The organism is Dokdonella sp., assembly GCF_035511235.1.
Classification (GTDB): domain Bacteria; phylum Pseudomonadota; class Gammaproteobacteria; order Xanthomonadales; family Rhodanobacteraceae; genus Dokdonella.
The window spans coordinates 57,672-112,871 of the sequence record NZ_DATKFQ010000013.1 but is presented as its reverse complement, the minus strand read 5'-3'; the positions used below and the strand labels follow the sequence as shown (position 1 = coordinate 112,871).

Annotated in this window: 50 protein-coding genes (1 of these 50 cut by a window edge); 22 read left to right on the top strand and 28 right to left on the bottom strand. The window is 71.0% G+C overall.

Going from position 1 to position 55,200, the window contains the following annotated elements:
* Positions 1-721 carry the 5' portion of a DNA replication/repair protein RecF gene (gene recF, locus VMR06_RS07840; protein ID WP_325374897.1) on the bottom strand. 293 nt of this gene lie to the left of the window's left edge, so the window shows 721 of its 1,014 coding nt (coding positions 1-721); the start codon lies at positions 719-721; the stop codon falls past the left edge of the window.
* Here recF and VMR06_RS07835 point away from each other — a divergent pair.
* Positions 638-835 (top strand): hypothetical protein, encoded by a 198-nt coding sequence (locus VMR06_RS07835; protein WP_325374901.1) that lies wholly within the window; start codon positions 638-640, stop codon positions 833-835. The two genes, recF and VMR06_RS07835, sit on opposite strands and share 84 nt — an antisense overlap.
* A gap of 38 nt (positions 836-873) precedes the next feature.
* Here the strand turns inward: VMR06_RS07835 and dnaN are convergent, their stop codons facing one another.
* Together dnaN and dnaA are read right to left on the bottom strand one after the other, a co-directional pair.
* Positions 874-1,974, bottom strand: coding sequence for a DNA polymerase III subunit beta (gene dnaN / locus VMR06_RS07830; RefSeq protein ID WP_325374864.1), 1,101 nt, complete (start codon positions 1,972-1,974; stop codon positions 874-876).
* 206 nt (positions 1,975-2,180) lie between these two features.
* Positions 2,181-3,509 carry a chromosomal replication initiator protein DnaA gene (gene dnaA, locus VMR06_RS07825; RefSeq protein ID WP_325374862.1) on the bottom strand — a complete coding sequence of 443 codons (1,329 nt, stop codon included), beginning with the start codon at positions 3,507-3,509 and terminating at the stop codon, positions 2,181-2,183.
* A gap of 263 nt (positions 3,510-3,772) precedes the next feature.
* Between dnaA and rpmH the strand changes: the two genes are divergently transcribed.
* The 4 genes from rpmH (at position 3,773) to mnmE (ending at position 7,565) form a co-directional block, all read left to right on the top strand.
* Complete coding sequence (rpmH, locus tag VMR06_RS07820) at positions 3,773-3,913, top strand: 50S ribosomal protein L34 (protein WP_325374859.1); 141 nt, start codon at positions 3,773-3,775, stop codon at positions 3,911-3,913.
* A 15-nt stretch (positions 3,914-3,928) separates the two neighbouring features.
* Positions 3,929-4,387, top strand: coding sequence for a ribonuclease P protein component (gene rnpA / locus VMR06_RS07815; protein WP_325374857.1), 459 nt, complete (start codon positions 3,929-3,931; stop codon positions 4,385-4,387).
* Positions 4,388-4,450: 63 nt separating this feature from the next.
* On the top strand, positions 4,451-6,157 hold the full coding sequence (gene yidC, locus VMR06_RS07810) for a membrane protein insertase YidC (protein WP_325374853.1): 1,707 nt from the start codon (positions 4,451-4,453) through the stop codon (positions 6,155-6,157).
* Positions 6,158-6,221: 64 nt separating this feature from the next.
* Positions 6,222-7,565 carry a tRNA uridine-5-carboxymethylaminomethyl(34) synthesis GTPase MnmE gene (gene mnmE, locus VMR06_RS07805; RefSeq protein ID WP_325374851.1) on the top strand — a complete coding sequence of 448 codons (1,344 nt, stop codon included), beginning with the start codon at positions 6,222-6,224 and terminating at the stop codon, positions 7,563-7,565.
* A gap of 177 nt (positions 7,566-7,742) precedes the next feature.
* Here mnmE and VMR06_RS07800 read toward each other — a convergent pair whose 3' ends face one another.
* Positions 7,743-8,075 carry a YegP family protein gene (locus VMR06_RS07800; protein ID WP_325374848.1) on the bottom strand — a complete coding sequence of 111 codons (333 nt, stop codon included), beginning with the start codon at positions 8,073-8,075 and terminating at the stop codon, positions 7,743-7,745.
* 103 nt (positions 8,076-8,178) lie between these two features.
* Positions 8,179-9,492: a GntP family permease gene (locus tag VMR06_RS07795; RefSeq protein WP_325374846.1), complete on the bottom strand. Its 1,314-nt coding sequence runs from the start codon at positions 9,490-9,492 to the stop codon at positions 8,179-8,181.
* Between the two features lie 197 nt (positions 9,493-9,689).
* Here VMR06_RS07795 and VMR06_RS07790 point away from each other — a divergent pair, with 197 nt between their 5' ends.
* The 3 genes from VMR06_RS07790 to VMR06_RS07780 are packed head-to-tail and all read left to right on the top strand — an operon-like array spanning position 9,690 to position 16,354.
* Positions 9,690-11,930, top strand: a complete 2,241-nt coding sequence (locus tag VMR06_RS07790; RefSeq protein WP_325374842.1) for a TonB-dependent receptor — start codon at positions 9,690-9,692, stop codon at positions 11,928-11,930.
* A 55-nt stretch (positions 11,931-11,985) separates the two neighbouring features.
* Positions 11,986-13,017 (top strand): PHB depolymerase family esterase, encoded by a 1,032-nt coding sequence (locus tag VMR06_RS07785; RefSeq protein WP_325374840.1) that lies wholly within the window; start codon positions 11,986-11,988, stop codon positions 13,015-13,017.
* A gap of 43 nt (positions 13,018-13,060) precedes the next feature.
* The gene (locus VMR06_RS07780) at positions 13,061-16,354 is read left to right on the top strand and encodes a hybrid sensor histidine kinase/response regulator (protein ID WP_325374838.1); all 3,294 of its coding nucleotides are present in this window, start codon (positions 13,061-13,063) and stop codon (positions 16,352-16,354) included.
* A 62-nt stretch (positions 16,355-16,416) separates the two neighbouring features.
* Here the strand turns inward: VMR06_RS07780 and VMR06_RS07775 are convergent, their stop codons facing one another.
* Positions 16,417-17,112 carry a response regulator transcription factor gene (locus VMR06_RS07775; protein ID WP_325374836.1) on the bottom strand — a complete coding sequence of 232 codons (696 nt, stop codon included), beginning with the start codon at positions 17,110-17,112 and terminating at the stop codon, positions 16,417-16,419.
* A gap of 190 nt (positions 17,113-17,302) precedes the next feature.
* Here VMR06_RS07775 and VMR06_RS07770 point away from each other — a divergent pair, with 190 nt between their 5' ends.
* Both VMR06_RS07770 and VMR06_RS07765 read left to right on the top strand, forming a co-directional pair.
* The gene (locus tag VMR06_RS07770; RefSeq protein ID WP_325374833.1) at positions 17,303-19,021 is read left to right on the top strand and encodes a 3-hydroxybutyrate oligomer hydrolase family protein; all 1,719 of its coding nucleotides are present in this window, start codon (positions 17,303-17,305) and stop codon (positions 19,019-19,021) included.
* Between the two features lie 77 nt (positions 19,022-19,098).
* The gene (locus VMR06_RS07765) at positions 19,099-19,794 is read left to right on the top strand and encodes a glutathione binding-like protein (protein ID WP_325374831.1); all 696 of its coding nucleotides are present in this window, start codon (positions 19,099-19,101) and stop codon (positions 19,792-19,794) included.
* A 124-nt stretch (positions 19,795-19,918) separates the two neighbouring features.
* On the opposite strand, the gene VMR06_RS07760 is transcribed toward VMR06_RS07765, so the two are convergent.
* Positions 19,919-20,659 (bottom strand): ABC transporter ATP-binding protein, encoded by a 741-nt coding sequence (locus VMR06_RS07760; protein ID WP_325374828.1) that lies wholly within the window; start codon positions 20,657-20,659, stop codon positions 19,919-19,921.
* Entirely contained in the window at positions 20,656-21,639 is a 984-nt protein-coding gene (locus VMR06_RS07755; RefSeq protein ID WP_325374826.1) for a hypothetical protein, read from the bottom strand. Before VMR06_RS07755 ends, VMR06_RS07760 begins: the two co-directional genes overlap by 4 nt.
* Before the next feature lie 130 nt (positions 21,640-21,769).
* Here VMR06_RS07755 and VMR06_RS07750 point away from each other — a divergent pair, with 130 nt between their 5' ends.
* On the top strand, positions 21,770-24,004 hold the full coding sequence (locus VMR06_RS07750) for a S9 family peptidase (protein ID WP_325374824.1): 2,235 nt from the start codon (positions 21,770-21,772) through the stop codon (positions 24,002-24,004).
* Between the two features lie 79 nt (positions 24,005-24,083).
* Here the strand turns inward: VMR06_RS07750 and VMR06_RS07745 are convergent, their stop codons facing one another.
* From VMR06_RS07745 to xth, 3 genes are all read right to left on the bottom strand, one after another.
* The gene (locus VMR06_RS07745) at positions 24,084-24,950 is read right to left on the bottom strand and encodes a pirin family protein (protein ID WP_325374822.1); all 867 of its coding nucleotides are present in this window, start codon (positions 24,948-24,950) and stop codon (positions 24,084-24,086) included.
* Positions 24,951-25,069: 119 nt separating this feature from the next.
* Positions 25,070-25,738: a YecA family protein gene (locus VMR06_RS07740; protein ID WP_325374820.1), complete on the bottom strand. Its 669-nt coding sequence runs from the start codon at positions 25,736-25,738 to the stop codon at positions 25,070-25,072.
* Positions 25,731-26,501: an exodeoxyribonuclease III gene (gene xth / locus VMR06_RS07735; RefSeq protein WP_325374818.1), complete on the bottom strand. Its 771-nt coding sequence runs from the start codon at positions 26,499-26,501 to the stop codon at positions 25,731-25,733. The genes VMR06_RS07740 and xth overlap by 8 nt, the downstream gene beginning before the upstream one ends.
* A 344-nt stretch (positions 26,502-26,845) precedes the next feature.
* Between xth and VMR06_RS07730 the strand changes: the two genes are divergently transcribed.
* Both VMR06_RS07730 and ltaE read left to right on the top strand, forming a co-directional pair.
* On the top strand, positions 26,846-27,979 hold the full coding sequence (locus VMR06_RS07730) for a hypothetical protein (protein ID WP_325374816.1): 1,134 nt from the start codon (positions 26,846-26,848) through the stop codon (positions 27,977-27,979).
* A gap of 188 nt (positions 27,980-28,167) precedes the next feature.
* Entirely contained in the window at positions 28,168-29,181 is a 1,014-nt protein-coding gene (gene ltaE, locus VMR06_RS07725; protein ID WP_325374814.1) for a low-specificity L-threonine aldolase, read from the top strand.
* Here ltaE and VMR06_RS07720 read toward each other — a convergent pair.
* The 4 genes from VMR06_RS07720 to VMR06_RS07705 form a co-directional block, all read right to left on the bottom strand.
* Positions 29,163-31,205 (bottom strand): M3 family metallopeptidase, encoded by a 2,043-nt coding sequence (locus VMR06_RS07720; RefSeq protein WP_325374813.1) that lies wholly within the window; start codon positions 31,203-31,205, stop codon positions 29,163-29,165. The two genes, ltaE and VMR06_RS07720, sit on opposite strands and share 19 nt — an antisense overlap.
* Positions 31,206-31,262: 57 nt before the next feature.
* Positions 31,263-31,931, bottom strand: coding sequence for an SPOR domain-containing protein (locus VMR06_RS07715; RefSeq protein ID WP_325374811.1), 669 nt, complete (start codon positions 31,929-31,931; stop codon positions 31,263-31,265).
* Positions 31,932-32,019: 88 nt separating this feature from the next.
* Positions 32,020-32,754: a type III pantothenate kinase gene (locus VMR06_RS07710; protein ID WP_325374809.1), complete on the bottom strand. Its 735-nt coding sequence runs from the start codon at positions 32,752-32,754 to the stop codon at positions 32,020-32,022.
* Positions 32,751-33,731 carry a biotin--[acetyl-CoA-carboxylase] ligase gene (locus VMR06_RS07705; protein WP_325374807.1) on the bottom strand — a complete coding sequence of 327 codons (981 nt, stop codon included), beginning with the start codon at positions 33,729-33,731 and terminating at the stop codon, positions 32,751-32,753. Before VMR06_RS07705 ends, VMR06_RS07710 begins: the two co-directional genes overlap by 4 nt.
* A 301-nt stretch (positions 33,732-34,032) precedes the next feature.
* On the opposite strand from VMR06_RS07705, the gene VMR06_RS07700 reads away from it, so the two are divergent.
* Together VMR06_RS07700 and VMR06_RS07695 are read left to right on the top strand one after the other, a co-directional pair.
* Positions 34,033-34,455: a hypothetical protein gene (locus VMR06_RS07700; RefSeq protein WP_325374805.1), complete on the top strand. Its 423-nt coding sequence runs from the start codon at positions 34,033-34,035 to the stop codon at positions 34,453-34,455.
* Positions 34,456-34,501: 46 nt separating this feature from the next.
* The gene (locus tag VMR06_RS07695) at positions 34,502-35,251 is read left to right on the top strand and encodes a M90 family metallopeptidase (protein ID WP_325374803.1); all 750 of its coding nucleotides are present in this window, start codon (positions 34,502-34,504) and stop codon (positions 35,249-35,251) included.
* On the opposite strand, the gene VMR06_RS07690 is transcribed toward VMR06_RS07695, so the two are convergent.
* The 3 genes from VMR06_RS07690 to VMR06_RS07680 all read right to left on the bottom strand — a co-directional run bounded on the left by VMR06_RS07690 (position 35,242) and on the right by VMR06_RS07680 (position 36,598).
* A complete protein-coding gene (locus VMR06_RS07690; protein ID WP_325374801.1) occupies positions 35,242-35,883 on the bottom strand; it encodes a thymidine kinase in 642 nt (213 codons plus the stop codon). The two genes, VMR06_RS07695 and VMR06_RS07690, sit on opposite strands and share 10 nt — an antisense overlap.
* Before the next feature lie 113 nt (positions 35,884-35,996).
* Complete coding sequence (locus tag VMR06_RS07685; protein ID WP_325374799.1) at positions 35,997-36,194, bottom strand: CsbD family protein; 198 nt, start codon at positions 36,192-36,194, stop codon at positions 35,997-35,999.
* 56 nt (positions 36,195-36,250) lie between these two features.
* Positions 36,251-36,598 carry a BON domain-containing protein gene (locus tag VMR06_RS07680; protein ID WP_325374797.1) on the bottom strand — a complete coding sequence of 116 codons (348 nt, stop codon included), beginning with the start codon at positions 36,596-36,598 and terminating at the stop codon, positions 36,251-36,253.
* Positions 36,599-36,835: 237 nt separating this feature from the next.
* Here VMR06_RS07680 and VMR06_RS07675 point away from each other — a divergent pair, with 237 nt between their 5' ends.
* A complete protein-coding gene (locus tag VMR06_RS07675) occupies positions 36,836-38,815 on the top strand; it encodes a UvrD-helicase domain-containing protein (RefSeq protein WP_325374796.1) in 1,980 nt (659 codons plus the stop codon).
* Between the two features lie 217 nt (positions 38,816-39,032).
* Here VMR06_RS07675 and VMR06_RS07670 read toward each other — a convergent pair whose 3' ends face one another.
* From VMR06_RS07670 to VMR06_RS07655, 4 genes are read right to left on the bottom strand one after another with little or no spacing between them, the layout of a single operon-like run.
* A complete protein-coding gene (locus VMR06_RS07670) occupies positions 39,033-40,046 on the bottom strand; it encodes a YheT family hydrolase (protein ID WP_325374794.1) in 1,014 nt (337 codons plus the stop codon).
* A 4-nt stretch (positions 40,047-40,050) separates the two neighbouring features.
* Positions 40,051-40,851, bottom strand: coding sequence for a lysophospholipid acyltransferase family protein (locus tag VMR06_RS07665; RefSeq protein ID WP_325374792.1), 801 nt, complete (start codon positions 40,849-40,851; stop codon positions 40,051-40,053).
* Between the two features lie 49 nt (positions 40,852-40,900).
* Positions 40,901-41,863 carry a serine/threonine protein kinase gene (locus VMR06_RS07660; RefSeq protein WP_325374790.1) on the bottom strand — a complete coding sequence of 321 codons (963 nt, stop codon included), beginning with the start codon at positions 41,861-41,863 and terminating at the stop codon, positions 40,901-40,903.
* Positions 41,860-42,291, bottom strand: coding sequence for a hotdog fold thioesterase (locus VMR06_RS07655; RefSeq protein WP_325374788.1), 432 nt, complete (start codon positions 42,289-42,291; stop codon positions 41,860-41,862). Before VMR06_RS07655 ends, VMR06_RS07660 begins: the two co-directional genes overlap by 4 nt.
* Before the next feature lie 92 nt (positions 42,292-42,383).
* Between VMR06_RS07655 and VMR06_RS07650 the strand changes: the two genes are divergently transcribed.
* Positions 42,384-43,004, top strand: coding sequence for a DUF2845 domain-containing protein (locus VMR06_RS07650; RefSeq protein ID WP_325374786.1), 621 nt, complete (start codon positions 42,384-42,386; stop codon positions 43,002-43,004).
* A 24-nt stretch (positions 43,005-43,028) separates the two neighbouring features.
* Here VMR06_RS07650 and VMR06_RS07645 read toward each other — a convergent pair whose 3' ends face one another.
* The 3 genes from VMR06_RS07645 to VMR06_RS07635 form a co-directional block, all read right to left on the bottom strand.
* Positions 43,029-44,294 carry a heme biosynthesis HemY N-terminal domain-containing protein gene (locus tag VMR06_RS07645; protein ID WP_325374784.1) on the bottom strand — a complete coding sequence of 422 codons (1,266 nt, stop codon included), beginning with the start codon at positions 44,292-44,294 and terminating at the stop codon, positions 43,029-43,031.
* Positions 44,291-45,403, bottom strand: a complete 1,113-nt coding sequence (locus VMR06_RS07640; RefSeq protein ID WP_325374782.1) for a uroporphyrinogen-III C-methyltransferase — start codon at positions 45,401-45,403, stop codon at positions 44,291-44,293. Before VMR06_RS07640 ends, VMR06_RS07645 begins: the two co-directional genes overlap by 4 nt.
* Before the next feature lie 84 nt (positions 45,404-45,487).
* Entirely contained in the window at positions 45,488-46,255 is a 768-nt protein-coding gene (locus tag VMR06_RS07635; RefSeq protein WP_325374780.1) for a uroporphyrinogen-III synthase, read from the bottom strand.
* A gap of 155 nt (positions 46,256-46,410) precedes the next feature.
* On the opposite strand from VMR06_RS07635, the gene VMR06_RS07630 reads away from it, so the two are divergent.
* Positions 46,411-46,902 carry a YiiD C-terminal domain-containing protein gene (locus VMR06_RS07630; protein WP_325374778.1) on the top strand — a complete coding sequence of 164 codons (492 nt, stop codon included), beginning with the start codon at positions 46,411-46,413 and terminating at the stop codon, positions 46,900-46,902.
* A gap of 101 nt (positions 46,903-47,003) precedes the next feature.
* A complete protein-coding gene (locus tag VMR06_RS07625) occupies positions 47,004-47,429 on the top strand; it encodes a hypothetical protein (RefSeq protein ID WP_325374775.1) in 426 nt (141 codons plus the stop codon).
* Between the two features lie 51 nt (positions 47,430-47,480).
* Here VMR06_RS07625 and VMR06_RS07620 read toward each other — a convergent pair whose 3' ends face one another.
* Positions 47,481-47,672, bottom strand: coding sequence for a hypothetical protein (locus tag VMR06_RS07620; protein WP_325374773.1), 192 nt, complete (start codon positions 47,670-47,672; stop codon positions 47,481-47,483).
* A gap of 541 nt (positions 47,673-48,213) precedes the next feature.
* Between VMR06_RS07620 and mnmG the strand changes: the two genes are divergently transcribed.
* From mnmG to VMR06_RS07605, 3 genes are all read left to right on the top strand, one after another.
* Positions 48,214-50,094, top strand: coding sequence for a tRNA uridine-5-carboxymethylaminomethyl(34) synthesis enzyme MnmG (mnmG, locus tag VMR06_RS07615; protein ID WP_325374771.1), 1,881 nt, complete (start codon positions 48,214-48,216; stop codon positions 50,092-50,094).
* Between the two features lie 202 nt (positions 50,095-50,296).
* Complete coding sequence (locus VMR06_RS07610) at positions 50,297-52,663, top strand: Tex family protein (protein ID WP_325374769.1); 2,367 nt, start codon at positions 50,297-50,299, stop codon at positions 52,661-52,663.
* A 63-nt stretch (positions 52,664-52,726) separates the two neighbouring features.
* Positions 52,727-53,242, top strand: coding sequence for a GNAT family N-acetyltransferase (locus tag VMR06_RS07605; RefSeq protein WP_325374767.1), 516 nt, complete (start codon positions 52,727-52,729; stop codon positions 53,240-53,242).
* 28 nt (positions 53,243-53,270) lie between these two features.
* On the opposite strand, the gene VMR06_RS07600 is transcribed toward VMR06_RS07605, so the two are convergent.
* Both VMR06_RS07600 and VMR06_RS07595 read right to left on the bottom strand, forming a co-directional pair.
* On the bottom strand, positions 53,271-54,068 hold the full coding sequence (locus VMR06_RS07600) for a rhomboid family intramembrane serine protease (protein ID WP_325374765.1): 798 nt from the start codon (positions 54,066-54,068) through the stop codon (positions 53,271-53,273).
* A gap of 58 nt (positions 54,069-54,126) precedes the next feature.
* Positions 54,127-55,086: a TerC family protein gene (locus VMR06_RS07595; protein WP_325374763.1), complete on the bottom strand. Its 960-nt coding sequence runs from the start codon at positions 55,084-55,086 to the stop codon at positions 54,127-54,129.
* Positions 55,087-55,200: the final 114 nt, after the last annotated feature.

Here is a 55,200-nt window from a genome sequence, read left to right as displayed (position 1 = left end):
CGAAGCCGAAACCGAGATCGGCCCGATGCGGACCCGCTCGCGTATGGCCGCGGTCGCGGTCGCGGTCGCGCCCCTCGGCCAGTACGTCGGCCAGCGCCTGCCCGGCCGGCCAGCCCGCGTGGAAATCGACCCTGAACTCGCCGAGCTCACCGAGAAACGCGTCCGCCATCGCGACCAGCGCCGGCCGCAGGCGCTCCAGGTAGGTGCGGCGTAAGCGCGTCATCGCTTCGCCCGACGTCGCAAGCTCGAGCTCCCAGACCGCGAGCTCCGCATCCGGCGCGCCGGCGCGCAGCGAAGCGTTACGCTGACGCAGCGCCCGTTGATAACGCCGCCACAAGCCGAGGAAATCCTGTTCCACGTGGAACACACCCCAGTCGAGGTAGGCTCGCCGATGCTCGGCGCCGCCGGCGATCAGCGCATGTGAACCCGGCTCGAAACAGACGATCGCCGAGCGGCCGACCAGCTCGCCGAGCGTCGCCATGCTGCCGTCGACACGTGCTTCGAGCCGCCCGGCGGCCCGAGCCAGCCCCAGGCGTACCGGACGACCCTCGATACCCTCGAGCAGACCGAATACCGAGAAGCCCGACGCGCCGACGCGGACCAGGCCGTCACGCCCGCCGCTGCGGAACGTCCGGCCGTGCGACAGCAGATACGCCGCCTCGAGCACGGTGGTCTTGCCGGCACCATTGCCGCCGACGAACTGATTCCAGCCGGCGCCCAGCGAGACCTCCAGCGCCTCGAACCGGCGCAGATCGATCAGTCTCAATTCGTCCAGACGCATCGGCATGTGCGGATCGCTGCCTACCCAGCTTCAATGAAAAAGGCCCGCATCTGACGCCTGCGGGCCCTCCTCCGGTGTAACGCCGAACGCGGTCAGAGCCGCAGCGGCATGATCACGTGCCGCGTGTCCTCGGTGTCGGGCTTGCGCAGCAGGCAGCTCGACTGGGCGTCGCGCAGGCACAGCAGCACCTCGTCGCTGTCGAGGGCCCCGAGGGCATCCTGCAGATAATTGACGTTGAACCCGACCGACAGCTCCGACACGCCGGTACGCGCCTCGAGCTCCTCGACCGCCTCTTCCTGCTCGGGATTGTGCGCGACGATGCGCAGCCGGTTCGGACCGACCTCGAGCTTCACGCCGCGATACTTCTCGTTCGACAGGATCGCCGCACGCTGCAGGGCCGCGCGCAGTTCCTCGCGATTGACGTGCACTTCCTTGTCGACGCCGATCGGCACGACGGCCTCGTAATCGGGGAAACGCCCGTCGATCAGCTTGGAGGTGAACACCACGCCGCCACGGCGGACACGCAGATGATTGCGGCCGAACTCCAGATCGACCGTGCCCTCGCCGGTTTCGAACAGGCCCTGCAGCTCGAGCACGCCCTTGCGCGGGATGATGATCTGACGGCGTGAACTGATCGTCGCGTCGAGCTTGGTCTCGGCCAGTGCCAGCCGATGGCCGTCGGTCGCGACACAGCGCAACGCATGCTCGCGCAGGTCCAGCAGCATGCCGTTGAGGTAGTAGCGCACATCCTGATGCGCCATCGCGAAAGCGGTGCGATCCATCAGTGCCTTCAGCGCGGCTTCCGGCAGCGTGACGCGTTCGACCAGATCGATCGAATCGATGACCGGGAACTCGGTCGCCGGCAGCGTTGCCAGCGTGAAGCGGCTGCGCCCGGCACTGACCGTCACGCGATCACCGTTCTGTTCCACCTTGATCTTGCTGCCGTCCGGCAATGCGCGGCTGATGTCGAACAGCTTGCGAGCGGGGATCGTCACCTCGCCAGGATCCAAGGATTCGGCATCGGCGCGGGCGATCATCTCGACTTCGAGATCGGTGCCCGTGAACGAAACACCGTCGGTGCCGACCTGCACCAGCAGGTTTGCCAGCACCGGCAGGGTCTGACGGCGCTCCACCACGCCGGTCACCTGCTGCAGCGGTTTCAAGAGAGCTTCGCGTTGAATGCTGAATCGCATGGGCCTCGTCCGTTTCGTTCTGTTATTGGTTTTTGGGGATAGTACGTGGTTGTAGGGCCTGGGGACAACCGAAAAAAGACCAAAATATCCTTTTAAATCATCGTCTTATTTCGTCATCTGACGGTGGGTTTCGCGCCGGTTTCGGTGTGCATCGATTGTGGATAACCCGCGGCGGCCGAAAAGTCCACCTATTATCCACAGCCTGTTCACCCCGTCAGCGCGCGCACGAGTTTTTCCCAGTCCTGACGCAGCCGTCCATCGGTTTCGCGCAGATCGGCGATCGTCCGACAGGCGTGCAGCACGGTCGTATGGTCGCGGCCGCCGAACGCATCGCCGATCTCCGGCAGGCTGTGCTCGGTCAGTTCCTTGGCCAGCGCCATCGCCATCTGCCGCGGCCGCGCGATCGAGCGGCTGCGGTTCTTGGAGAGGAAGTCGGACAGACGCAGCTGGTAGTAGTCCGACACCGTGCGCTGGATGTTCTGGATCGTGATCGCCTGCGCGTGCACGGTCAGCAGATCGCGCAGCGTTTCCTGCGCGAATTCCGCCGTGATCACGTGCCCCTCGAAGTTCGAGCGCGCGACCAGCGTATTGAGCGCACCTTCCAGGTCGCGCACGTTCGAGCGCATGCGCTTGGCGATCAGCACCGCGACCTCTTCGGGCAGCTCCACGCCCTTGCTCTGCGCCTTAGACAGCAGGATCGCCGCACGCGTCTCGAAGTCGGGCGGCTCGACGATCACCGACAGGCCCCAGCCCAGGCGCGACTTCAGCCGCGGCTCGAGGTTCTCGACCTCCTTCGGATAGCGGTCGCAGGTCAGGATGATCTGCTGCTTGCCCTCGAACAGCGCATTGAAGGTGTGGAAGAACTCCTCCTGCGTCGTGTTCTTGCCGGCGAAGAACTGGATGTCGTCGATCAGCAGCGCGTCGACCGAGCGAAACCGGCGCTTGAAGTCGTCCATGTTCTTCTGTGCCAGCGCCTTGACCATGCCGCTGACGAACTGCTCCGAGCGCAGATACAACAGCTTGACGTCCGGGTTGTTGCGCCGCATGAGATTGCCGGCCGCATGCATCAGATGCGTCTTGCCGAGGCCGGTGCCGCCGTAGAGCAGCAGCGGGTTGTAGGCGCGGCCCGGATTCATCGCGACCTGCAGCGCGGCGGCCTTGCCGAGCTGGTTGGACTTGCCCTCGACGAAGGTCTCGAACGTGTAATGCGGATCGAGGTTGGAGTCCTCGCGCTGCTCGCGGCGAGCGACGGTCCGCGCGCCGGTCGCGCCGGCCGGCTCGCGGCCGCGCGCGGCGCTCAGCGAGCCGACGTCGACGCGCACGTTGACCGGATAGCCGGCCAGATGCTCCAGTACCGTCGCGATGCGCGGCAGGAACCGCTCGCGGATCGCCTCCATCGTATAGGCATTGGGCGCAAACAGGCGCAGTCCGGCATCGCTCTCGCTGGCCTGTAGCGGGGCCAGGTAGGTGTGCACATCCTCAGCGGCGGATTCGGATTCAAGCCGCGCCAGGCAGCGCTGCCACAATTCACTCACGGGTCGGGACCTTTGCAGCGGAAGCTTCGTAAAGCCGAGGCGGATGCGGGCCGGTACGGCCGCATCCGCAGTCAGGGGAATGGCGCGGTCGGCGCAGCCGACGGACCAACCGATGAGTCTACCCCAAGCGTCCGGTGCGGACCGGCGCTACGGCGCCTCGCGAACGGTGCCGTCGCTGCGGCCAAGCGCCGGATTTTCCTTGACACAGGCGCGGCGCCGACCTACCATCCGCGGCCTTTTTCCGTTCACGATTCGTCACCGCCATGGCCACGAAACGCACCTATCAGCCCAGCAATCTCAAGCGCGCCCGTGACCATGGGTTCCGCGCCCGCATGAAGACCCGCGGCGGCCGCAAGGTCCTCAACGCGCGTCGTGCGCGCGGTCGCAAGCGCCTCTGCGTTTGACGTTCCGGCGGCGCCATGGGTAGCGCAAGCTTCCCGCGCGCCGCTCGACTGTTGCGGCCCGGCGACTTCGCCGCGCTGCGACGGGCCAGCCGGCGCGTCGGCGCCGATCATTTCCATGCCGAAGCTGCACCGCGAACCAGCGGTCCGCGGCTCGGCATGGCCGTTTCGAAACGCGTCTCCAAGCGCGCCGTCGAACGCAACCGCATCAAGCGGCAGATTCGCGAAAGCTACCGGCATGTCCGCCCGCAACTGCCCGCACTCGACATCCTCGTCGTCGCCCGCACCAGCGCCGCCACTCACGACAACGCGACCCTGCGCGCCGATCTGATCCGGCTCTGGGACAAGCTGCGGCGCCTGGCCGCCGCGGCGCCCGACGGCGTTCGCGTTGAAGCGCCCCCGCGCGAACGGCACAATGGCCAGGTCCCAGCCGCTTCCGGGCGGACCACGACGCCGCCCTCTCCATCGAGCGATTGACCGCGCGCCGGCGCAGCCCGCGCCGGTTCGCCGTGCAGCGCACGAACCACACCGACCTCCACGATGACCAGTCCCCGCCCCTTTCTTCTGCTCGCCCTCCTGCTGCTCGGCTATCTGCTGTGGGAGCAGTGGCGCACCGACTACGGCCAGCCGGCGACGCCGCCGACCGCCGCTGCGACCGCGCCGGCCGCCGATACGGCGCCCGCGGCGATCCCGCTCGACGACGTGCCGTCCGCGTCGGCGGCCCCGGGTGAGGTGCCGGCGACGCCGCGCGCGGAAACTGCCGCGCCGGCCGGCCAGCGCATCGTCGTCGCCACCGACGTGCTGCGTGTGGAGATCGACACGCGCGGCGGCAACGTCGTCGTCGCCGACCTGCTGGCCTACCCGCAGCAGCCCAAGCAACCGCAGCCGGTCCGCCTGCTCGACGACGGCGCCGATGGCTACTTCGTCGCCAACAGCGGCCTGGTCAGCGCGCAGGGCGCGCCGGCCGCGCCCGATCACAACGCGCCGTTCACCGCGTCCGCCACCGAGTACGCGCTGGCGGCCGGCCAGGATCGCGTCGAGGTGCCGCTGACCTGGCAGTCCGACGCCGGACTGACCGTGCGCAAGATCTACACCTTCGAGCGCGGCAGCTACGTGATCGGCCAGCGCCAGGAGATCGTCAACCAGGGCGCCGCGCCGTGGACCGGCAATGCCTATCGCGAACTGCGCCGCGTGCCGCTGGTCGTCGACAAGCGCGGCCTCAAGGGCTACACGAATCCGGAGCAGTACAGCTTCGTCGGCGCGGCCTGGTACAGCCCCGAGCACAAGTTCCAGAAGCTCGCGTTCGACAAGTTCGCCAAGGATCCGTTGAACCTGTCGACGACCGGCGGCTGGGTCGCGATGATCCAGCACTACTTCTTCGCGGCCTGGATTCCGCCGGCCGACCAGGCCGAGCAGTACACGACCGCGAGCCTGCCGGCCAACGGCCAGACGCGCTATCTGATCCGCGCGGTCGCGCCGGCGACGACCGTGGCGCCCGGCGAGACGCGCGCGCTCGAATCGCGCCTCTACGTCGGGCCGAAGATCCAGAGCACGCTCGACGACGTCGCACCGGGCCTGTCGCTGACCGCCAACTACGGCATCTTCACGTTCATCTCGGCGCCGCTGCACTGGGTGCTCGACAAGCTGCACGCGCTGACCGGCAACTGGGGCTTCGCGATCATCCTGCTGGTGTTGCTGATCAAGGCGGTGTTCTACAAGCTCAGCGAAGCGCAGTACCGCTCGATGGCGCGCATGCGCAAGGTCGCGCCGCGCATGCAGGCGCTCAAGGAGCGCTACGGCGACGACCGCCAGAAGCTCAACCAGGCGATGCTGGAGCTCTACCAAAAGGAGAAGATCAATCCGCTCGGCGGCTGCCTGCCGATGCTGATCCAGATCCCGGTGTTCTTCGCGCTGTACTGGGTGCTGATCGAGAGCGTCGAGCTGCGCCAGGCGCCGTTCATCGGCTGGATCCAGAACCTGTCCGCGCCCGATCCGTACTTCGTGCTGCCGATCCTCAATGCCGCGGCGATGCTGCTGACCCAGCATCTGACGCCGATGACCGGCATGGACCCGACGCAGGCCAAGATCATGAAGTTCATGCCGGTCGCGTTCTCGGTGCTGTTCGCGTTCTTCCCGGCCGGCCTGGTGCTGTACTGGGCGACCAACGCGATCCTGTCGCTGATCCAGCAGTACATCATCACCAAGCGCGTCGAGGCCGGCGAACAGACCAAGCCGGCCAAGGCCTGACGACCGGCGCGGCGGCCGATGCGGCAGCCGCGTCGGCCCGAACGCGCAGCGACGAGCCTTCCGCATGTCGAGCGCCGACACCATCGCCGCGATCGCGACACCGCCCGGCAGCGGCAGCGTCGGCATCGTGCGGCTGTCCGGTCCGGCCGCGCCGGCGATCGCCAATGCCCTGCTCGGCCGGCCGCCGCGGCCGCGCCATGCGCACTTCTGCCGCTTCCTCGACGCCGGCGGCCAGGCGATCGACCACGGCCTGCTGATCCACTTCCCGGCGCCGCAGTCGTTCACCGGCGAGCATGTCGTCGAGCTGCAGGCGCACGGCAGCCCGGTCGCGCTGCGCCGGCTGCTCGCGCGCACGGTCGAACTCGGCGCGCGTCAGGCGCGGCCCGGCGAGTTCTCCGAACGCGCCTTCCTCAACGGACGCCTCGATCTGGCCCAGGCCGAGGCGATCGCCGATCTGATCGCGGCCGGCTCCGAAGCCGCCGCGCGATCGGCGATGCGCAGCCTCGACGGCGCGTTCTCGCGCGAGGTGCACGCCGTCACCGAGGCGACGATCCGCCTGCGCGTCTGGATCGAGGCTGCGATCGACTTTCCCGAGGAGGAGATCGATTTTCTCGCCGCGCCCGAACTCGCCCGGGGACTGGCCGATCTGCGCGCGCAACTCGCCGACGTGCTCGCCGGCGCACGCCGCGGCGCGCGTCTCGCCGACGGTCTGCACGTCGTGATCGTCGGCCGCCCGAACACCGGCAAGTCGAGCCTGCTCAATGCGCTCGCCGCCGCCGAGCGCGCGATCGTCACCGACATCCCCGGCACCACGCGCGATGTGCTGCGCGAGTCGATCGACCTCGACGGCGTCGCGCTGACGCTGGTCGACACCGCCGGTCTGCGCGACGCCGACGATCGCGTCGAGCAGGAAGGCATCCGCCGCGCGCGCGCGGAACTCGCGCGTGCCGACGTCGCGATCCTGGTCACCGACGATGCGCAGGCCGAGACCGATCGCGCCCTGCTTCAAGACCTGCCGGCGGCCGCGACGCGGCTGATCGTCCACAACAAGATCGATCTCGACGGCCTCGCGCCGCAGAGCCGGATGCACGAGGGCGTGCTGCATCTGTGGCTGTCCGCGCAAACCGGCGCCGGCCTGCCGCTGCTGACCGCGGAACTGGAGCGCCTCGCCGGCCGCGACGACGCTGGCGAAGGCAGCTACAGCGCTCGAGCGCGCCACGTCGCCGCGCTCGAGCGCGCATCGACATCGCTGCAGGCCGCCGAAGCGGCCTTGACTGAGGCGCGCGCCGGAGAGCTCGCGGCCGAGGAGTTGCGCCAGGTCCAGCACGCGCTCGGCGAGATCACCGGCGAGTTCAGCGACGAGGATCTGCTCGGGCGGATCTTCGCGGATTTCTGTATCGGGAAATAACCGTTCTCGCCGGACGCGAGCATGTCCGTGCGGAACGAACGTGCGCGACCATTCGCGGGCGTTCGATAACGCGAAAGCCCGTGCTTCCCCTCTCGGGCGGGGTGCGGATGCACGCCGCGCGCGATGGCACCACTACCGTCGCAGGCGATTACCGACCGACCGCGCGGCGTGCGGGGGTCAGGTCAGATCCTTGACCGTCTGCGTACCGCCGTTGGCCTTGACGCTGGCGATGCCGGCGTCGCGCGCCGCCTCGCTGCCATACATCTGGCTGGTGCCGATGGTCTGGTGGTTGGCGGCCTTCAGATTGAAGAAGGTCTTGGCGCTGACCGAGGTCTTCTTCTCGTAGCGCGCGTCGTGCGGGCTGTTGGTGCGCACCGAGGCGATACCGTTCTCGGCCGATGCGCGGGTCTGGTACAGCTCGCTGGTCAGGATCGTTTCGGCATTGCCGGCCTTGAGGACGAAACGGAACTGCCCGTCGCTGCTCTTGCTCAACTCGAACCAACCGGCCATGAGTACGCTCCCGTGCTGAGGAATGGACGACGGCGCGGTTCTACGCCAAGTCCGCGTCGCCTGCTGTGTCGTTTTGTGTCGTTGAGCCGCCCGGTACGAAACCTCAGAAGCCCAGCGCGAACATCGTGAAGGCGACCGCCAGGCCGATCAGCGGCACGACGACGGTCATCGCCGCCATCGGGAAATACGCGGCCTTGTGCGTCTCGCCGCAGACCGCGCGGATCGTCGTGACGATGTAGCCGTTGTGCGGCATCGCATCGAGCGTGCCGGACGCCAGCGCGACCGAGCGGTGCAGCTGCGACGGATCGACACCCTGCGCCAGGTACAGCGGCGCGAGGATCGGCAGCGCGATCGCCTGGCCGCCGGAGGCGCTGCCGGTCATCGCGGCGATGACCGCGACCGCGAACGCGGCGTTGACGACGCCGTGGCCGGGCAGGTGGGTGATCCAGTCGACCGCGAGCGCGAAGCCCGGCACGGCCTTGGCGACCGCGCCGAAGCCGACCACGGCGGCGGTATTGCCGATCGCGATCAGCGCGTCGGCGCTGCCGGCGCCGAGCGCGGCGCCGGGCGCCTGCAGATGGCGCCAGCCGACCGCGGCGGTCAGCACGCAGCCGGCCAGCAGCGCGACGATCAGCGCCGCGGTGTGCAGGCGCTCGTGCAGCAGGAAGCTCAGCACCAGCACGGCCAGCAGCGGCACCAGCGACAGCAGTGGCGAGGGCAGCACCTGGCGGCTGTCGACCGGATCGCCCTCGCGCGGCTCGAAGCGCTCGCCGCGCGCCTTGGCGCGGCCGATCATCCAGTTGAGCCAGGCCTGGCCGATGATCGCCATCACGATCGCGGCGGCCAGGCTGGCCTGCCAGGCGGCCCAGGGCGAGGTGCCGAGGTACTTGATCGGGATCCAGTTCTGGATCTCCGGCGAGCCGGCCGCGGTCATCGTGATCGAGATCGAGCCGAAGCCGAGCGCGGCCGGAATGAAGCGGCGCGGCAGATCGGCCGCGCGAAACAGGCTGAGCGCGGTCGGATAGACCGAGAACGCGACGACGAACAGGCTGACGCCGCCGTAGGTCAGCACGATGCAGGCGATCACGATCGCCAGCGCCGCGTGGCGCGGACCGATCGTGCGCAGCACCCAGCGCGCGACGCTGTCGGCGGCGCCGCTGTCCTGCATCAGCTTGCCGAAGATGCAGCCGAACAGGAACATGAAAAACCAGCTGGCGATGAAGCCGCTGAAGCCCTGCATATAGCTGCCGAGCGCGTCGGTGACGGCGGGCTCGCCGTCGGGCGGCAGCAGCGGCAGGCCGCTCGAAAGCGCGACGACCGCCGCGCAGACCGGCGTGGCGATGAACAGGCTCACGCCGCGCATCGCCATGACGATGAGCAGCGCGAGGCCGGCCAGAAGGCCGAGCAGACTCAGCATGGGAATTCCCCGGACTTGCGATCGCGGCCAGTATCCGGAGCGCCACCGGGCCCCGGCATTGTACGAAGGTACAACTGCCTCGAACGGCAGCCCGCCCGCAGACTGCGCGCCGATCGGGCCATGTCCCGCGCTCGGCCGAGCGCGCGCGTCGCCCCGGCCCGCCACGAATAACAACGCCACGCAGCGAGGGGGATCTCATGAAGCGCAATCATCTCAGTATGACCATCGGTCTGGTGCTCGGACTCCTCGCCGCACCGTGGGCCGGCGCCCAGGACGCGCCGGCCGCCGCACCGGCGAGCGACGGCGAGATCGAGCGCCTGGACGGCATCACGGTCACCGCGCGCCGCCGCGAGGAGAGCATCCAGGACGTGCCAGTGTCGGTGTCGGCGTTCGGCGAGCAGGACCTGCAGCAGATCCAGGCGCAGAACATCGACAGCCTGCAGGGCTCGGTGCCGAACATGAACATCGTGCAGGGCCGCGGCTCGTCGGGTGCGGTCAACGTCTTCATCCGCGGCATCGGCCAGCCCGACGCGTTGCAGACCTTTGATCCGGGCGTGGGCATGTACGTCGACGACGTCTACTACTCACGCATCCAGGGCGCGCTGTTCGGCCTCTACGACGTCGACCACATCGAGGTGCTGCGCGGCCCGCAGGGCACGCTGTACGGCAAGAACTCGACCGGCGGCGCGATCAAGATCGTCACGCGCGAGCCCGGCGACACGACCGAAGGCAACGTCGAGATCACGGCCGGCCGCTACGGCCTGTTCGAGACCAAGGCCTATGCCGCGATGCCGCTCAACGAGCACTGGGGCCTCAGCGCCGCGCTGATGAGCACCGGCAACGACGGCTACGTGAAGGATCCGGATACCGGCAAGCGCTACAACCAGAACGACACCGAGGCGATGCGCGTGAAGCTGGTCGGCCGGCCGACCGACACCTTCAAGGCGGTGTTCTCGCTCGACTACACGCACCAGGACAACCCGCTGACACTCGGCAATCCCGAGGCGCCGCTGATCCAGACCAATCTGCCGACCGGAACCAACGTGCTGCTCGAGCCGCGCGGCGGCGAGTACGACTTCCGCACACGTACCTCGTTCGGTCCCGACGACGGTCAGAAGCTGATCCACAAGGGCGCCGCGGCCAATCTGACCTGGAACGTCTCGGACGCCTGGTCGATCAAGAGCATCACCGCGTACCGGCAGCTGGTGTCCAAGTCCTACATCGACATCGACGCCTCGCAGTTCTCGCTCGGTGACGTCTACGTCGGCATCGACCAGAACCAGTTCAGCCAGGAGCTGCAGGCGCAGTTCGACAACGGCGGTCCGCTGCAGGCGACCTACGGCGTGTACTTCCTGCGCGAGCACGTGCCGTCCGAGCAGTACGCCTGGGCCGACGACCTCTACACGGTCGCGACGCTGCCGGTCACGTTCCTGCGCACGATCGGCGACGATCTCAACACGCGCAGCTACGCGGCCTACGGCCAGGTCAACTGGGAGTTCGCGCCGTCCTGGACGCTCGGCGCGGGCCTGCGCTACACGCGCGAGCGCAAGGAGTACGACCGCACCACGTCCACGTTCTGGGGGCCGCTGCTGGCCGCGCTCGATGGCACGGTCGCGTTCGACGCGAGCAAGAGCTGGGACGCCTGGACGCCGTCGCTGAGCCTGACCAAGGCATTCTCCGATCGCGTGATGGGCTACGTCTCGGCCAACCGCGGCTTCAAGTCCGGCGGCTTCAACGGCCGCGCCAATGCGGCCGCCGAGGCGGCACGGCCGGAGTTCGATCCGGAGTTCGTGTGGACATACGAGGCCGGCCTCAAGACCGCCTCGGCCGACGGCCGCCTGATCGGCAACCTCAGCGTGTTCCACAGCGAGTACAAGAACTTCCAGGCGCGCGTCAGCGGCGAGGAGGTCGGCAGCTTCCCGGTGCTCAACGCAGCCAAGCTGAAGATGGACGGTGTCGAGTTCGAGGGCGTCGCGCTGGTCGGCGAGGGCACGCGCCTGTCGGCGCAGATCGGCTGGATGGACGCGCGCTACGCCTCGTTCGACGACCCGCGCGTGGCCGCCAATCCGATCTACGCGAACCTGCACGACCACGTCCCGTTCTCGCCGGAGTGGACCGCGCGCATCGCGGCCAGCCACAGCTTCATGCTCGGCGACGCCGGCAGCCTGACCGTCGGCGGCGACTATTCGTACCGGTCCGAGGCCTGGCTCAGCGTCGACAACCGCGACGTGCTGCGGCAGAGCGGATTCGGCCTGGCCGGCCTGTTCGGGATCTGGGATTCGCCGAGCCTCAAGTGGCAGCTGCGCGGCGGCGTGCGCAACCTGACCGACAAGGTCTACAAGACCGACGCGCAGGAGTTCTCGAGCGTCGGCAACATCCAGACCGCGTACTACGGCATGCCGCGCAACTACTATGTGACCGCGCGCTACAGCTTCTGAGCGATCCCCGCGCGGCCTGACCCGCCGCGCTTCGTTTCATCCGGAGGAAGAGCCGATGTCCCTGCCCTCGCCGCACCGCCGTGCCGGTCTTCTGGCCGCCGTGCTGACCAGCCTCGCGCTCGGCGCCTGCGCGAAGGAACCCGGCGCGGCGCTGCCGCGCATCGCGCTGGCCGGCGATCGCGTCATGGTCGCCGGCCTGTCGTCGGGCGCCTACATGGCCACGCAGGCGCACCTGGCGCTGTCGGACCGCATCCACGGCGCGGCCCTGGTCGCCGGCGGTCCGTACGGCTGCGCCGGCGGCAAGCTCGAAACCGCGCTCGGCACCTGCATGAAGGGCGAGCCCGCGCCCGACGTCGCGGCCCTGGTCCGGCAGGCGGCCGCGCGCGCCGACCAAGGCGCGATCGCGAAGCTGGCGCATCTGGCCGGCGATCGCGTCTTCGTGCTGCACGGACGCCGCGACGCCACGGTCGCCGAGCCGGTCGCGCGCGCGGCCGCGGCGTTCTACGAGGGTCTGCGCGCCGAGGTCCCGGCGCTGTCCTCGCTGACGGTCACCTGGGACGGCGATCGCGACTTTCCGCATCTGCTGCCGACGGCCGACGGCGCCGCGCCGTGCGAATCGGCCGCGCCGTACCTCGGCAACTGCGGCTACGACGCGGCCGGCGCGATCTTCGCGGCGCTGTACGGTGCGCCGCCGCGGCCGGCGGCGAGCGCCGAAGGCACGCTGATCGCGTTCGACCAGCGGCCGTTCGCGCCGGCCGGCAAGGCGACCGAGCTGGCCGAGGAAGGCCGCCTGTACCTGCCCAAGGCCTGCGCCGAGGGTGCGAGCTGCGGCGTGCTGATCGCGCTGCACGGCTGCCAGCAGAACGTCGAGACGGTCGGCGAGGCCTTCGTGCGCGATGCCGGTTTCAACCGCTGGGCCGACGTCTACGGCGTCGCCGTGCTGTACCCTCAGACGCACGCCAGCCTGGCGCCGCTGAATCCGAAAGCATGCTGGGACTGGTGGGGGTACACGGGCGCCGACTACGACACGCGCGGCGGCGCGCAGATCGCCTGGCTCGCCAACGTGCTCGACGCGCTGAAGCGCTGATCGCGCCGGCGCCGGTCCTTGCCGGCGAGCGCGGAGCGGCGCGATGCTGAGCCTGCTGGTCGTCGCCGCCAGCCTGGTCTGGCTCGGCCTGCTGTTCGCCGCGGCGGTCTGGGGCGAGCGCCATCCGGACGGCTTGGCGCGGCGCTGGTCGTACGTCTACGCGCTGTCGCTGGCGGCCTACTGCACCTCGTGGACGTTCTACGGCACGGTCACCCAGGCCGCGCGCTCGGGCTGGTGGCTGCCGCCGACCTTCGTCGGCACGATCCTGCTCTACGTGTTCGGCTTCGGCCTGCTGCAGCGGCTGGTGCGCCTGGTCCAGGACACGCACAGCACCTCGATCGCCGATCTGGTCGCCGCGCGGCTCGGCAAGGATTCGCGGCTGGCGGCCGCGATCACGCTGGTCGCGATCCTCGGCATCGTTCCGTACATCGCGCTGCAGCTCAAGGCGGTCGCGATGAGCTTCAACCTGCTCACGCGCGCCGCCGCGCTGGAGGCGCCGCCGTGGCACGACAGCGCGCTCTACGTCGCGCTGGTGCTGGCGCTGTTCGCGATGCTGTTCGGCACGCGCAGCGTCAGCACGGCCGAGCACAACCGCGGCCTGGTGCTGGCGATCGCGCTGGAATCGCTGCTCAAGCTCGGCGCGATGCTCGCGATCGGCGCCTGGGTGCTGCTCGACTACGGCTGGCCGGACGCGCCGCCCGATGCACCGACCAGCGCGAGCGGCTTTCCGGGCCTCATCGTGCTCGGCGTGCTGGCGCTGTTCACGCTGCCGCATCTCTATCACGTCGGCGTCGCCGAATGTCGCGACGTGCGCCATCTGCGCACCGCGCGCTGGCTGTTTCCGCTGTACATGGGCCTGATTGCGCTGCCGCTGCTGCCGCTGGCGCGTGCCGGCGACCTGCGCCTGGGCGCGCTGGACGTGCCGTCGGATCTGTACGTGCTGGCGCTGCCGCTGGCCGACGGCAACGGCGTGCTCGCGCTGCTGGCGTTCCTCGGTGGCCTCAGCGCCGCGACCGGCATGGTCGTGGTCGCCACGCTCGCGCTGAGCCTGATGATCGGCAATCACTGGCTGACGCCGCTGCTGGTGCGCGGCGCGTGGCGGCAGAACGTCGGCGACCTGCGCGGCAGCGTGCTGCGCCAGCGCCGCGTGGCGATCCTGATCGTGGTCCTGCTGGCCTGGGTCTACAGCCGAGCGACCAGCGGCAGCGAAGCGCTGGCCGACATCGGCGCGCTGTCGTTCTCGGGCCTCGGCACGCTGGCGCCGGCGGTGCTGTTCGCAATGCTGCGGCCGCAGACGCCGCCGCGTGCGGTCCTGTTCGGCCTGGCCGCCGGCGTCGCGGTCTGGACCTGGTGCCTGCTGGTGCCGACGCTGGCCACGCCGGCCTGGCTCGATTCGGGTCCGTTCGGGCTGGCCTGGCTCGCCCCCGATCACCTGCTCGGGCTCTCGGGCTGGAGCCGCCTCAGCCGTGCGGTCGTGCTGAGCCTGCTGGTCGAGACCGCGGTGACGCTGCTGCTGGCGGCGCGTGCGACGCGACCGCAGCCGGTCGAGACCGCCGAGCTCGACGTCGCGACGCTGCGCGATCTGGGCTGGCGCTTCCTGCCGTCCGAGCGCGTCGATCATCTGATCGGCGAGCCGCGACAGGGTATCGCCGACCACGGCCAGATCGAGCGCGTCGAGCGCGAGCTGGCGACCGTGTTCGGTGCGGCCTCGGCGCGGCTGCTGCTCGATGCGGCGCGGCGCGAGCACGGCCGCGATCTGGACACCGTCGCGACGATCGTCGGCGAAGCCTCGCAGGCGCTGCGCTTCAATCAGCGCCTGCTCGAGGCGGCGCTCGAGAACATGACGCAGGGCATCAGCGTGGTCGATCGCGATCTCCACCTGGTCGCCTGGAACGCGCGCTACGCGCAGCTGTTCGGGTTCCCGGCGGCCTTGCTGCAGGTCGGCCGGCCGATCGCCGACCTGGCCGCACATGCGCTGCGCTCGGAAGGTCGCGACGAGGCCGAGGTCGCGCGCATGGTCGCGCGCCGCCTGCGGCACATGCGCGCCGGTACGCCGCTGCTGTCCGAGCGCCGCTTCCCGGACGGCAGCCTGATCGAGATCCGCGGCAATCCGATGCCCGGCGGCGGCTTCGTCGCGACGTTCACCGACGTCACCGCGTTCCGCCAGGCCGAGGCCGGACTCAAGCAGGTCGCCGAGCACCTCGAGCTGCGCGTGGCCGAACGCACCGCGGCGCTGGCACGCGCCAGTGCCGCCGCCGAGCAGGCCAACCAGGCCAAGACGCGTCTGCTCGCGGCGGTCAGCCACGATCTGGCCCAGCCGCTCAACGCGGCGCATCTGTTCGTGCACGCGCTCGCGCAGCGGCCGATGCACGCGGAATACCGCGAGTCGCTCGCGCACATCGACGGCGCGCTCGGCTCGGCCGAGGAACTGCTGGCCGGCCTGCTCGACGTCTCGCGTCTGGACGCCGGCGGCCTGGTGCCGGTGCGGCAGTCGTTCCGCGCCGACGCGCTGCTGCGCGGGCTGGCCGCCGAGTTCGGCGTACTCGCGCAGCAGAAGGGCCTCGCGCTGCGCTACGCCGCCTCGTCGGTCTGGCTCGACAGCGATCCGCAGCTGCTGCGGCGCGTGCTGCAGAATTTCCTCGCCAATGCGGTGCGCTACACGCAGCGCGGTCGCATCGTGATCGGCGTGCGCCGCGCCGGCGCCACGGCGCGGATCGAGGTCTGGGACAGCGGCCCCGGCATCGCGACGGCCGATCGCGCGCTGATCTTCGAGGAGTTCCGCCGGCTCGGCCACGACGGCCAGGGCCTGGGCCTCGGCCTGTCGATCGCCGATCGCATCACGCGCCTGCTCGGTCATGCCTTGAGCCTGCGCTCGTGGCCGGGCCGCGGCAGCGTATTCGCGGTCGAGGTGCCGCTCGGACGGCCGCTCGCGCAGGTACCCGCGCAGGCACCTGCTGCGCGCGTCGAGGCGCCGGCCGCTCGCGTGCTGGTCGTCGACAACGACGCGGCGGTGCGCCGTGCGATGGCCGGCCTGCTCGATGGCTGGGGCTGCCAGGTGCGCATCGCCGCCGATGCGGTGCAGGCGCGCGCGGCCTCGGCCGACGGCTGGCCGGATCTGCTGATCGTCGATTTCCATCTCGACGGCGGCGCGACCGGCCTCGAGCTGCGCGAGGGCCTGGCCGCGGCCGCGCGCATGCGGCCGTGCATCGTCGTCACCGCCGATCACGGCGAGGCCGTGCGCGCCGCTGTCGCGGCGGCCGGCTGCCATCTGCTCTACAAGCCGCTCAAGCCGCTGGCGCTGAAGTCGCTGATGGCGCGCCTGCTGCCGAGCGCCTGACGCGGTGTGCCGGTTCGGTGGCCGGCATCGGCATCGATGCGCTCGCTGCTGTCGTCACGCCGTCAGTGCGGGAGTCGGCCCTCGCCGGCCGCTGCGGCATCGGGCGGGGCCTCGCCGGCGGCGATCCGCAGCGTGCTCAGCAGCACGCCGGCCTGAGTCCGGTTGCGCACGCCGAGCTTCTCGAAGATCGCGGTGACATGCGCCTTGACGGTGCGTTCCTGGATCGACAGCGCGTCGGCGATCTGCTTGTTGAGCCGGCCTTCGGCGACCAGGGTCAGCACGCGGAACTGCTGCGGGCTCAGGCTGTTGAGCCGTGCCGCCAGCGTGCCGTCGTCGGCCGCGACCTCGCCGGCCGCGACCGCGGCGCGATGCTCGGGCGGGATCCAGGTGCGGCAGTCGAGGATCGCGCGCAATGCGGTCTGCAGGTCTTCCAGCGCGGCACGCTTGGCGATGAAGCCGGCCGCGCCGTAGGCGAGTGCGCGCCGGATCGTGTCCGGATCGTCGTGCGCCGACACCATCGCGACCGCGATGCTCGGATACTCGGCGCGCAGCGCGGCCAGTCCCATCAGGCCCTGGCTGCCGGGCATGTGCAGGTCGAGCAGGACCAGGTCGGTATCGGGTTGCTCGAGCAGGTGCGCACGCGCCGCGTCGAGGTCGGCAGCCTCGGCGATCCGCGCCGACGCGTCGAGCCCCGCGACCGCCTGGCGCAGTGCCAGCCGGAACAGCGGATGGTCGTCGGCGATCAGCACCTTGAGCATCGGTCACGCGGCGGCGGGGAACGATCCGCGAGCATACCGCGCCGGCCTGCGACTTTCGTACGATGGCCGCATCCGCGCCGGCGCGTATTGTGGGCCGATGTCCCGACTCCGCATCGCCGTTCCCGTACTCGCGCTCGTGCTGGCCGCCTGCGCGCCGACCGCCGCCGTTCGTCAACGATCGCCCGTCACGATGACCGATTTCCTCGTCAGCCCCGTCCGCGAAACCCGCCACGCCGGCGGCGACGATCTGCTGACCGCCGGACTCGGACCGGCCGGCCTGCGCGGCGCAGCGGCGCCGTTCGCCGATCCGGACCGCCCGAGCGCAGCGGAGCTGCGCCGCCGCGCGATCCAGGCCAGCTGGAAAGGCATCGCCGATCTCGGTCCGCTCGGCGGCTACGGCACGCTCTACGGCAGCACCGATCCGGTGCCGGGCCGCGAGTATTCGGCGTTCGCGCGGCTGCCCGGCGCACAGCAGCCGCATCGCGTGCTGGTGCAGGTGCCCGATGATTTCGATGCGCGTACGCGCTGTCTGGTCGTGACCGCCTCGTCGGGATCGCGCGGCATCTACGGCGCGATCGCGCTGGCCGGCGCGGCCGGTCTGCCGCGCGGCTGCGCAGTCGCCTACACCGACAAGGGCACCGGCTCGGGCTATTTCGATATCGACTCGCGCAGCGGCGTGCAGCTCGACGGCACACGCGCGGTCGCCGGCCAGGCGATGCTCGAGTTCGAGCCGGCTGCTGCGGCCGGCGGCGGCGTTGCGGTCAAGCATGCGCATTCGGGCGATCAGCCGGAGGCCGACTGGGGCCGCCACGTGCTGCAGGCGGCACGTTTCGGCCTGGCGATGCTCGATCGCGCGCGGCCGGACCTGGCGCCGTTCACGCCGGCCAATACGCGCGTGATCGCAATCGGCCTCTCCAACGGCGGCGGTGCGGTGCTGCAGGCGGCCGGCCTCGACGAGGACCTGCTCGACGCGGTCGTTGCGCTCGCGCCGAACGTCGCCGTGCCCGGCCAAGGCCGGCCGCTCTACGACTACGTGACCGAAGCGGCACTGGCGCTGCCGTGCGCGCTGCTCGACCGGCGCTTCGACGCGGTGCCGTTCGCGCGCGAGGCCGACGGCAGCGCGCCGCTCGCCTGGCAGGCGCGCTGCGCTTCGCTGCAGGCGCGCGGCCTGGGTTCTCCCGCTGACGCCCTGGCCGCGTTGCAGGCATCGGGCTGGACCGCCGCCGCGCTGGCGACCGCTGCCAGCAGCACGCGCCTGGATCTGTGGCGCGCGGTCGCGGCGACCTATGCCTCGGCCTATCTGCGCGCGGCGCCGGATGCGATGCCGTGCGGCTACCGGTTTGCCGCGCATGACGCGGCCGGCCAGCCGGTCGCCGCGTCCGCGGCGGTCCGCGCGGCCTGGTGGGCCGACGCCAGCGGCATTCCGCCCGGCGCCGGCATCGCGCTGCTCGAAGACGCTGCAGCGGGCGCGGATCCGGCCTGGCCCGGACTCGACTGCCTGCGCGCGCTGTGGACCGGCGACGGCGCCGATGCCGCGCGCCTGCGTGCCGCGGTCGCGGCGACCGAGGTGCGGCTGCCGCGGCGCGAGCTGCCGCTGGTCGTGATCCACGGCGAGGCCGACGGACTGATCCCGATCGCATTCAGCGGGCTGCCGTACGTCCAGTGGCTGCGCGATCACGGCCGCGCGCCGGTCTGGTGGCCGATCGCCGACGGCCAGCACTTCGACGCCTTCCTCGCGATGCCCGGCTTCGGCGACCGCTACGTGCCGCTGCTGCCGTACGGCGATGCCGCGTTCGAGCGCGTGCTCGATGCGCTGCGCGAGGGACGGGCGGTCGAGCTTGGTCCAGCGCCGGCGACCCGGCCACGCGGCGCCCGCGCGCTGGACGCCGCCGGTCTCGGCCTGCGCTGAGACGGGCCGCGCGCCGTCGGGTTGAGAACGCCGCCCGCGGCCCCACGCTGCTGGGCTGACGCCCGCGGAGACCACCGATGATCGACCTGCACTACTGGCCCACGCCGAACGGCCACAAGATCACGCTGTTCCTCGAGGAAAGCGGTCTGGACTATCGCGTCCGTCCGGTCGACATCACCAACGGCGAGCAATTCCGGCCGGCCTTCCTCGCGATCTCGCCGAACAACCGCATGCCGGCGATCGTCGACCACGCCCCGGCCGACGGCGGCGCGCCGCTCAGCGTATTCGAGTCGGGTGCGATCCTGAGCTATCTGGCCGACAAGACCGGCCGCTTCGTGCCGGCGGCGCCGCGCGAGCGCGTCGTCGTCAACGAATGGCTGTTCTGGCAGGTCGGCGGTCTCGGTCCGATGGCCGGGCAGAATCATCATTTCAGCCGCTACGCACCGGTGAAAATTCCGTACGCGATCGAGCGCTACGTCAAGGAGACCGCGCGCCTCTACGGCGTGCTCGACCGGCGCCTGGCCGATCGAGCGTTCATCGCCGGCGACGACTACACGATCGCCGACATGGCCTGCTATCCGTGGATCGAGCAGCACGCGATGCAGCAGCAGACCATCGGGGACTTCCCGAACCTCGAGCGCTGGCTCGCGGCGATCGCCGCGCGGCCGGCGACGCGGCGCGCGTATGCGATCGGCGAAGCGGTCAGCCACCCCGAGCGGCCGATCGACGATCCGGCCGTGCGCCGCGTGCTGGCGCCGGCCGATCCGCGTTAACCGCGTCGCGGCCGGGCCGCGCGCCGTGCCGCCGCCGCGCAACACCTCGCCGACCGGACATCCACGCGCGCGCACGCGCGAGCGGCCTCCACGCCGCGTGCGGGTTCGCGGCGAGGGTCGCTTCTCAGCCGGTGCGGTCGCCGATCGCCTCGGCCATCGCGACCTCGAGGCCGACGCCGTCGCGCAGCGCATCGAGCGCGGCGCGATCCCATTCGCCGACGAAGCGACCCGCGTGCAGCACGATCGCGCGGTCGACCCAGCGCTCGACGATGTCGAGCGCATGTGTGGCCAGTACCACCGCGCAGCGGCCGGCGTCGGCGCGGGCGCGCAGATGGCGCTTGAGCACGAGGCTCGAAGCCGGGTCGAGGCCGTTGAACGACTCGTCGAGCACGATCAGGGCCGGCTCGCCGATCAGCGCGAGCAGCACGCCGAGCTTCTGGCGCATGCCGTAGGAGTAGGTCGCGACCGGATCGTCCAGGCGCGCCGCCAGGCGCAGCGGCCCGGCGAGTTCGAGCACCTGGGCATCGGCGGCGGCCAAACCGTGCGCGGCGGCGTGTACGGCCAGGCAATCGCGGCCGCTCAGGACCGCCGGCAGTGATTCGGGCGCGACCGCGTAGCCGAGCCGTGCGCGGGCGCGCAGCGGCTCGTCGGCCAGCGACACGCCGTCGATCAGGATCGTGCCCTCGGCGGCGTGCCGGCCGGCCAGGCAGTCCAGCAGCGTGCTCTTGCCGCTGCCGTTCGGGCCGAGCACGCCGAGCCATTCGCCGCGCGGCACGCGCAGATCGAGCGCATGCAGCACGCGCAGCGGCCTTGGGCCCGCATAGCCGGCGCTGAGCATGCGCAGTTGCAGGGCCGGCGGATTCATCGGACCGGCCGTGTCGGATCGTGCAGGCGCCAGGCGGCGAGCGCGGTGCCGCCGGCGACCAGGCAACCGCCGAGCGCGACCGCGATCGCCGCCCCCGGCGCGACGGTGGCGCCGAGCAGGCCGCCGGTCGCCGCGGCGATGCCGGCGACGGCGGCCAGCGCCGGCGCGAGCAGCGTGACCGCCAGACGCCGCGGCGCCAACGCCGCGCTGCGCAGCCAGCCGGCACCGCCCAGCACCGCGAGCAGGCCGCGCAGGCACTCGCTCGCGGCCAGCGTGCCGGCGAGGCCGAGCAGCAGGCCGATCACGTCGGCGATCGCGCTGCCGATCGGCAGCGCCAGCAGCAAGGCGCCGAACAGGCGTGCGTGCAGGCCCGGATCGGCTTGCGCGCGCGCCTGCCGCAGCGGCCACGCCGCGAGCACGCGCCAGCCCGATCGCGGGCGGCGCGACGGCGCGGCGGCGCGCAATGCACGCGACGCGCGCGATGCGGCCGGTCGCCGTCCGAGCAGCGCGCCGGCGACGCTGCCGGCGAGCATGCCGGCGCCGATCAGTGCGGCCAGCGTCGCCGATCCGCGCGCGGTGCCGCCGGCGACGCTGGTGACCGCGAGGGCGGCCAGCGCGGCGGCCAGCGCCGGCAGCTGCGCACCGGCCAGGCGCCAGGCGTCCGCTTGCGCCGCCTGCGCCGGCGCGATCGGCAGCCCGCCGAGCCAGCTGCGCGGCCGTTCGGCGAGCCAGAGCCGGCGCAGTCGCAGCGCGCGCAGGCCGGCCAGCAGCGCGACGAGGCCGAGGCTGCGCTCCGGATGGGCCAGTGCCGCGTCGAGCAGGCCGCGGGCGCCGGCGAGCGGCGCGAGCAGGGCCGCCGCCACGAGCATCGGCGCCAGCATGGCGGCCGAGGCGATGGCGAACGGCCGCCGCCAGGCGTCGCGCCGGCGGCGGCGATCCTCGAGTCGGCGGGCCAGCAAGGCGGCGTTGGCGGTCGGCATGGTCGACTGTGGACAGCGGATCGGAGCGGGGATTCCCGGGGCAGGATCGCCTCGTGCCCGGCGGCGAATACAGCCGTGCACGCCGGGCCGCGCGAACGCGGCGATAATGCCGCTTCCACGGGAGAAAGCGATGCGAGCGTTGTTGTTGGCCGCGACGATGGCGGCCGGAGTGCCGGCGATGGCCGGGAAGCTCGAGCTGTCGAGCATCTACGAGGGCGGCGGCCTCAACGGGCCGGTCCCGCGCAGCCTGAAGATCTCGCCGGACGGTCAGCGCGTGACCTTCCTGCGCCCCAAGGCGAGCGACCAGAACCGGCTCGATCTGTGGGAATACCACGTCAAGGAGCAGCGCACGCGGCTGCTGGTCGACGCCGACAGCCTCGCCGAAGCCGAACAGGAACTCGGCGAGGCCGAGCGCGCGCGCCGCGAACGTGCGCGCATGGCCAGCCTGAGCGGCATCGTCGATTACCAATGGTCGCCGGACGGCACGCGGCTGCTGTTTCCGATCGGCGGCGCGCTGTATCTGTACGACCTGGGCGCGACCGACCAGCCGCTGCGCAAGCTCGACACCGGCGGCGATTTCATCGCGCCGCAGATCTCGCCGGCCGGCGGCTACGTCTCGTTCGTGCGCGAGCAGGACCTGTGGGTGATCGATCTCGCGTCCGGTACGCGCCGGCGGCTGACCCGCGACGGCGGCGGCACGGTCCACAACGGCGAGGCCGAGTTCGTCGCGCAGGAGGAGATGCATCGCGACGAGGGCTACTGGTGGGCGCCGGACGATTCGGCGATCGCGTTCCAGCGCTACGACGAGGCCGCGGTGCCGGTGGTGCGGCGCATGGAAATCTATGCCGAGCGCGCCGATCTGATCGAGCAGCGCTATCCGGCGGCCGGACAGCCCAACGTCGAGACCCGACTCGGCCTGGTCACGCCCGACGGTGGCGACGTGCGCTGGATCGACCTCGGCGAGGATCGCGACATCTACCTGGCACGCGTCAAGTGGCTGCCCGATGCGCGGCGCCTGTCGTATCAGATCCAGTCGCGCGACCAGAAGCGCCTGGATCTCAAGCTGGTCGACGTCGCCACGCTCGAACAGCGCACCGTGCTCAGCGAGCGCAGCCAGACCTGGGTCGAGCTCAACGACGATCTGCATTTCCTCGCCAAGCGCGATGCCTTCGTCTGGGGCAGCGAGCGCACCGGCTTCCATCATCTGTACCTCTACGACCTCGACGGTACGCTCAAGCACGCGATCAGCCGCGGCGACTGGAACCTCGACGGCGTGGCCGCCGTCGACGAGAAGGACGGCCTGGTCTACGTGACGTCCAATCGCGATTTCGTGCCGGATACGCAGATCTACGCGCTCAAGCTCGATGGCTCGAGCGCCGATCGTCCGCAGCGGATCAGCCGCGAGGACGGCACGCACGCGGCCACGTTCGCGAAGAACGGCGCGTTCTACGTCGACACCTTCAGCGACCCGCACACGCCGCCGCAGGTCAGCGTGCGCAAGCCCGACGGCAGCCGCCTGGCATGGATCGAAGAAAACCCGCTCGACGCGCGGCATCCTTACGCGCGCTTCCGTGGCGCGTTCGTCGAGCCCGAGTTCGGCACGCTCAAGGCCGACGACGGACAGACCCTCTACTACCGCCTGTACCGCCCCGCCGACGCGCCCGGCGAGGAAGCCAAACGCCGGCCGGTCCTGGTCTTCTACTACGGCGGGCCCGGCGTGCAGACCGTCACGCGCAGCTGGGGCGATCACTTCAACCAGTACCTGGCGCAGCGCGGCTACGTCGTCTTCACGCTCGACAACCGCGGCATGGCGCGGCGCGGCCGCCAGTTCTCCGATGCGATCCACCGCCAGCTCGGCGCGGCCGAGGTGGCCGACCAGCTCGCCGGCATCCGCTGGCTCAAGGAGCAGGACTATGTCGACCCCGCGCGCATCGGCGTGTTCGGCTGGAGTTACGGCGGCTACCTGACCACGATGATGCTGAGCAAGGCCTCCGACGAGATCGCGGCCGGCGTCGCGGTCGCGCCGGTCACCGACTGGTCGCTGTACGACACGCACTACACTGAGCGCTATCTGTCCACGCCGGCCGACAATCCGGCCGGCTACATCCGCAGCACGCCGTTCGCATGGCTGGACGGCCTCAACGCGCCGCTGCTGCTCGTGCACGGCATGGCCGACGACAACGTGCTGTTCACGAACTCGACGCGGCTGATGGCGGCGCTGCAGGACAAGGGCACGCAGTTCGAGCTGATGACCTATCCGGGCGGCAAGCACGGCCTGTCGACGCCGGCGATGCGCATGCACGTCTACACGCTGATCACCGGCTTTCTCGACCGCAAGCTGATGCGGCCCGGTCCGAAGCCCTGATCCGGCGCACGCGGCGCGGCGCGCTCGAGCCAGCCGCGTCGCGACACGGTCCGCGGCATCGCCGCGGACCGTCCGGCGTTCAGAAGCGGCCGGCCTGGAAATCGCGGATCGCCGCGACGATCTCGTCCTGCGTGTTCATCACGAACGGACCGTACTTGGCGACCGGCTCGCCGAGCGGCCTGCCGGCGACCAGGATCAGGCGTGCCGCCTGTGCGCCGGCAGTCACCGTGATATCGCCGCCGCGGCCGAGCACGGCGAGCTCGCCGCGCGCCACGGGTTGCGCGGCACCCTCGGGCCCGACCGCGACCTCGCCCTCGAACACATAGACGAACGCATTGTGGCCGGCCGGAATCGGCAGGCTCTGCCGGCAGCCGGCCGGCAGCGCGACATCGAGGTACACCGGCGCCGTCGCCGCCGCGTCGACCGGACCCTGCGCGTCCTCGAAGCGGCCGGCGATCACGCGGACCTGCGCGCCCGAGGCGGTGGTGCGCTCGGGAATCCGTTCCGGCGCGATGTCCTGGTAGCGCGGCGCGGTCATCTTGTCGGCGGCCGGCAGGTTGACCCAGAGCTGGAAGCCCCACATCAGGCCGTCTTCCTGCTCGGGCATCTCCGAATGCACGATGCCGCGGCCGGCCGTCATCCACTGCACGCTGCCCGGCGTCAGCAGGCCCGAATTGCCCTGATTGTCGCCGTGGCGCATGCGCCCGGCCAGCATGTAGGTGACGGTCTCGAAGCCGCGGTGCGGATGGTTCGGGAAGCCGGCCAGATAGTCGCCGGCCTGGTCGGAGCGGAACTCGTCGAGCATCAGGAACGGATCGAGCATCTCCAGCGCGCGCTGACCGATGACGCGGGTCAGCTTGACGCCGGCACCGTCGGACGTCGGCTGGCCGCGTACGAGCTGCAGCACGCGGCGATCGGACGGCGGAGAGCTGGGGACTGCGGACATGGCGACACTCCGAAACGAGGAAGCCGCCAAGATGTCGGCGCGGAGCCCCGCGCTCAAGCGCCCGGGCGTGGACGCGCTGGCGCGCCGGCGTGAACAATCGCCGCGCGGCGCGCGGCGTCTCAGTGCAGCGTGCGGCCGCCGCGCCGGCGCTGCATGCCGGGGCGCCGGCTCGCCGCGGCATCGCGTGCGGCGCGCTGCTCCTCGGCGCTCGGCGGATGGTTGCGCCAGTACTCGGCGACCGCGGCGACGACGCCCGGGATGTGCGCCAGGCACTCGTCGTACTCCTCGTCGCTGAGCTCGGCGAACTCGGCATCGGCCTCGAACACGCCGTCGTCGATCGCCAGCGCGATGATCGGGCCGAGCAGCTCCATCAGCTGCGTATCGCTGCCCAGGCGCGATTCCCAGGCCGACGCGCGCAGGTCGATGCCGCGGCTGAAGCCTTCGCACCAGCCGCGCGCGGTGTAGACCGTCGTGCCGTCATCGTCGTCGATCTCGCCGAGGATCGGCTCGTAGGCGCCGGTCTCGAGCTCGGGCGCGATCGAGTCGTTCAGATGCGCCAGCAGATGCAGCACGCGCTGGCCCTGATCGGGGTCGATGAACGGCTCGTGCAGCACGTCGGGCAGCCATTCCTCCGGCTTGGCCGGGACCGGACCGATCGCCAGCGCGGTCAGCAGGCCGTGGACGCCGTCGAGCAGCAGGTCTTCCTCGCCGCCGTGCGCGCGCAGGAACTGGTCCAGTTCTTCCAGCTCGTTGTCACTCGGAGAAGAGGGCCAGTCGTGTTCAGTCATCGGCAAGTTCCAGCAGGGCGGGCGCGTGGTCCGAAGGACGGTCCCAGGCGCGGGGCGTGCGGTCGATAGTGGCGGCACGCGCGCGTGCCTTCAAGCGTTCGCTGGCCAGGATCAGGTCGATCCGCAGACCGAGATCGCGGCGGAAGCCGGCCTGGCGGTAATCCCACCAGCTGTAGCGGCCCGGTTCGGCGTCGAGCAGACGGAAGCTGTCGAGCAGACCCAGATCGAGCATGCGCCGCAGTGCGTCGCGCTCGGGCGTCGAGCACAGAATCCGTTCATGCCAGGCGACCGGATCGTGCACGTCGCGATCGTCCGGTGCGATGTTGAAGTCGCCGAGCACGACCAGGCGCGGATCGTTGCGCAGCTCGCCCTCGAGAAAGCGCGTGACCTTGGCCAGCCAGTCGAGCTTGTAGGCGTACTTCTCGCTGCCGACCGCCTGGCCGTTGACGACGTAGAGATTGGCGATGCGCAGATCGCCGACGGTCGCGACCAGGATCCGCCGCTGCGGATCCTCGAGCCCCGGCAGGTCGGTCACGACATCGTGGATCGGCTCGCGCGCGAGCAGCGCGACGCCGTTGTAGGTCTTCTGCCCCGAGTACGCGACCTGATAGCCGAGCGTCTCGACCGCCTCGCGCGGGAACTTGCCGTCCTCGAGCTTGGTTTCCTGCAGCGCCAGGACGTCCGGCGCGGCCGCCGCGGCCCACTGCTGCAGATGCGGCAGGCGCACGTTCAACGAATTGACGTTCCAGGTGGCGATTTTCATGGGTATGGATGGGGTCTCGGGCCCTGCTCGGCGGCGGTCCTGAACGCAGGCCGCACCGCGATCGAATCGCCGATTGTAGGCCAGCGCCGTGAAGCGGTGGCGGCGCACCGTCGCCCTGGCCGGTTCCGCTTCGCGCCGTGAGCCGTTTTCGCCGCAGCCTACGCATAACCGATCGGACGGACGTGCGGCGACGTGCGCAAAACCGGAACGACGCGCGCAGGCGAGCCGATTTCAGACGACGTGGCCGAGCGGTGGCGAGCCATGGCCGCGCCGTCACGCGCGAGGCGCCGGGTTCCTCGCCGCTTCGACGTCCGCGTCCGAATCCCACGAACGGAGGTTCCATCATGGTCAAGATCGCGGCAGCGGGCCTGTTCGCGCTTTCGCTGGCCGTCGCCGCGCAGGCGGCCGGCTCGGCGCAGATGCCGGCCGGGGCCGAGACGCCGGACGGCAGCGGCACCTGGTCGCAGCTCGGCGCGTTCGGCGCCAGCGGTTCGATCAATGCGTTCGCGGTCTATGGCGGCGAGCTGGTCATGGGCGGCGAGTTCACGTCGATCGGCTCGGCCAGCCACTTCTACGTCGCGCGCTTCGACGGCACCACGTGGTCGTCGCTCGGCACCGGCACGAGCACCTACGTGCAGGCATTGAGCGTCTACGCCGGCGAGCTGGTCGCGGCCGGCAGCTTCACGATGGCCGGCGGCCAGACCGTCAATCGCATCGCGCGCTGGAACGGCAGCAGTTGGTCGCCGCTCGGCAGCGGCATGAACGGCACGGTGCTGGCGCTGGCGGTCTACCAGGGCGAGCTCTACGCGGCCGGCGCGTTCACGACGGCCGGCGGTGTCGATGCGGGCCGGATCGCGAGGTGGAACGGCAGCCAGTGGATGCCGGTCGGCGGCGGGATCGACGGCACGGTGCGCGCGCTGGCGGTCTATCGCGGCGAACTGGTCGCCGGCGGCGCGTTCTTCACGGCCGGCAGCACCAGCGTCAGCCGGATCGCGAAATGGAACGGCAGCAGCTGGTCGGCGCTCGACTGGGGTACCGACGATGCGGTGTTCGCGCTGACCGTCTACGGCGATGCGCTGATCGTCGGCGGCGACTTCAGGAGTGCGAACGGCGCCAATACCGACCGCGTCGCGCGCTGGGACGGCACGGCTTGGTCGACGCTCGGCAGCGGCGTCGACAACGTCGTGCGCGCGCTCGGCGTCTACAACGGCGAGCTGATCGTCGGCGGCCGCTTCGGCACGGCCGGCGGCGTCACGGCGCCGCGCATCGCCAGATGGAACGGCGCGGCTTGGTCGGGCCTCGCGTCCGGCATCTCCGGCGGAGGCCCCAGCAGCGGCATCGTGCAGGCGCTCGGCGTCTACGGCGCCGATCTCGCCGTCGGCGGCAGCTTCAGCAGCGCCGGCGGCACGCCGGTCCTGCACATGGCGCGCTGGCGCGACCTCGGCAACGATCCGATCTTCAGCGCCGGCTTCGACTAATCCGGGTCCGGGCCGGCGCTGCGCGGCCCGCCCGGTCACGCACATCCCTGGGGCGCGCCCGGCAACGGCGTGGCGCGGCCCAATCCGCACGAGCGCGTCGACCCGCACTGGTCAATCTCCGGTATCGGCCGCTACGCTCACCGGGCCGTCGCACTTCGCGTCGGGACCTTCCGCGACGAGCCCCGCCGATGATCGACCTGCGCAGCGATACCGTGACCCGACCGACTGCGGCGATGCGCGCCGCGATGGCCGCCGCGCCGGTCGGCGACGACGTCTACGGCGACGATCCGACCGTGCGCCGGCTCGAGCAGCGCCTCGCCGGCGACCTCGGTTTCGAGGCCGGCCTGTTCCTGCCGAGCGGTACGCAGACCAATCTCGTCGCCCTGCTCTGCCACTGCCAGCGCGGCGACGAGTATCTGATCGGCCAGGAAGCGCATACCTACAAATACGAAGGCGGCGGCGCGGCCGTGCTCGGCTCGATCCAGCCGCAGCCGATCACGCAGGCCGCCGACGGCAGCCTGCCGCTGGATGCGCTGACGGCCGCGGTCAAGCCGGACGATCCGCATTTCGCGCGGACGCGCCTGCTCGCGCTCGAGAACACCTGGCATGGCCGCGTCGTGCCGCAGGCCTATATCGTCGAGGCGGCGGCCTGGGCGCGCACGCGCGGACTGGCGGTACATCTGGACGGCGCGCGTCTCTACAACGCCGCGATCGCCTCCGATGTGCCGGCTGCGGACCTGGCCGCGCCGTTCGACAGCGTATCGGTCTGCCTGTCGAAGGGCCTCGGCGCGCCGGTCGGCTCGGTGCTGGCCGGTTCGGCCGCGCTGATCGCGCAGGCGCGGCGCTGGCGCAAGATGCTCGGCGGCGGCATGCGCCAGTCCGGCCTGCTGGCGGCGGCGGGACTGCATGCGCTCGATCACCACGTCGCCCGGCTCGCCGACGACCACGCGCGTGCGCGGCGCCTGGCCGACGGTCTCGCCGACGCCGGCTACGCGCTGCGCGGCTGCCATACCAACATGGTCTTCATCGACGTGCCGGCCGAGCGGCTGTCCGCGTTCGCCCAGCACCTGGACGCCCACGGCGTGCGCGCGAGCATCGGCTACCTGCCGACAGTGCGGCTGGTCACGCATCTGGATCTCGACGACGCGGCGATCGACCGCGTGATCGAGGTCATGCGCGCGTTTCAGGCCGCCAGGCCGTAACTGCGCAGCAAGGCGTCGGGCGTCGGCTCGCGGCCGCGGAACTCGACGAACGATTCGAGCGCCGGCCGCGAACCGCCGACCGCGAGGATCGCGCGCCGCCAGGCCTCGCCGACCTCGCGATTGAACACGCCTTCGGTCTCGAAGCGGTCGAACGCATCGGCCGACAGCACCTCGGCCCACAGATAGCTGTAGTAGCCGGCCGCGTAGCCGCCCGAGAAGATGTGCGTGAACGTGTGCGGAAAGCGGTGCCAGGCCGGCGGCACGATCACCGCGGTCTCGCGCCGCACCTCCTCGAGGATCTCCAGCGCGCGCGCGCCGCGCGCCGGGTCGTAGCGATGGTGCAGCAGGAAGTCGAACAGGCCGAACTCGAGCTGGCGCACCAGGAACAGGCCGGACTGGAAGTTGCGCGCGGCCTGCATGCGCTCGAACAGCGCCTCAGGCAGGCGTTCGCCGGTCTGCCAGTGGCGCGCGATCAGATCCAGGCCCTCGCGCTGCCACGCGAAGTTCTCCATGAACTGGCTCGGCAGCTCGACCGCGTCCCACTCCACGCCGCCGATGCCCGAGACGCCGGCGACTTCGACCTCGGTCAGCATGTGGTGCAGGCCGTGGCCGAACTCGTGGAACAGCGTGACGACATCGTCGTGCGTCAGCAGCGACGGCGTCGCACCGGTCGGCGGCGCGAAGTTGCAGGTCAGATAGGCCACCGGCAGCTGCAGGCCGTCGTCGGTGCGCATCCGCGTCGTGCACACGTCCATCCAGGCGCCGCCGCGCTTGCCGGTGCGCGCGTAGAGGTCGACGTAGGCACCGGCGAACACGCGACCGGCGGTATCGACGAGATCGTAGTAGCGCGCGTCCGGATGCCAGACGTCGACGTCCTCGCGCGGCCGGAAGCCGACGCCGAGCACGCGCTCGACGACCGCGAACAGGCCGTCGATCACGGCCGGCAGCGGGAAGTACGGCTTGAGCTCCTCCTCGCTGAGCGCGTAGGTGCGCATGCGCAGCTTCTCGGACGCGTAGGCCACGTCCCAGGGTTCGAGCGTGTCGATGCCAAGCTCGCCGGCGGCGAACGCACGCAGCTCGGCCAGATCGCGCTCGGCCATCGGCCGAGCCTTGGCGACGAAGTCGCGCAGGAACGCGATGACCGCGTCGGCCGAGGGCGCCATCTTGGTCGCCAGAGATTCCTCCGCGGCGCTCGCGAAGCCGAGCAGCTGGGCGGCCTCGTGGCGCAGCGCGACGATCCGCTCGATGCGTTCGGAATTGTCGTAGCGGCCCTCGTCGGACTGTTCCGAGGCGCGCGTGCCGTAGGCGCGGTACAGCCGTGCGCGCAGCGCGCGGTCGTCGGCATAGGTCAGCACGGCCTGGACGCTCGGCTGCTTGAGCGTGACAAGCCAGCCGTCCAGATCTTTCTCCTGCGCATACGCGCGCAGCACGGCCAGGCCCGACTCGGGCACGCCGGCCAGCGCAGCCGCATCGGTGACGTGCTCGCTCCAGGCGTCGGTCGCGTCGAGCACCGCTTCCTCGAACTCGGTCGAGAGCTTGGCCAGCTCGTTGGAGATCTCGCGGTAGCGCGAGCGCGCCGGTTCCTCGAGCGCGACGCCGGACAGCACGAAATCGCGCAGCTCGTGTTCGACCGAGGTGCGCGCGGCGCGCGGCAGCGCCGCGAAGTCCGGCGCATCGGCCACCGCCTTGACGGCGGCGTAGAGCGCGCGGTTCTGGCCGAGCGCGGTGTTGAACGCGACGATCTTCTCCTGCGCGGCGGCATAGGCCTTGCGCAGCGCATCGGAATCCTGGACGCCATGCAGATGGCCGACCGGCGACCAGGCGCGCGACAGGCGATCGTCGAGGCGCTCGGCGACGGCCATGACCGAGTCGTAGCTGCGCGGCGCGTCGGAGGCCAGCATCGCGTCGATGCCGGCCTGGTAATCGGCGAGGATCGCGTCGATCGCCGGCTCGACGTGTTCGGGGCGGATCGCCGAGAAGCGCGGCAGGCCGGTCTTCGCGAGCAACGGGTTGGAATCGGTCATGAAAGCGGGTGTCCGTGAGGCTTGAATGAAATGCGCCGCCGCGGCGGCATATGCCGGTCAGAAGCAGTCGATCGGTTCTTCGCGCAGTTCCGGCGCACCGTCGATGCGCGGCCGCCACGCGATCGGCAGCTCGTCGCGCGTCGCGTAGTCGATCCAGTACTGCGGCATCTCCTCGGTGCGGGCGGTCATCTGCGGCTTCAAGCCCAGCGCGGTGATCTCGGCACGGCGGCGCTCGGCGTTGAGCTGATCGCGGAACAGGCCGAGCGAGATCGTGTTCTGCTGGTCGCCGGCGGTGACGATGTAGTAGTCGCGCATGCCCTTGGCCGACAGTGCGCGCGCGGCGGTCAGCGCGCGTTCGCGGGTCGGGAACGCCGGCAGGTAGACCCACCAGCCGCGCGACTGCGTCGTGCGCGTCTCGCGCGGGCGGATCCGGTTGACCAGCGGTGTCACCGCGGTGATCGCGGCGCGCTGGTCGGCCTGCGTCGCGAACGGACCGATCGACTTGCAGGTGTCGCTGCCGATGTCGGCCGCGGTGTCCGGCGCGGCGGCGAGTTCGGCGCTGACCGCCTCGGGGTCGCGATCGCGTTCGGAGAGCAGCTCCAGGCGCGGCACGCCGCCGTCGCCGGCCTCGACCGCCTGCGTGCGCTGCGGCGGCAGCGCGAAGATCCAGCCGGCCACGCCGAGGTTGAGGACCAGCAGGAGCAGGAACAGCAGGCGAATGAACATCGGTCGGGTTCGGACGGACGGCAACGATGGACCGGCGAGGAGGATAGAGCTTTGCGCGCGGCCTGTGCGCGATGCGCGTCGCGCGGCCTCAGCCCGACGCCCAGCGCGCCAGTCCCTGCAGCACCAGATCGTCGATGCGCTCGGCGTCGGGCAGCCACGGCGCCAGTTCGTCGGCGCCGCCGCCGGCCAGCACCAGGGCCGGCCAGGCGCCGAGCGGTCCGGCCGCGCCGCTGCGAAAGCGCTCGGTCAGCGCGACCGCGGCCAGCACGGCGCCCGACTGCACCGCGTCGGCGGTCGAATCGGCGAGCAGATGCACTTCGCGCGAAGGCGGCAGCAGCCGCGCGGTCGCGGCGGCGAGCGCGCCGCGCGTCAGCGTCGGGCTCGCCGCGATCAGACCGCCGAGATGGCGCCCGTCGGCCGCCAGTGCATCGAGGGTCAGCGCGGTGCCGACGCTGACCAGCACTTGCGCCCGCGGCTGCGCGTGCAGCGCGACCAGCGCCAGGAAGCGGTCGACGCCGAGCCGCTGCGGTTCGGCATAGGCATTGCGCACGCCCAATGCGCTGGCCGGGCTGCGCACGAAGCTCACCGGCACGCCCGGCAGCGTCGTATCGAGCAATGCGCGCAGTTCCGTTTCGCGCGCGTCGGATACGACGCTGGACACCAGCACGCCGTCGATGCGTCCGGCCAGGGCCGCGAACGCGGTGCCGAGCGCATCGGACAACGCCGGCGCATCGGCCGCGACCGGCTGGCCGGCCGTGAGCCGGCCGGTGGTCGCGGTCGCCCACTTGAGCCGCGTATTGCCGAAATCGATCAGCAGTTTCATGGTCCGCCGAGCCGGATGCTGACTTCACCGCTGTCGACGCGGACCTCGCCGTGACCGGTGTCGAGGCGCAGACTGCCGTCCGCCCCGAGGCCGCGGGCGATGCCGGTGCGCTCGCCGGCCGGGCCGATCGCGCGCACCGGCCGATCGCGCAGCGCGTCGAGCCGCGCGTAGTCCTCGGCAAACGCCGCCAGGCCGTGCGCGGCGAAGACGTCGAGTCCCTCGATCAGCCGCGCCAGCACCCGGCCGGCCAGACGATTGCGGCTGGGCAAGTCGTCCGCGAGGCTCGCCAGATCGATCCAGGGCTGGTCGATCGCGATCGCGCGGTCGAGCCGCAGATTGATGCCGATGCCGATCACCGCGTAGCAGGGACCGAGCGCATCGCCGCCGAGCTCGATCAGGATGCCGGCAAGCTTGCGGTCGCCGGCGGTGACGTCGTTGGGCCACTTCAGGCGCGCCTGGTCGACGCCGCAGTCGGCCAGCGCGCGTACCACCATGACGCCGACCGCGGCGCTGAGGCCGGCCAGACCGGCCATCGCGCCGTCGAAGCGCTTCAGCAGCGAGACCGCCAGGCCGCCGCCGAGCGGCGTCTGCCAGCTGCGTCCGCGCCGCCCGCGGCCCTGGGTCTGCAGTTCGGCCAGGCAGGCCAGCCGGTCGCGCCGGTCCTCGCCGGCGCGGCGCAGCAGGGCGCTGTTGGTCGAATCGAGCTGCCAGTGCACGGCGAGATCGCCGAGCCGCGCCTGCTGGACGGCGTCCAGGCCGTCGAGGATCGCCGCGGCATCGAGCAGCTCGAGCGGCGCGTCGAGCCGGTAGCCGATGCCGGCCTGCGCAGTGACGGCGAGCCCGGCTGCGCGCAGCGTCTGGATCTGTTTCCAGACCGCCGCGCGGCTGAGCCCGAGCTGGCGGGCAAGGTCGGCTCCCGAGGCATCGGGTCGATCGAGCAGGGCGGCCAGGACGGCGGGAGGCGAGGCGTGCGACATCGCCGCGCAGTGTAGCGGCGCGGCGCGCCCGGCACGCGGGTGGCGGGCGCACGGGCGCCGCGTCGGCGCGGGCGCGAGCGGTCCCTTGCGTGTCCGGCCTGGCCGCCAGCGGACGCCGCGGCCTGTCCGGCACTGTCCGCTCGCGTCCGCGGACACTTGCAAAATCGAGCTGTATCAAGCAATTGGCGGCTGGCACGATGCCTGCTTGACGTTTGGCACATGCACTGGCGTTCAGTTCCCGATCATGCGAGGATCGCCGTTCTCGACGCCATGCGACCGGTCCCCCCACTGGATTCGACCGATGTCCTTACGCAGCTTGTTGCTCAGCAGCCTGGCGGGTCTCGGACTCCTGCTCGCCGTTTCTGCCCCGGTCTGTGCCCGGTCGATTCCGTTCGGCCTCGGCGCCGTGGCCGGCGGCGATTCGGGCATCGAACCGGCGCGCACCTCCTCCCCGCGTGGCGGCGAGCCCGAAGCGGTCCGTGAAGGCGGCAGCGGCGGCTATCTGCGCAGCGTCGGCACCGTCAGCAGCGGCGCCGCCGCACCGGCCCTGCCGGCGCTCCCGGCCGCGGCGCCGGCCGCAGCGGACGACGGCGACGACGACGCGGTCGCGGTTCGCCCGGTCGCACCGGTCCGCGCCACCTTGCCGGGTGCCGCGGGTGCACCCGCCGGCGAGCGCAAGACCGGTCATCGCTGGCAATCGCTGGTGCCCGGCGCGATCAAGTGACCGCCGCGTGCGCCGCGCGCCGGCGCCGGGATCGATCCGGCCCCGCATGATCGGCTGGCTGTCGCGTCTGCGCGAAACGATACAACCGCCCGACCGCATCGGCGACGAGGACTGGCACCGCCTGCTGGCGAGCAGTGCGCTGTTCGGCACGCTCGAGTCCGGCCGCCTGCACGCGCTGCGCGCGCTGACCGAACGCTTCCTCGCGCACAAGCGCTTCAGCGCGGCCGCCGGTCACGTCCTGGACGACGCGCAGTGTCTGGCGATCGCCGCACTCGCGGCGCTGCCGGTGCTGAACCTCGGCTTCGACGCGTTGAGCGGCTGGCGCGAGGTCATCGTCTACCCCGGCGAGTTCCGGGTCAGGCGCGAGTATCACGACGAGGATTCCGGCGTCGTGACCGAGGGCGAGGAGACCCTGATCGGCGAGGCCTGGGAACGCGGGCCGCTGATCGTGTCGTGGGCCGACGTCGCGGCCGATCTGGAGCGTCCGTTCGACGGCTTCAACGTCGTCGTGCACGAGATCGCGCACAAGCTCGACCTGCTCGACGGCGCGATGAACGGCGTGCCGGCGCTGCCGGCGTCGCTGCCGCGCCGCGAGTGGATCGCGACGATGCAGGCCGCCTACGACGACCTCCTCTCGATGCTCGACGCCGGCGAAGAACCGGCGATCGATCCGTACGCCGGCGAGAGCGCCGAGGAGTTCTTCGCGGTGGTCAGCGAGCTGCACTTCTCGGACCCGGCGCTGCTCGGCGACGCGCTGCCGGCCGTCGCCGATCTGCTGCGCCGCTACTACGGCTGAGCGTCCGATCCGTCCAGCGGCAGCACCGGCTGCTGCAGCTCGATGCGATGCTGACCGGCGACGATCTTCTTGTACTCGGCCCGGCTGACCGACACGTAGCGCTCGTTGCCGCCGATTTCGACCTGCGGTCCATCGGTGATCGCGCGGCCGTGGTCGTCCACGCGCACCACCATCGTCGCCTTCCTGCCGCTGTGGCAGATCGTCTTGATCTCGACCAGCTCATCGGCCCAGGCCAGCAGATACTGGCTGCCCTCGAACAGCTCGCCGCGAAAATCGGTGCGCAGCCCATAGGCCAGCACCGGCACGCCGAGCCGGTCGACCACGTCGGTCAGCTGCCAGACTTGCGCCTTGCCGAGGAACTGCGCCTCGTCGACCAGCACGCAGCCGAGCAGGCCGTGCGCGGCGACATCGTCGCGCACGCGCGCATGCAGATCGTCCTCGGCATCGAATGCGAGCGCCTGTGCGCGCAGGCCGATCCGCGACGCCACCACGCCGGCACCGGCGCGACGGTCCAGCGCCGGCGTCAGGATCAGCGTGCGCATGCCGCGCTCCTGATAGTTGTAGGCGCTCTGCAGCAGCGTCGTGGTCTTGCCGGCGTTCATCGCCGAAAAATAGAAATGCAGCTTGGCCATCGCATCGACCGGAAGGACGAGCTGCGATCAAACCACGAAGCGGCCGGAGCCGCCAAACGAAAAGAGCCCGGCCAGATGGCCGGGCTCCGTTGGTAGGTCCACCGGGACGTCGATCAGAAGTCGCGGTTGAACTCGCGGACCTGCTTCTCGGCTTCGTCCTTGGCAATGCCGTAACGCTCCTGGACCTTGCCGGCGAGGTACTCGCTGTTGCCTTCGGCGACCGTCAGGTCATCGTCGGTCAGCTTGCCCCACTTGGCCTTGATCTTGCCGGCCAGCTGTTTCCACTGGCCCTTGATGCGATCTTCGTTCATGGATGTCTCCTGCTTGGATGAGAGGCCGAACCGGGCGGCGGTCCGGCGGGCGGGCGTTACATCGTCTTCAGGCCCGATGCGTCGACGTCCTTGACGCCCTTGATGCTGCGTGCCGCCGCGATGGCCTTGTCGACCGCGGTCTTGCTCTCCTGCACGCCGATCAGGGTGACCACGCCATTGGTGGTCTCGACCGAGATGTCGGTGCTCTTGACGCCGTCGGTGGCCGCCAGTTCCGCCTTCACCTTGGTGGTGATCCAGGTATCGGACACCGGCTGCTCGGACTTCTTGTCGGCCGCGTTGTCGGGCGTGGTCGCGGCGCTGTCCGCAAAGGCGATACTTCCACCGGCGGCGAGCGCCAGCGCCAGCGAATGCGTGAGTAGCGTCTTGGGCGAAAGCAGTTTCATCGTTGTCTCCTGGTTGGTATCCCGATCGATCGGGACTCGGTAGGGCTGCGACGTTCTGAGCGTCGCGCCGTGGGAACGCAAGCTGCACTGCCGAGCACCTACCGGCGATGAACAACGAGAATTTAATCAGGTCGCGATTCAGCTTCCCGACGCGCAAGGCCGGGTGTTGATCGTGCCCGTCCGCGCATCGATTCGCGCGGCGGCGATGCGCCTCTTGCAGGTAAACTCCGCGCGCCCATGAGCCTCAATCCCCAACAACGCGCCGCGATCGAACACGTGCAGGGTCCGCTGCTGGTCCTGGCCGGTGCCGGTTCCGGCAAGACGCGCGTGATCACCGAGAAGATCGCGCATCTGATCAAGCGCCATCAGCTGTCGGCGTCGAAGATCGCCGCGATCACGTTCACCAACAAGGCCTCGCGCGAGATGCGCGAGCGCGTCGGCAAGCTAGTGTCCGGCTCGCAGGCCGAGGGCCTGACGGTCTGCACGTTCCACGCGCTGGGTCTCAAGTTCCTGCAGATCGAGCATGCGCGCGCCGGCCTGCGCCGCGGCTTCTCGGTGTTCGATGCCGACGACGCGCAGAACCTGATCAAGGAGCTGGCCCCCAAGGGCATCAAGAACGACGCGCTGTTCGCGCTGCAGACGCTGGTGTCGCGCGCGAAGAACGACGGCCTCACGCCCGAGCAGGCGGCGATGCGCGCGAACGGCGCGCGCGAGCGCGAGGCGGCGATGATCTACGAGCTCTACCAGAAGCGCCTTGCCGCGTTCAACGCGGTCGACTTCGACGATCTGATCCGCCTGCCACTGACGATCCTCGAGAGCGACGATGAGGCGCGTACGATCTGGCAGGAGCGGATCCGCTATCTGCTGATCGACGAGTACCAGGACACCAATGCCGGCCAGTACCGGCTGATCAAGGCGCTGGCCGGCGCGCGCGGCGCGTTCACCGCGGTCGGCGACGACGACCAGAGCATCTACGCCTGGCGCGGCGCCAATCCGGAGAACCTCGGCGAGCTCGCGCGCGATTATCCGCAGCTCAGGGTCGTCAAGCTCGAACAGAACTACCGCTGCGCGCGCCGCATCCTGCGCGCCGCCAATGCGCTGATCGCCCACAACGCGCATCTGTTCGAGAAGCGCCTGTGGAGCGAGGCCGGCGAGGGCCCGCCGATCCGCGTCGTCGAATGCCGAGACGACGAGCACGAGGCCGAGCGCGTCGCCGGCGAGATCAGCTTCCTGGCCGAGAAGCACAAGGCGCGCTGGAGCGACTTCGCGGTGCTCTACCGCGGCAACTTCCAGTCGCGCGTGCTCGAGAAGGCGCTGCGCCTGGCACGCGTGACCTATCACCTGACCGGCGGCACGGCGTTCCTCGATCGCGCCGAGGTCAAGGACCTGCTGGCGTATCTGCGTCTGGCCAACAATCCCGACGACGACGCGGCATTCCTGCGCGTGGTCAACACGCCGCGCCGCGATATCGGCGCGACCACGCTCGAGAAGCTCGGCGAGCTGGCCGGCGCGCGCCACGTCTCATTGCTGCAGGCCGCACGCAGCGACGCGGTGCTCGCGCAGCTCGCCGCGCGGCCGGGCGCCGCGCTGGCCGGCTTCGTCGGCCTGATCGCCGAGCTCGCCGCGCTGGCCGAGCGGATGCCGGCGGCCGAACTGGTCGGCGAGCTGATTCGCCGCACGCGCTATGCCGAGCATCTGACCGTGCAGATCAAGGAGCCGTCGCTGCGCCAGCGCCGCCTGGAGAATCTCGAGGAACTCGCCGACTGGTTCCGCGCGATGCAGAAGGACGGCGCCAGCGGCGACCTCGCCGCGCAGCTCGCGCTGCTGACCAATGCCGACCGTGACGATCCCGGCAATGCCGTGCGCCTGATGACGCTGCACGGGGCCAAGGGGCTGGAGTTCCGCTTCGTGTTCATCGTCGGCGTCGAGGAAGGCGTGCTGCCGCACGAGGGCAGCCTCGAGGAGGGCCGCGTCGAGGAGGAACGGCGCCTGATGTACGTCGGCATCACGCGCGCCAAGGAACAGCTGACGCTGAGCTATGCCAAGCGCAAGCGCCGCTTCGGCGAGATCGTCGCCAACGACGTCAGCCGCTTCCTGCAGGAGCTGCCGCAGGACGATCTGGTCTGGTCCGGCCGCGACCAGCAGGCCGATGCCGAGCACCGCAAGGAGCTGGCGTCCTCGCATCTGGCGCGGATCGCCAGCCTGCTCGCCGACTGAGCTGCGGCGCGGACCGCGGCGCCGTTCGGCGCCGCGATGCTGCGGCCTCGGCCTCATGCTGCGGCTCGATGCGAGCTTGCGCACGAGCGACGAGCGCGTGCGTATCGGTCCGTGACGGTCGCCGCGCTCGCGCAGATGCCGGACGAGCGGATCGGCTCTCGAGCTCGCCCCCTTCAACCGCTGCCGAGGCGCCGGGGCGGTCGCGATCGAGAGGCGCTCAAGCGGCGCCGTCGAGCCGCCCGACGTGCCGGTCGAAACGCTCGGCGATGTAGTCCTCGGTCCAGCTGCGCAGCGAGAAGTCGCCGATGAACGCGCAATGTCCGCCGTAGCGCGCGATGTCCAGTTCGGCCTGCGGCGGCAGTTCGAGTGCGTGGAAGTCGGCGACCGGGATGACCGGATCGTCGGCCGCGGTCAGGATCGTCGCCGGCACAGTCAGGCCGGCCAGGGTCCGTCCAGCGATCGAATAGCCGTTCAAGTAGTGCTCGAGCGATCCGAACGCCGTGTGACGCAGCACCAGCAGCCGCGTCAGTTCGCGCAGGCCGCAGCGCAGGTCCGCCTCGTCGAACAGCGCCGCATCCGGAAATGCCGCCTGCTTGAGCCGCAGCGATTCGCGCCATTTGTGCATGAAATAGCGCTCGTACAGGCGCGGACCGGTTTCCAGGCCGAACAGGCCGGCCATCGGATCGACGACCGGACATACCGCCAGCACGTAGCGCAGCGCGATCTCCGCGGCAGGCGCGCGCAGCGCGATGCGCAGCGCGAAATTGCCGCCGAGCGAGAAGCCGACGATCGCCAGCGGCCGCTGCGGGTCGAGACGTCCGACCGCCGCCACCGCGCCGACCGCCTCGTCGATCAGGCAGGAATGGAAGATGCCGGGGTTGAGGTGATGGGTCCGGCCGTGGTCGCGGAAGTTCAGGCGGAACACGTCGTAGCCTTCGCGCAGCAGGCGCGCGGCGGTGGCGACGACGTAGGCCGATTCGGCACTGCCTTCCCAGCCATGCAGCACGACGACCAGGCCGCGCGCCTCTTCACGCGCGGCCTGCCGGTTGAAGAAGCCCTGCAGGCGCACGCCGTCGCCGCAGTCGAGGATGTGCTCGACCGCGCCGTGCAGAACGGGCGGTCGCGACGGACGCCGCAGCAGCCGGCGCACGCCGCTGGAGGCGAGGATCGACTGCAGGTGGCGGTTGCGCAGCAGCGGGTGCGGTCTGAAGTCGGCTGCGCTGACCGCCATGCCGTCAGTCTCCGTAGCCGAGTACGGCGACGATGCGCCGGCGCGATTCCTCGGCCATCAGCCGGCGCGCGTCGGGCGTCGGCGCGACCGGCTCGAGGAAGTGGATTTCCGCGTCCATCGGCGCATGGCCGAGGATGCGCAGGAAGTTCGCGAAGAAGCTCTCCTTGACGCCGAACGGCACATCCGGGTGCTGGCGTCCGCCGCGTCCGTAGCGCAGCGCGACCGGCTGCACCGGCACCCCCGCGTCGAGCGCGGTCTGGAAGATGCGCGCATGGAACGTGCCGACGCGATTGCCGTGGCCGCTGCCGCCTTCCGGAAACACGCCGACCGGTTCGCCGGCGCGCAGCTGGACCACGACCCGCGCCATCACGGCCGCCAGCGAATCGGTATTGCCGCGGCGATGGAAGATCGTGCCGCCGCGCGCGGCGAGCCAGCCGACTAGCGGCCAGCGCGCGATCTCGCTCTTGGCGACGAAATTGACTGCGCGCTGGCTATGCAGCAGGACGATGTCGAGCCAGGAGATGTGGTTGGCGACGAACAGGACCGCGCCGGGCAACGGCGTGCCGTAGGCACGGATGCGGAAGCCGCAGATGCGCAGCAGCGTCGCCGACCACCAGCGGATCAGGCGCTTGCCGAGGCGCCGGTCGTCGCGGCCGCCGATCCCGGACAGCGTCGTGCTGGCCAGCAGCAGCGCGATCAGGATCGCGAATACGACGTGGACGAGCAGCAGCGGAATCCGGATCAGGTAGCGCAGCGGCCGCCAGGGGTCGCGGACGGGGCGGGAGGATTCGGCCGGAATGCTCATCGGCCGATTATGACACCAAGCACCGCCGGCTGATGCGTCGCAGCATCGGTCAGTGCGCCGCCTCGGCCAGCCGGTCGGCAGCTTCGGCCAGATCGGCCAGATGCTGGTCCCACCAGCGCGCCTCGCCGACCTGCGCGAACGCGGCCGGGAACGCCGGGTCGTGCCAGCGCGCCGCGACCCAGCCGGCCCAATGGATCTGGCGCATCGTGCGCAGCGGTTCGATCAGGCGGCGTTCGTTCCAGTCGAAGTCGCGGAACTCGCCATAGCCTTCGAGCAGCGCGTCGAGCGCCTCGGCCGACGGCGCCAGCATCCACAGATCCTGGATCGCCGGGCCGGTCCGCGCGTCGTCGAGGTCGACGAAGTGCGGTCCGGCATCGGTCCACAGCACGTTGCCGGCATGACAGTCGCCGTGCAGGCGCAGCGTGCGCGGCGCGACCGCCGCGAACACCGCCTCGATGCGCTCGGCCAGCGCCGCCGTCAGCGCGAGATAGCGGCCATGGTGCAGGCCGGGCAGCAGACCGGAGGCGACGACCGTGCGCGCCGGGGCGCGCACGTAGGTCTCCGCATCGATGCGGCCGCGGTGCGCGAAGCTGCCGCGCGAGCCGACCGCGTGGATCCGCGCCAGCAGCCGTCCGATCCAGGCCAGGTGTTCGGCCGATTCGAGCTCCGGCGCACGGCCGCCGCGGCGCGGAAACAGCGCGTAGCGAAAGCCGGCGTGGCGCAGCAGATACCGGCCGCCGACCGCGATCGGCGCAACGACCGGCAGCTCGGCCTCGGCCAGCTCGCAGGCGAACGCCTGTTCCTCGGCGATGGCCGCGTCGCTCCAGCGCTGCGGCCGGTAGAACTTGACGACCAGGCCGGGCCCGTCCTCGATGCCGACCTGGTAGACGCGGTTCTCGTAGCTCGGCAGCGCGAGCAGGCGGCCGTCCGGCTCGAAGCCGGCCGCCGCCACCGCGTCGAGCACCTGGTCGGGCCCGAGCCCCGCGTACGGCGCGGCCGAGGGCCCGGTCACGACGCCGCGGGCCGCGGCACCACCGCCAGCGTGATCCGCGAGATGCAGACCAGGCGCTCGCGCTCGTCCTCGATGCGGATCTCCCAGACCTGGGTGCTGCGGCCGACGTGCAGCGGCCGCGCGGTGCCGGTCACGACGCCGTCGGTCTTGGCGCGCAGGTGATTGGCGTTGATCTCGACGCCGACGACCATGTAGCCGTCGCCGACGCAGTGATTGCCGGCCACGCTGCCGAGCGTCTCGGCCAACGCCACGGAGGCGCCGCCGTGCAGCAGGCCGAACGGCTGGCGGGTACGCGCGTCGACCGGCATCGTGCCGCGCAGGAAGTCCTCGCCAGCCTCGGTCAGCTCGATCCCGAGCGTACCGACCAGGCTCTGGCGGCTCCAGGCGTTGAGTGTGTCCAGATCGACGGCTTGCTTCCAGATCGACATGCGGCGCTCCTCGGAGAGGGGCGGACTATAGCAAGCGCGGTTCGGTGCCCCGATCTGCGACGCTGCGCGGCGTGATCGCGTCTGATCAGCCGATGACCGTCCCGTCCGTCCGCGCGTTGTCCCCCGCCGCCTCGCGCCGCACCCGCCGACCGCGGCGCTGGCCGCTGCTCGCGGTCGCCCTGCTCGCCAGCACGTCCGCCGCGGCGATGCGCTGCGGCAGCCGTCTGGTCGGTGAAGGCGATCGCGACTTCCAGGTGCGCGAACGCTGCGGTGCGCCGTTCTGGATCGACGCCTACGCCGGCGTCGACGTACTCGGCGCGCGCACACCGCTCGAGCGGCAGGTCGAGGTGCATTACGAGGCCTGGTATTTCAATTTCGGTCCGCGCGACCTGATGCGGCGGCTGATCTTCCGCGACGGCGTGCTGCAGCGCGAGGAGACGCTCGGCTACGGCGTGCGCGATCTCGGCGCGGGCTGTCCGATGCCGGCCGCCTGGCAGGGCCTGAGCAGCGGCGAGCTGGTCGCGCGCTGCGGCGAACCGGCCTCGCGCCGCAGCCGGCCGGTCACGATCGTGCGCCGGCCCGGACCGCGCCAGGAGCAATGGCGCGAGCAGCGCGACGAAACCTGGCTCTACGACGGCGCCGATGCGCGGGTCGTCTACGAAGCGCGCCTGATCGACGGACGCGTCGTCGGCATCGATCGTCTGCTGCGCTGAGCGCCGGGTCCCGCGGACCGGCTTTCAGCGGATCAATGGCAGTTGCGGCACGCCGTGCGCGTTGCGTTCCTCGACCATCAGCGCATGCGTATCGATGCCGCTCGCGGTCCCGGTGTCGGCATCGAGCGGACGGCTCGGCTCGCCGCGCGCCAGGGCCAGCGCATTGCGATAGCAGCGCGCGGCGTCGGCCGCGGCGCCGCGCGCCAGCCGGCAGTCGCCGAGCGCTTCCCAGACGGCCGGCGTCTCGGAGGCCGCGCGCGCGCGTTCGAGGTAATGCTCGGCCTTGGTCCAGGCGCCGAGCTCGCCATGCAGCCGGCCGAGCGTCGTCAGCAGCGCCGGGCTGTTCGGCGCGATCGCCAGCCACGACTCGGCCGTGCGGCTGCGGCTCGGCAGCTCCAGCGCGCCGAGCTCGCCATAGGCGGCCGCCAGCCGTTCGCTCCATTGCCGCTTCTGCGCCGACTGGATCTCGTCCATCGCGGCCAGGATCTGGCCCAGTGCCGCCGCACGCCGCGCGAATGCCTCGATGAGTTCGGGACGCCGCCGCATCGCGCGGCTCAGTCCGCTCCAGAGCGCATTGAGCCGTGCGGCATCGGGCGCGTGCCGCAGGCTGGCCTCTCGCACGCGCACGTCGAGCGCCTCGAGCAGGGCCGGCGCGACGGTCTGCGCGCGCGCGAGCGCCTCGAGTGCGGCGACCGCCGTGTCCGGGTCGTCGACCGTCAGCGCGGTCTCGACCAGCAGTTGCTGGCCGACCGGCGGCAGGCGTCCGTCGGCCAGGGCCGATCTGAGCAAGGTCAGCGCGGCCTCGGTCTGGCCGGCGTCGAGCAGCTGGCGTGCGCGCAGCACCAGAGCGGCCGACGCGCAGGCGTCGGGTACCTGATCGAGCGCACGGTTGGCGCGGTCGTCGTCGCCGCGCGCATGCGCGGCCTGGGCGACGCCGAGCAGCGCCGGGCCGCGCAGCGCGGGCTGTCCGGCGAGCTTGCCGAGATCGCGCTCGGCCTGCGCATAGCGTCCCTCGGCGAGCGCGGTCAGGCCGCCGGAGAGTCGCGCCTGGCCGCGCCGCACGCGCGTCCGGCCGAGCGCGCGCAACGGCCAGCGCACGAGGCGCCAGAGCAGATACAGGACGATCCAGGCGGCGACGAGCGCGACCAGCGCGAACATGACCGTGGTCTCGATCGACCAGCCGCGCAGACGCAGCAGCAGATAGCCCGGATCGGCCGCCATCCAGTGCCAGCCGAATGCCGCCGCGGCGGCGATCGCCAGCAGCACGGCGACGCCGAGCCACAGCCTCACGCGCCGGCTCCGTCGGAGCCCGGTTCGCCGGTCGGGGGCGCTGCGGGATCGCCCGCCGGGCCGGCGGCCGGCGTTGCCGGCTGCGACAGCGCACGCGTCGCGCGCAGATTGCGCAGCTCGCGCAGCGCGGTGCCGAGTTCGGGCAGCGCCGGCGCGAGCGGCGTGGCGGCCAGCTGGTCGAGCTGCTCCAGACCGCGGCCGACCGCGCCATCGTGGGTGTTGAATGCCGACCGGATGCCGGCCTGTACGCTGCTCAGCGCCTGCCGGTAGGCCGCCTCGTCGCGCGCCAGTACGGCCGCTTCGGCACGGCGCAGGTCGATCGCGATCAGCGAGCGCTGCAGCGCCGGGTCGCGGCCGTCCGACGCCTGGGTGCCGTCGCGCGAGACGCGCACGAACGCGCCGAACATCCGCGCGAAGCGCGAATCGGCGGCCGGCGCGTCGCGGACCTCGACCGGCTTGAGCGGCCAGCCGGCGGCGGCGGTGCGGACCTGCTCGAGCGTGCCGAGCGCGGTCTGCGTATCGGCCGGCCGGGCCGCGGCCAATGCCTCGATCTCGGCGGCGATGGTCTGCCGGGTCGAGGCGTACAGCGGGTTCTCGGCCGCGGCCAGCGCGCCGTCGGCGAGCCGGTAGGCCGCCAGCGCACCCTGCGCGTCCTGGAACAGCTCCAGGCGCTGGCGCGCGATCAGCAGCAGGTATTCGGCCTCGTTGAGCGCGATCGCATCGCGGCTGCTGAGGCGCTGATCGGCCAGATTGGCGACGGCGTCCTCGAGGTTGCGCGAGCGTTCGCCGAGACCGAGCACTTCCTCGCGCAGGCTGCGGTTGACGCCGTCGCCGTCGGCGACGCGCGCGCGCACCGCCTCGACGTCGCGGCGCAGCTGGTCGACGCTCTGCGCCAGCGGCTGCAGACGCGCCTCGATGCGATCGAGGCCGGCGGCGCGCGAGTCGGACAGCGCATGCTCGAGCCGGCCGACCTGCCAGACCGCGTAGGCGGCGCCGCCGAGTGCCAGCACGCCGAGCAGCCAGCCCAAACCGCCGCGCTGCGCGCGCCGTGCCGGCTTGGCCGGCGGCGTGACGGGCTCCGGCGGCTTCGATTCGATCGCTTCGTCCATGCGCGGCATCGTAGTGCAGGCGCGCCAACAATTCATTAACGAATCGGTTAACGTTGGTGGCGATCGCGCGCGCCGCCGCGGCGCTCAGCCCCTGAGCAGCCGTCCCAATGCGGCCGCCACGAGGGCGCCCGGTGCCGGCGAGGCGGCGACCTGCACGTCGGCGAATCCGGCGCCGCGCGCCGCCGCCGCCAGCCGCTCGCTGCTGACGATCAGCGGGAGGGCCTGCAGCCGGCGCCGGACTTCGGCCGGCAATCGCGCGGCCAGGTGGCCGAGCGCCTCCGCGCTCGACAGCAAGGTGGCGGCCGGCGCCCGCGTCGCCAGCACCGCCTCGAGCTGCGCGCGCCGCCAGTGCGGCGGCAGGCGCCGATAGACGTGTACGGGCAGCATTTGGGCACCGCGTCCGGCCAGCGTCGGCGCCAGCAGGCCGCGGCCGCCCGGCGCGCCGATCAGCGCGATGCGCAGACCGGCCGGATCGCATAGCTGCGGCAGCGCCAGCAAGCCCTCGCTGTCTTCCCGGCGGTCGGGCGCGACGGCCGCGATGCCGATCCGGCCGAGCGCTCGCGCGGTGCCGCGTCCGACCGCGAGCACGCACGTATGCGCCGGCGGCGCGATGCCCGGTGCGAGGCGCCGCATGAAATGGACCGCGGCCGGGCTCGTGACGATCCAGATCGAGGCCTGGCGCGCCGCATCGAGCGCCGACCGCGCCGCGTCCGGATCCGGTGCCGCCGCCAGCGCGAGCCCGGGCAGCGACAATGGCTGCGCGCCGCCGCGCCGTACCGCGCGCCGCATCGCCTCGGCGGTCAGCGCAGGCCGCGTGACGATCAGATGCGGTGTGAGTTCGCGGGACGGCATCGCTCTATCGGTTCTCGGCAGCTGCGCCCGGTCGTGCGGTGCGCGACGCCGCCCGATCATACGCGTGCGGTGCCGCGGCTCGGCTTGTGTGGCTGCGCAGCATTGCGCACACTCGCGCGCTCCCGACTGGACCGCCCGCCTGCATGCTCGGACCGATGCCCGCTTCCGCTGCGCCGTTGCACGATCTCGAACGCAAGCTGCGAGACGAGATTCCCCTCGCACGCGCGATGGATCTGCGCGTCGCCGGCTACGACGGACGGGCGTTGACGCTGGCCGCGCCGCTGCCGCCGAACATCAACGACAAGGGCTGCGCGTTCGGCGGCAGCCTGGCGAGCCTGATGACGCTGGCCGGCTGGGGACTGGCGCGGCTGCAGCTCGAGGCGCGCGGAGCGGACGCCGAGGTCTACATCGCCGACAGTGTGATCCGCTATCTGGCGCCGGTCTGGGGCGACTTCAGCGCGATCGCGCGGCCGGCCGAGGGCGAGTCGTTCGACGCGTTCTTCGACATCCTGCTCGCGCGCGGCCGGGCGCGGATCGGCATCGTCTGCGAGGTTCCGCTGCAGGACGGCACGGCCGCGGCATCGCTGAGCGCGCGCTTCGTCGCGATCGATCCGGCGCGCATGCGCGGAGCGGCTGCTCGGGCGTAAGCCGGACGTGGCGGTTCGGTGCGACAATCGCCGCGCATCGGCCGCGTCGCGATGCGGCGCCGGGCGGCGCGTGTGCGGGGCCTGACCGACGGAGGTGAGCGATGAAGAGGCGTTGGATGCTGGCGGCCGTCCTGGCGCCGGTGCTGCTGCTGGCTGGCTGCGCGAACGATCCGACCCGCGGCAAGGAGCGCGCGCTGCGCGACACGCTGCGTTCGTACGCGAGCACGCTGCGCTGGGGCGACATCGCGCAGGCGCAGATCTTTCTCGATCCGGCCTATCTCGAACAGCATCCGATCTCGGAGACCGATCTGGCGCGCTACCGGCAGGTCCAGGTCAGTCAATACAGCGAGCATCCGGCCGTGCCGGTCGGCGACGCCGAGGTGCATCAGGTGGTCGAGATCGGTCTGATCAACGTGCACACGCAGGCCATGCGCACGATCGTCGATCGTCAGGTCTGGCGTTACGATGCCAGGCAGAAGCGCTGGTGGCTGACGTCGGGGCTGCCGGACATCACGCGGCGGGACTGAACGGCGCGCCGGCGAATGCGCCGGCGGTACGGCGGGCTTTGCGAATCCGGATCAGGCCGGCAGACGGCTCAGCGCTTCGTTGATGCGCGCGCGCCGCGTCTCGAGCTGGACGACCAGTTCGTTCTGCGGATTCTGCTGGCGGGTGCGCGCATCCTCGATCACCATGTCCAGCCGACCCAGCTCGATCATGAGGTCGTGACGGAGGAAGAGCGGATTGATGTTGAGGGCGGCGGCGGTGCTCATGGCGAGATTTTCCTGCTGAGGTATCTGCGATTGAGCAAGGAGCGTGCCATTGCCGTTTCCGATCCTGCGCGATGCGTCGTATTGCGAAACATCTGACGCTCTTCGTCGCAATCGGACCGTGACCGACACGTCGCTACCTGAACGGCGGGGTGGCGACGATTGTCACAGACTGTGAATGAACTTGCGGCTAGGCTGGCGCTCGTCACAGAATGACAAAAGCCGCAGGCTGTTCACCTGCGGCTTCGTCTTGAACGTCAGCGTTTTTTTCAGTCACTGACGCCCGGCAATGGTCCTCTGGATTCCCCCTGTTCCTAAGACCGCCGGGCGTCAGCCTTTCTGCTGATCGCGCCTGATCGGCGCGCCGATCCGAGAGCGTCCTCCCGCCGACGCGTGGCCGGCCCCTGAATTCCGGCCCGACGAGCTCGCATTCGCCGTGCGTCGGCGGGAGTGCGCTCATGACCAGCAGTTTTCGTGCCAGCCGCATGCGCCGGCTCGGATACAATGACGCGCTTCTCGTTCTGACCTCCGATCGGACCGTTCCATGCGTTACCCCACTCGTTTCGACGTGATCGTGGTCGGCGGCGGCCATGCCGGCACCGAGGCCGCGCTCGCCTCGGCGCGCGTCGGTGCGCGCACGCTGCTGCTCAGCCACAACATCGAGACGATCGGCCAGATGAGCTGCAATCCGGCGATCGGCGGCATCGGCAAGGGTCATCTGGTCCGCGAGATCGACGCGCTCGGCGGCGCGATGGCCTGGGCGGCCGATCGCGCCGGCATCCAGTGGCGCACCTTGAATGCGTCCAAGGGGCCGGCCGTGCGCGCGACGCGCTGTCAGGCCGATCGGGTTTTGTACAAAGCTGCCATCCGCCGTCTCGTCGAGTCGCAGGCCGGGCTGGCCGTGTTCCAGCAGGCCGTCGACGACCTCGTGCTGGCCGGCGATCGCATCGAAGGCGTCGTCACGCAAGCCGGTCTGGTGTTCGAAGCGCCCTGCGTGGTGCTGACGGCCGGTACGTTCCTGGCCGGCAAGATCCATATCGGGCAGGCACAGTACGCCGGCGGCCGTGCCGGCGATGCGCCGGCCCAGCGGCTCGCCGACCGCCTGCGCGAACTGCCGCTCGGCAGCGACCGCCTCAAGACCGGCACGCCGCCGCGCATCGACGGCCGCAGCATCGACTTTTCCGGCCTCGAGGAGCAGCCCGGCGACGATCCGGCGCCGGTGTTCTCGTTTCTCGGCTCGCGCGCGGACCATCCGCGCCAGGTCAGCTGCTGGATCACGCACACTTCGCCGGACACGCACCGGATCATCCGCGAGGGCCTGGATCGCTCGCCGCTCTATACCGGCGCGATCGAAGGCGTCGGCCCGCGCTACTGCCCGTCGATCGAGGACAAGGTCGTGCGCTTCGCCGACAAGACCTCGCACCAGATCTTCATCGAGCCCGAGGGCCTGGACACCCACGAGATCTATCCCAACGGCATCTCGACTTCGCTGCCGTTCGACGTGCAGCTGGCGCTGGTACGCTCGATCCGCGGTTTCGAGCGCGCGCACATCACGCGGCCCGGCTACGCGATCGAATACGACTACTTCGATCCGCGCGGCCTGCGTCCGTCGCTGGAGACACGCGCGATCGCCGGGCTCTACTTCGCCGGCCAGATCAACGGCACGACCGGCTACGAGGAAGCCGCCGCGCAGGGTCTGGTGGCCGGCCTCAACGCAGCGCGTGCGGCGCGCGGCGAACCGGCCTGGACGCCGCGTCGCGACGAGGCCTACATCGGCGTGCTGATCGACGATCTGACCACCAACGGCACGCTCGAGCCGTATCGCATGTTCACCTCGCGCGCCGAGTACCGGCTGCAGCTGCGCGAGGACAATGCCGACCTGCGCCTGACCGCGACCGGCCATGCGCTCGGCTGCGTACCCGAGGCGCGCTACGCGGCGGTCTGCCGCAAGAGCGAGGCGATCGAACGCGAGCGCGCGCGGCTGGCCGCGCTGCGTGTCGCGCCGGCCGGCGCGCTCGCGGCGGCGGCCGAGGCTTCGCTCGGCATCGCCGTGTCGAAGGAGGGCGCTGCGCTGGACCTGCTGCGCCGGCCCGAGGTCGGCTACCTCGCGCTGGCCGCGGTACCGGGATTCGGCCCCGCAGTGGAGGACGAGGCGATCGCCGAGCAGGTCGAGGTCAGCGTCAAGTACGCCGGTTATCTGGAGCGCCAGCGCGAGGAAATCGAACGCAATCGCCGCCACGAGGCGACGCCGATTCCCGAGGGCTTCGACTACGACGCCGTGCGCGGCCTCTCGGCCGAGGTGCAGGTCAAGCTCAAACGCAGCCGGCCGGCGACGATCGGCCAGGCCCAGCGCATCAGCGGCGTGACGCCGGCGGCGATCTCGCTGCTGCTGGTCCACCTCAAGCGCCAGCGCCGCGTCGCCTGAGCACCGCGGCGCGGTCCGGCGCCATGTCGGATTCCACGGCCGGCGCCCGCCGCCGGCACCGCGCGTGTCGCGCCGCCGCCGTCGCGTGCGCGCCGATGCGGCCGCTTCGACACCGATGCCGCAACGGCCAATTGCTAGAATGCCGCCGCGGGCCGCTACGGCGGCCCGCTGCATTTTTCAGCCAATCGGAACCATCGGACGCATGCTCAGTATCGAACACCGCATCGCGGCGGAAATCGCCGCCAAGCCGCAACAGGTCCAGGCCGCCGTCGCCCTGCTCGACGAGGGCGCGACCGTCCCGTTCATCGCGCGCTATCGCAAGGAAGTCACCGGCGGTCTCGACGACACGCAGCTGCGTACGCTCGAGGAGCGGCTGGGCTATCTGCGCGAGCTCGAGGACCGGCGCGCGGCGGTGATCGCGAGCATCGAGGAGCAGGGCAAGATGACCGATGCGCTCAGGGCCGATCTGCTCGGCGCCGACTCCAAGGCGCGACTGGAGGATCTGTACCTGCCGTACAAGCCCAAGCGCCGCACCAAGGCGCAGATCGCGCGCGAGGCCGGGCTGGAGCCGCTGGCGCTGGGCCTGCGCGAGAATCCGGATCAGGATCCGGAGACCGCCGCGGCGGCATTCGTCGACGCCGAGCGCGGCGTGGCCGACGTCAAGGCCGCGCTCGACGGCGCCCGCGCGATCCTGCTCGAGAGCTTCTCCGAGGATCCGGCGCTGATCGGCGCCTTGCGCGAGTGGCTGAGCGCCAAGGCGCAGATCCGCGCGCGCGTCGTCGCCGGCAAGGAGAGCGAGGGCGCCAAGTTCCGCGACTACTTCGCGCACGCCGAGGCGATCGGCACGATCCCGTCGCACCGCCTGCTCGCGCTGTTCCGCGCGCGCAACGAAGGCATCCTCGACCTCGACCTGGCGCCGATGCCGACCAGCGCGCCGCGCATCGGAGCCTCGGACGATCCAGCCGCCGCGCTCGAGGAGGCGATCGCGGCCGGCAACGCCGAGGCCGAGGGCCGCATCGCGGTGCACTTCGCGATCGCCGACCGCGGGCGCGCGGCCGACCGCTGGCTGCTCGAGACCGTGCGCCAGACCTGGCGCATCAAGCTGCATCTGCATCTGACGCTCGACCTGTTCGGCCGCGCGCGCGAAGCGGCCGAAGCCGAGGCGATCCGCGTGTTCGGCGACAACCTCAAGGACCTGCTGATGGCCGCGCCGGCGGGTCCGAAGGTCGTGATGGGCCTGGATCCCGGCCTGCGCACCGGCGTCAAGGTCGCCGTCGTCGACGGCACCGGCAAGCTGCTGGCGACCGCGACGATCTACCCGCACGAGCCGAAGAAGCAGTGGGACGCGTCGATCGCGCAGCTGGCCGCGCTGTCGCGCCAGCACGGCGTGGGCCTGATCGCGATCGGCAACGGCACCGCCTCGCGCGAGACCGACCGTCTGGCCGGCGAGCTGATCCGCAACCATCCCGAACTCAAGCTCGGCAAGATCGTCGTCAGCGAGGCCGGCGCTTCGGTCTATTCGGCGTCCGAGCTGGCCGCGCGCGAGTTTCCGGACCTGGACGTGTCGCTGCGCGGCGCGGTGTCGATCGCGCGGCGTCTGCAGGATCCGCTCGCCGAGCTGGTCAAGATCGACCCGAAGTCGATCGGCGTCGGCCAGTACCAGCACGATGTCAACCAGATCAAGCTGGCGCACGCGCTCGATGCGCGCGTCGAGGATTGCGTCAACGCGGTCGGCGTCGACGTCAACACCGCCTCGGCACCGCTGCTGGCGCGCGTGGCCGGCCTGTCGAGCGCGGTCGCCGAGAACATCGTCAAGCATCGCGACGCGCAAGGTCCGTTCCGGACGCGCAAGGCACTGCTGAAGGTGCCGCGGCTCGGCGACAAGGCGTTCGAGCAGTGCGCCGGCTTCCTGCGGATTCCCGACGGCGACGACCCGCTGGACGCCTCGGCCGTGCATCCGGAGGCCTACCCGGTCGTGCAGCGGATCATCGAGCGCTGCGGCCGTGAGGTCAAAGCGCTGATCGGCGACGGCAGCTTCCTGCGTTCGCTCAAGCCCGAGTCGTTCACCGACGAGACCTTCGGCGTGCCGACCGTGCGCGACATCATCAAGGAGCTCGAGAAGCCGGGGCGCGACCCGCGTCCGGAGTTCAAGACCGCCACGTTCGCCGAGGGTGTGGAGGACATCCGCGATCTGAAGCCCGGCATGGTGCTCGAGGGCGTCGTCAGCAACGTCGCCGCGTTCGGCGCGTTCGTCGACCTCGGCGTCCATCAGGATGGCCTGGTCCACGTCTCGGCGCTGTCGAACAAGTTCGTCAAGGATCCGCGCGAGGTCGTCAAGGCCGGCGACATCGTCAAGGTCAAGGTGCTCGAGGTCGATCTGGCCCGCAAGCGGATCGGCCTGACGATGCGGCTGGACGATCCGATCGGCCAGGCCGCGCCGGCGCCGCGCGGCGGCGATCAGCGCCGTGCCGAGCGACCGGCACGCAACGGCGGCGCGGCCGCACGGCCGGCACCGGCACCGGTCAACAGCGCGCTCGCCGATGCGTTCGCCAAGGCGCGCCAGCGCTGAGCGTCGCATCGCCACAGCCGGGCGGCGCCGCGCGCCGTCCGGTCCTGTCGGCGTGAGCCGGTCATGACCGTGCTCGCGACGGCGCGCCTGCGTCTGCGCCGGCTCGTGCTCGACGACGCGCCGTTCGTCCACGAGCTGGTCAATCAGCCCTCGTGGCTCGCCCACATCGGCGACAAGCAGGTGCATTCGCTCGACGATGCGCGCGGCTATCTCGCAGCCGGACCGCTGGCCTCGTACGCGCAGCACGGGTTCGGTCTGTATGCGGTGGAGCGCTCGCACGACGACGCCCCGATCGGCCTGTGCGGCCTGCTGCGGCGCGAGCACCTCGACGACGTCGACATCGGCTTCGCGCTGCTCGACCGCTACGGAGGGCACGGCTATGCGCTCGAGGCGGCCGCCGCCGTGGTCGAGCATGCGCGCCACGCGATCGGACTCGACCGGCTGGTCGCGATCGTCGCGCCCGGCAATGCGCGCTCGATCCGGCTGCTCGAGAAGCTGGGGCTCGCCTACGAGCGGACGATCACGCTGCCGGACCGGACCGCGCCGCTGCGGCTGCATGCGCGCAACTGGGTCGATTGATCGCCCGCGCGGTCCGCCAGTCCGGGCGTTAGCGGGGGCCGTCTTCGTCGCCGGCCGCGACACGCGAGCGGCCGGCCGGAAACGCGATCACGCGGGCGCCGCCGACCGGCGGCGGCGCGCGCTTCCACAGCACCGGCACCTGGTCCGGGCGCGGCAGTTCGAGTTCGTCGTCGCCGGGATCTTCGACGGATTCCTCTTCCCAGCTGTAGCGCTTGCGCGGCGGCTCCGGATCGCGGCGGCGCAGGACGATCGCGGCCAGCACGCCCATCGCCGCGCCGGCCATGTGCGACTCGAACGAGATGTGCGCCTCGCGCGGCAGGATCGTCAGCAGCATGCCGCCGTAGAACAGGAAGACCGTCATCGCGATCACGATCGCCAGACGGTCGCGGCGCAGCAGGCCGATCGTGAACAGGAAGAACATCAGGCCGTGCGTGAGACCGCTGGCGCCGATATGGCTCGAGTCGCGCGCGAACAGCCAGACGCCGAGTCCCGAGCCGAGCCAGATCGCCGGCAGCGCCCAGCGCGTCGCGAGCGGGTACGCATACAGCGCCAGGCAGCTCAACAGGCCGAGCGGCAGCGTATTGGACATCAGGTGTTCGAACGAGCCGTGCGCCAACGGCGCCAGCGCGATGCCGATCAGGCCTTCGACGCGGCGCGGCAGCACGCCGAAATCGCCCGGCGGCCAGCCGAGCAGCCAGCCGGCCAGCCAGACGATCCAGATGCCGGCGACCAGGATCAGGCTGCCGGCGACCGCATGGCGCAGACGGATGCGGTCGTTGGCGGCCGCGGCGCGGGTCGGTTCCGGAACGGCGGGCGCGATGTCCATCGCGCTGACGTGGGGATGGACCGCCTCGCCGCAAGGGGCGAGGCGGTCGCGGTTCCGATCAGGCGCCGTGCCGCTCGCGGCGGCGCACCAGATGGCTCGCCACCATCGAGGTGCCGATGCACAACGCGACGACGGCCAGCGACAGGCCGACCGGTACCTTCCACACGTCGACGATCATCATCTTGATGCCGATGAAGACCAGCGTGGCCGCCAGTCCGTAGTTGAGCAGGTGGAAGCGGTCGGCCATGCCGGCCAGCAGGAAGAACAGCGCACGCAGGCCAAGCACCGCGAACACGTTGGAGGTCAGCACGATGAACGGGTCTTCGGTGATCGCGAAGATCGCCGGAATCGAGTCGACCGCGAAGATCACGTCGGTGACCGCAATCAGCGCCATCACGACGAACATCGGCGTGAAGTAGCGCACGCCGTTGTCGACGACGCTGAGCGCGGTGCCGTGGTAGCGGTCGGTCAGGCGCAGGTGGCGGCGCATCCAGCGCATCAGCGGATTGCCCTCGAAGTCGGCCTCCTCGTTCGGCGCGCGCGCCATCTTGATGCCGGTGTAGATCAGGAACACGCCGAACACATAGAGGATCCAGTGGAAGCGCGCGATCAGCGCGGCACCGACCAGGATCAGGATCGCGCGCAGGACGATCGCGCCGAGGATGCCGACCATCAGCGCGCGCTGCTGCAGCTCGGCGCTGACGCGGAAGCGCGTGAAGATCAGCAGGAAGACGAAGATGTTGTCGATCGCCAGCGCTTTCTCGACGACGTAGCCGGTCAGGAACTCCAGCGCGATCTCGTCGGCGACGGCGCGCCCGGACTGCTGGCCCAGCCACCACCACAGTCCGAGGTTGAACAGCAGCGCCAGGCCGATCCAGGCCATGCTCCACAGCGCCGCCTCGCGGAACGAGACCTTGTGCGATCCGCTGACCTTGAGGACCAGGAAATCGATGACGAGGGCGATCAGGACGATCGCGCCGAATACCGCCCAGAGTTCGACCGTACCGATCGTGTGCATTGCGATTGCGCTCCGAAGTGCGTACCGAGAAAAGACAAAGGCCCCGTCGCCGGCAGCGCACGGGGCCTCGTTTTCTCGGGGCACACCTTCGCCGTCGTCACGGCGAAGGTCTCG

Excerpts from the sequence above, each read along its gene's own strand:
- VMR06_RS07675 (WP_325374796.1), top strand. The coding sequence starts at position 36,836 with ATGAGCCTCAATCCCCAACAACGCGCCGCGATCGAACACGTGCAGGGT.
- xth (WP_325374818.1), bottom strand. The coding sequence starts at position 26,501 with ATGAAAATCGCCACCTGGAACGTCAATTCGTTGAACGTGCGCCTGCCG.
- VMR06_RS07765 (WP_325374831.1), top strand. The coding sequence starts at position 19,099 with ATGATCGACCTGCACTACTGGCCCACGCCGAACGGCCACAAGATCACG.
- VMR06_RS07800 (WP_325374848.1), bottom strand. The coding sequence starts at position 8,075 with ATGGCCGGTTGGTTCGAGTTGAGCAAGAGCAGCGACGGGCAGTTCCGT.
- rnpA (WP_325374857.1), top strand. The coding sequence starts at position 3,929 with ATGGGTAGCGCAAGCTTCCCGCGCGCCGCTCGACTGTTGCGGCCCGGC.
- VMR06_RS07680 (WP_325374797.1), bottom strand. The coding sequence starts at position 36,598 with ATGAAACTGCTTTCGCCCAAGACGCTACTCACGCATTCGCTGGCGCTG.
- mnmG (WP_325374771.1), top strand. The coding sequence starts at position 48,214 with ATGCGTTACCCCACTCGTTTCGACGTGATCGTGGTCGGCGGCGGCCAT.
- VMR06_RS07625 (WP_325374775.1), top strand. The coding sequence starts at position 47,004 with ATGAAGAGGCGTTGGATGCTGGCGGCCGTCCTGGCGCCGGTGCTGCTG.
- VMR06_RS07665 (WP_325374792.1), bottom strand. The coding sequence starts at position 40,851 with ATGAGCATTCCGGCCGAATCCTCCCGCCCCGTCCGCGACCCCTGGCGG.
- VMR06_RS07755 (WP_325374826.1), bottom strand. The coding sequence starts at position 21,639 with ATGCCGACCGCCAACGCCGCCTTGCTGGCCCGCCGACTCGAGGATCGC.
- VMR06_RS07610 (WP_325374769.1), top strand. The coding sequence starts at position 50,297 with ATGCTCAGTATCGAACACCGCATCGCGGCGGAAATCGCCGCCAAGCCG.
- VMR06_RS07790 (WP_325374842.1), top strand. The coding sequence starts at position 9,690 with ATGAAGCGCAATCATCTCAGTATGACCATCGGTCTGGTGCTCGGACTC.
- VMR06_RS07640 (WP_325374782.1), bottom strand. The coding sequence starts at position 45,403 with ATGGACGAAGCGATCGAATCGAAGCCGCCGGAGCCCGTCACGCCGCCG.
- VMR06_RS07730 (WP_325374816.1), top strand. The coding sequence starts at position 26,846 with ATGGTCAAGATCGCGGCAGCGGGCCTGTTCGCGCTTTCGCTGGCCGTC.
- VMR06_RS07685 (WP_325374799.1), bottom strand. The coding sequence starts at position 36,194 with ATGAACGAAGATCGCATCAAGGGCCAGTGGAAACAGCTGGCCGGCAAG.
- VMR06_RS07770 (WP_325374833.1), top strand. The coding sequence starts at position 17,303 with ATGACCGATTTCCTCGTCAGCCCCGTCCGCGAAACCCGCCACGCCGGC.
- VMR06_RS07605 (WP_325374767.1), top strand. The coding sequence starts at position 52,727 with ATGACCGTGCTCGCGACGGCGCGCCTGCGTCTGCGCCGGCTCGTGCTC.
- VMR06_RS07750 (WP_325374824.1), top strand. The coding sequence starts at position 21,770 with ATGCGAGCGTTGTTGTTGGCCGCGACGATGGCGGCCGGAGTGCCGGCG.
- VMR06_RS07745 (WP_325374822.1), bottom strand. The coding sequence starts at position 24,950 with ATGTCCGCAGTCCCCAGCTCTCCGCCGTCCGATCGCCGCGTGCTGCAG.
- dnaN (WP_325374864.1), bottom strand. The coding sequence starts at position 1,974 with ATGCGATTCAGCATTCAACGCGAAGCTCTCTTGAAACCGCTGCAGCAG.
- VMR06_RS07775 (WP_325374836.1), bottom strand. The coding sequence starts at position 17,112 with ATGCTCAAGGTGCTGATCGCCGACGACCATCCGCTGTTCCGGCTGGCA.
- yidC (WP_325374853.1), top strand. The coding sequence starts at position 4,451 with ATGACCAGTCCCCGCCCCTTTCTTCTGCTCGCCCTCCTGCTGCTCGGC.
- VMR06_RS07710 (WP_325374809.1), bottom strand. The coding sequence starts at position 32,754 with ATGAAACTGCTGATCGATTTCGGCAATACGCGGCTCAAGTGGGCGACC.
- VMR06_RS07760 (WP_325374828.1), bottom strand. The coding sequence starts at position 20,659 with ATGAATCCGCCGGCCCTGCAACTGCGCATGCTCAGCGCCGGCTATGCG.
- VMR06_RS07655 (WP_325374788.1), bottom strand. The coding sequence starts at position 42,291 with ATGTCGATCTGGAAGCAAGCCGTCGATCTGGACACACTCAACGCCTGG.
- VMR06_RS07695 (WP_325374803.1), top strand. The coding sequence starts at position 34,502 with ATGATCGGCTGGCTGTCGCGTCTGCGCGAAACGATACAACCGCCCGAC.
- VMR06_RS07785 (WP_325374840.1), top strand. The coding sequence starts at position 11,986 with ATGTCCCTGCCCTCGCCGCACCGCCGTGCCGGTCTTCTGGCCGCCGTG.
- VMR06_RS07720 (WP_325374813.1), bottom strand. The coding sequence starts at position 31,205 with ATGACCGATTCCAACCCGTTGCTCGCGAAGACCGGCCTGCCGCGCTTC.
- VMR06_RS07795 (WP_325374846.1), bottom strand. The coding sequence starts at position 9,492 with ATGCTGAGTCTGCTCGGCCTTCTGGCCGGCCTCGCGCTGCTCATCGTC.
- ltaE (WP_325374814.1), top strand. The coding sequence starts at position 28,168 with ATGATCGACCTGCGCAGCGATACCGTGACCCGACCGACTGCGGCGATG.
- VMR06_RS07740 (WP_325374820.1), bottom strand. The coding sequence starts at position 25,738 with ATGACTGAACACGACTGGCCCTCTTCTCCGAGTGACAACGAGCTGGAA.
- VMR06_RS07670 (WP_325374794.1), bottom strand. The coding sequence starts at position 40,046 with ATGGCGGTCAGCGCAGCCGACTTCAGACCGCACCCGCTGCTGCGCAAC.
- VMR06_RS07780 (WP_325374838.1), top strand. The coding sequence starts at position 13,061 with ATGCTGAGCCTGCTGGTCGTCGCCGCCAGCCTGGTCTGGCTCGGCCTG.
- VMR06_RS07690 (WP_325374801.1), bottom strand. The coding sequence starts at position 35,883 with ATGGCCAAGCTGCATTTCTATTTTTCGGCGATGAACGCCGGCAAGACC.
- rpmH (WP_325374859.1), top strand. The coding sequence starts at position 3,773 with ATGGCCACGAAACGCACCTATCAGCCCAGCAATCTCAAGCGCGCCCGT.
- VMR06_RS07635 (WP_325374780.1), bottom strand. The coding sequence starts at position 46,255 with ATGCCGTCCCGCGAACTCACACCGCATCTGATCGTCACGCGGCCTGCG.
- VMR06_RS07600 (WP_325374765.1), bottom strand. The coding sequence starts at position 54,068 with ATGGACATCGCGCCCGCCGTTCCGGAACCGACCCGCGCCGCGGCCGCC.
- VMR06_RS07650 (WP_325374786.1), top strand. The coding sequence starts at position 42,384 with ATGACCGTCCCGTCCGTCCGCGCGTTGTCCCCCGCCGCCTCGCGCCGC.
- VMR06_RS07705 (WP_325374807.1), bottom strand. The coding sequence starts at position 33,731 with ATGTCGCACGCCTCGCCTCCCGCCGTCCTGGCCGCCCTGCTCGATCGA.
- VMR06_RS07630 (WP_325374778.1), top strand. The coding sequence starts at position 46,411 with ATGCCCGCTTCCGCTGCGCCGTTGCACGATCTCGAACGCAAGCTGCGA.
- VMR06_RS07620 (WP_325374773.1), bottom strand. The coding sequence starts at position 47,672 with ATGAGCACCGCCGCCGCCCTCAACATCAATCCGCTCTTCCTCCGTCAC.
- VMR06_RS07700 (WP_325374805.1), top strand. The coding sequence starts at position 34,033 with ATGTCCTTACGCAGCTTGTTGCTCAGCAGCCTGGCGGGTCTCGGACTC.
- mnmE (WP_325374851.1), top strand. The coding sequence starts at position 6,222 with ATGTCGAGCGCCGACACCATCGCCGCGATCGCGACACCGCCCGGCAGC.
- VMR06_RS07595 (WP_325374763.1), bottom strand. The coding sequence starts at position 55,086 with ATGCACACGATCGGTACGGTCGAACTCTGGGCGGTATTCGGCGCGATC.
- VMR06_RS07715 (WP_325374811.1), bottom strand. The coding sequence starts at position 31,931 with ATGTTCATTCGCCTGCTGTTCCTGCTCCTGCTGGTCCTCAACCTCGGC.